This window comes from Hydrogenobacter sp. T-8 (genome assembly GCF_011006175.1).
Lineage (GTDB): Bacteria > Aquificota > Aquificia > Aquificales > Aquificaceae > Pampinifervens > Pampinifervens florentissimum.
Window position 1 is genome coordinate 1,752,269 of sequence record NZ_CP048795.1, and the last position, 53,549, is coordinate 1,805,817.

General features: G+C 43.4%; 67 protein-coding genes and 1 tRNA gene (1 of these 68 cut by a window edge). 33 read left to right on the forward strand and 35 right to left on the reverse strand.

Translation table 11 applies throughout. The features are described 5' to 3' along the window. Both purD and G3M65_RS10110 read right to left on the reverse strand, forming a co-directional pair. A protein-coding gene (gene purD / locus G3M65_RS10105) for a phosphoribosylamine--glycine ligase (protein ID WP_173834551.1) crosses the window boundary here: on the reverse strand, window positions 1–1,003 show its 5' portion. 284 nt of this gene lie to the left of the window's left edge; only the first 1,003 of its 1,287 coding nucleotides appear in the window; the start codon lies at window positions 1,001–1,003; its stop codon lies off the left edge, out of view. A 7-nt stretch (window positions 1,004–1,010) separates the two neighbouring features. Next, the gene (locus tag G3M65_RS10110) at window positions 1,011–1,598 is read right to left on the reverse strand and encodes an anthranilate synthase component II (protein WP_173834553.1); all 588 of its coding nucleotides are present in this window, start codon (window positions 1,596–1,598) and stop codon (window positions 1,011–1,013) included. A 24-nt stretch (window positions 1,599–1,622) separates the two neighbouring features. Here G3M65_RS10110 and G3M65_RS10115 point away from each other — a divergent pair, with 24 nt between their 5' ends. From G3M65_RS10115 to G3M65_RS10600, 5 genes are all read left to right on the forward strand, one after another. After that, window positions 1,623–2,588: a flippase-like domain-containing protein gene (locus G3M65_RS10115; protein WP_173834555.1), complete on the forward strand. Its 966-nt coding sequence runs from the start codon at window positions 1,623–1,625 to the stop codon at window positions 2,586–2,588. Window positions 2,589–2,649: 61 nt separating this feature from the next. Next, window positions 2,650–3,555 carry a tetraacyldisaccharide 4'-kinase gene (gene lpxK, locus G3M65_RS10120; RefSeq protein WP_254426333.1) on the forward strand — a complete coding sequence of 302 codons (906 nt, stop codon included), beginning with the start codon at window positions 2,650–2,652 and terminating at the stop codon, window positions 3,553–3,555. After that, a tRNA-Lys gene (locus G3M65_RS10125) sits at window positions 3,518–3,590 on the forward strand. Before lpxK ends, G3M65_RS10125 begins: the two co-directional genes overlap by 38 nt. 44 nt (window positions 3,591–3,634) lie before the next feature. Beyond that, the gene (locus tag G3M65_RS10130) at window positions 3,635–3,823 is read left to right on the forward strand and encodes a hypothetical protein (protein ID WP_173834557.1); all 189 of its coding nucleotides are present in this window, start codon (window positions 3,635–3,637) and stop codon (window positions 3,821–3,823) included. Next, a complete protein-coding gene (locus tag G3M65_RS10600) occupies window positions 3,816–3,947 on the forward strand; it encodes a type II toxin-antitoxin system RelE family toxin (RefSeq protein ID WP_256370815.1) in 132 nt (43 codons plus the stop codon). Before G3M65_RS10130 ends, G3M65_RS10600 begins: the two co-directional genes overlap by 8 nt. A gap of 1 nt (window position 3,948) precedes the next feature. Here G3M65_RS10600 and glgB read toward each other — a convergent pair whose 3' ends face one another. Then, window positions 3,949–5,838, reverse strand: a complete 1,890-nt coding sequence (gene glgB, locus G3M65_RS10135) for a 1,4-alpha-glucan branching protein GlgB (protein WP_173834559.1) — start codon at window positions 5,836–5,838, stop codon at window positions 3,949–3,951. A 33-nt stretch (window positions 5,839–5,871) separates the two neighbouring features. Between glgB and G3M65_RS10140 the strand changes: the two genes are divergently transcribed. The 4 genes from G3M65_RS10140 (at window position 5,872) to G3M65_RS10155 (ending at window position 7,981) form a co-directional block, all read left to right on the forward strand. Then, window positions 5,872–6,243 carry a hypothetical protein gene (locus G3M65_RS10140; protein ID WP_173834561.1) on the forward strand — a complete coding sequence of 124 codons (372 nt, stop codon included), beginning with the start codon at window positions 5,872–5,874 and terminating at the stop codon, window positions 6,241–6,243. A 128-nt stretch (window positions 6,244–6,371) separates the two neighbouring features. Next, window positions 6,372–7,481, forward strand: a complete 1,110-nt coding sequence (locus tag G3M65_RS10145; protein WP_173834564.1) for an IS110 family transposase — start codon at window positions 6,372–6,374, stop codon at window positions 7,479–7,481. Next, complete coding sequence (locus G3M65_RS10150) at window positions 7,438–7,650, forward strand: HU family DNA-binding protein (protein ID WP_173834566.1); 213 nt, start codon at window positions 7,438–7,440, stop codon at window positions 7,648–7,650. Before G3M65_RS10145 ends, G3M65_RS10150 begins: the two co-directional genes overlap by 44 nt. Further along, window positions 7,643–7,981, forward strand: a complete 339-nt coding sequence (locus G3M65_RS10155; protein ID WP_173834568.1) for a hypothetical protein — start codon at window positions 7,643–7,645, stop codon at window positions 7,979–7,981. Before G3M65_RS10150 ends, G3M65_RS10155 begins: the two co-directional genes overlap by 8 nt. A gap of 515 nt (window positions 7,982–8,496) precedes the next feature. Here G3M65_RS10155 and G3M65_RS10160 read toward each other — a convergent pair. The 8 genes from G3M65_RS10160 to G3M65_RS10190 all read right to left on the reverse strand — a co-directional run bounded on the left by G3M65_RS10160 (window position 8,497) and on the right by G3M65_RS10190 (window position 14,932). Further along, window positions 8,497–9,573: a zonular occludens toxin domain-containing protein gene (locus G3M65_RS10160; protein WP_173834570.1), complete on the reverse strand. Its 1,077-nt coding sequence runs from the start codon at window positions 9,571–9,573 to the stop codon at window positions 8,497–8,499. A 226-nt stretch (window positions 9,574–9,799) separates the two neighbouring features. Further along, window positions 9,800–11,368, reverse strand: a complete 1,569-nt coding sequence (locus tag G3M65_RS10165; RefSeq protein ID WP_173834572.1) for a hypothetical protein — start codon at window positions 11,366–11,368, stop codon at window positions 9,800–9,802. 1,095 nt (window positions 11,369–12,463) lie between these two features. Then, on the reverse strand, window positions 12,464–12,976 hold the full coding sequence (locus tag G3M65_RS10170; protein ID WP_173834574.1) for a hypothetical protein: 513 nt from the start codon (window positions 12,974–12,976) through the stop codon (window positions 12,464–12,466). A 4-nt stretch (window positions 12,977–12,980) separates the two neighbouring features. Then, window positions 12,981–13,190 carry a major capsid protein gene (locus G3M65_RS10175; protein ID WP_173834576.1) on the reverse strand — a complete coding sequence of 70 codons (210 nt, stop codon included), beginning with the start codon at window positions 13,188–13,190 and terminating at the stop codon, window positions 12,981–12,983. Then, window positions 13,187–13,468 carry a hypothetical protein gene (locus G3M65_RS10180; RefSeq protein WP_173834578.1) on the reverse strand — a complete coding sequence of 94 codons (282 nt, stop codon included), beginning with the start codon at window positions 13,466–13,468 and terminating at the stop codon, window positions 13,187–13,189. Before G3M65_RS10180 ends, G3M65_RS10175 begins: the two co-directional genes overlap by 4 nt. A 9-nt stretch (window positions 13,469–13,477) precedes the next feature. Continuing rightward, entirely contained in the window at window positions 13,478–13,606 is a 129-nt protein-coding gene (locus G3M65_RS10605) for a hypothetical protein (protein ID WP_256370816.1), read from the reverse strand. Next, the gene (locus G3M65_RS10185) at window positions 13,606–13,917 is read right to left on the reverse strand and encodes a hypothetical protein (RefSeq protein WP_173834580.1); all 312 of its coding nucleotides are present in this window, start codon (window positions 13,915–13,917) and stop codon (window positions 13,606–13,608) included. Before G3M65_RS10185 ends, G3M65_RS10605 begins: the two co-directional genes overlap by 1 nt. Window positions 13,918–14,059: 142 nt before the next feature. Then, window positions 14,060–14,932 carry a rolling circle replication-associated protein gene (locus G3M65_RS10190; protein WP_173834582.1) on the reverse strand — a complete coding sequence of 291 codons (873 nt, stop codon included), beginning with the start codon at window positions 14,930–14,932 and terminating at the stop codon, window positions 14,060–14,062. A gap of 185 nt (window positions 14,933–15,117) precedes the next feature. Between G3M65_RS10190 and G3M65_RS10195 the strand changes: the two genes are divergently transcribed. Together G3M65_RS10195 and G3M65_RS10200 are read left to right on the forward strand one after the other, a co-directional pair. Then, window positions 15,118–15,291: a HEPN domain-containing protein gene (locus G3M65_RS10195; RefSeq protein ID WP_217422972.1), complete on the forward strand. Its 174-nt coding sequence runs from the start codon at window positions 15,118–15,120 to the stop codon at window positions 15,289–15,291. Beyond that, window positions 15,236–15,592: a nucleotidyltransferase family protein gene (locus G3M65_RS10200; RefSeq protein WP_173834585.1), complete on the forward strand. Its 357-nt coding sequence runs from the start codon at window positions 15,236–15,238 to the stop codon at window positions 15,590–15,592. The genes G3M65_RS10195 and G3M65_RS10200 overlap by 56 nt, the downstream gene beginning before the upstream one ends. Here the strand turns inward: G3M65_RS10200 and G3M65_RS10205 are convergent. Further along, window positions 15,568–16,056: a DsrE family protein gene (locus G3M65_RS10205; RefSeq protein WP_173834586.1), complete on the reverse strand. Its 489-nt coding sequence runs from the start codon at window positions 16,054–16,056 to the stop codon at window positions 15,568–15,570. The two genes, G3M65_RS10200 and G3M65_RS10205, sit on opposite strands and share 25 nt — an antisense overlap. Window positions 16,057–16,136: 80 nt before the next feature. On the opposite strand from G3M65_RS10205, the gene G3M65_RS10210 reads away from it, so the two are divergent. Beyond that, window positions 16,137–16,751 carry a phosphoribosylanthranilate isomerase gene (locus G3M65_RS10210; RefSeq protein ID WP_173834587.1) on the forward strand — a complete coding sequence of 205 codons (615 nt, stop codon included), beginning with the start codon at window positions 16,137–16,139 and terminating at the stop codon, window positions 16,749–16,751. Then, complete coding sequence (locus tag G3M65_RS10215) at window positions 16,723–17,106, forward strand: PaaI family thioesterase (protein WP_173834588.1); 384 nt, start codon at window positions 16,723–16,725, stop codon at window positions 17,104–17,106. The genes G3M65_RS10210 and G3M65_RS10215 overlap by 29 nt, the downstream gene beginning before the upstream one ends. Here the strand turns inward: G3M65_RS10215 and htpX are convergent. Next, entirely contained in the window at window positions 17,103–17,975 is an 873-nt protein-coding gene (htpX, locus tag G3M65_RS10220) for a zinc metalloprotease HtpX (protein WP_173834589.1), read from the reverse strand. The genes G3M65_RS10215 and htpX overlap by 4 nt on opposite strands. Here htpX and G3M65_RS10225 point away from each other — a divergent pair. The 4 genes from G3M65_RS10225 to truA all read left to right on the forward strand — a co-directional run bounded on the left by G3M65_RS10225 (window position 17,963) and on the right by truA (window position 20,333). Continuing rightward, entirely contained in the window at window positions 17,963–18,139 is a 177-nt protein-coding gene (locus G3M65_RS10225) for a hypothetical protein (RefSeq protein WP_173834590.1), read from the forward strand. The genes htpX and G3M65_RS10225 overlap by 13 nt on opposite strands. Window positions 18,140–18,205: 66 nt before the next feature. Further along, on the forward strand, window positions 18,206–19,210 hold the full coding sequence (locus G3M65_RS10230; protein ID WP_173834591.1) for a PhoH family protein: 1,005 nt from the start codon (window positions 18,206–18,208) through the stop codon (window positions 19,208–19,210). Continuing rightward, window positions 19,146–19,601, forward strand: coding sequence for an rRNA maturation RNase YbeY (gene ybeY, locus G3M65_RS10235; protein WP_173834592.1), 456 nt, complete (start codon window positions 19,146–19,148; stop codon window positions 19,599–19,601). The genes G3M65_RS10230 and ybeY overlap by 65 nt, the downstream gene beginning before the upstream one ends. 9 nt (window positions 19,602–19,610) lie before the next feature. Further along, on the forward strand, window positions 19,611–20,333 hold the full coding sequence (truA, locus tag G3M65_RS10240; RefSeq protein ID WP_173834593.1) for a tRNA pseudouridine(38-40) synthase TruA: 723 nt from the start codon (window positions 19,611–19,613) through the stop codon (window positions 20,331–20,333). Here truA and G3M65_RS10245 read toward each other — a convergent pair. From G3M65_RS10245 to G3M65_RS10275, 7 genes are all read right to left on the reverse strand, one after another. Further along, window positions 20,330–20,815, reverse strand: coding sequence for an SCP2 sterol-binding domain-containing protein (locus G3M65_RS10245; RefSeq protein ID WP_173834594.1), 486 nt, complete (start codon window positions 20,813–20,815; stop codon window positions 20,330–20,332). The two genes, truA and G3M65_RS10245, sit on opposite strands and share 4 nt — an antisense overlap. Before the next feature lie 107 nt (window positions 20,816–20,922). Continuing rightward, window positions 20,923–21,816, reverse strand: a complete 894-nt coding sequence (argB, locus tag G3M65_RS10250; protein ID WP_217422996.1) for an acetylglutamate kinase — start codon at window positions 21,814–21,816, stop codon at window positions 20,923–20,925. Further along, a complete protein-coding gene (locus G3M65_RS10255) occupies window positions 21,816–21,962 on the reverse strand; it encodes a hypothetical protein (protein ID WP_173834596.1) in 147 nt (48 codons plus the stop codon). The genes argB and G3M65_RS10255 overlap by 1 nt, the downstream gene beginning before the upstream one ends. Further along, on the reverse strand, window positions 21,959–22,888 hold the full coding sequence (gene fabD / locus G3M65_RS10260; protein WP_173834597.1) for an ACP S-malonyltransferase: 930 nt from the start codon (window positions 22,886–22,888) through the stop codon (window positions 21,959–21,961). Before fabD ends, G3M65_RS10255 begins: the two co-directional genes overlap by 4 nt. A 12-nt stretch (window positions 22,889–22,900) precedes the next feature. Continuing rightward, window positions 22,901–23,137 carry a hypothetical protein gene (locus G3M65_RS10265; RefSeq protein ID WP_254426277.1) on the reverse strand — a complete coding sequence of 79 codons (237 nt, stop codon included), beginning with the start codon at window positions 23,135–23,137 and terminating at the stop codon, window positions 22,901–22,903. A 7-nt stretch (window positions 23,138–23,144) separates the two neighbouring features. Then, window positions 23,145–25,484 carry a Lon protease family protein gene (locus G3M65_RS10270; RefSeq protein WP_173834598.1) on the reverse strand — a complete coding sequence of 780 codons (2,340 nt, stop codon included), beginning with the start codon at window positions 25,482–25,484 and terminating at the stop codon, window positions 23,145–23,147. Window position 25,485: 1 nt separating this feature from the next. Further along, window positions 25,486–25,806: an MTH1187 family thiamine-binding protein gene (locus G3M65_RS10275; protein ID WP_173834599.1), complete on the reverse strand. Its 321-nt coding sequence runs from the start codon at window positions 25,804–25,806 to the stop codon at window positions 25,486–25,488. Window positions 25,807–25,834: 28 nt separating this feature from the next. On the opposite strand from G3M65_RS10275, the gene G3M65_RS10280 reads away from it, so the two are divergent. From G3M65_RS10280 to G3M65_RS10295, 4 genes are read left to right on the forward strand one after another with little or no spacing between them, the layout of a single operon-like run. Next, entirely contained in the window at window positions 25,835–26,812 is a 978-nt protein-coding gene (locus tag G3M65_RS10280; RefSeq protein ID WP_173834600.1) for an ABC transporter permease, read from the forward strand. After that, on the forward strand, window positions 26,809–27,555 hold the full coding sequence (locus G3M65_RS10285) for a dihydroorotate dehydrogenase electron transfer subunit (RefSeq protein WP_173834601.1): 747 nt from the start codon (window positions 26,809–26,811) through the stop codon (window positions 27,553–27,555). The genes G3M65_RS10280 and G3M65_RS10285 overlap by 4 nt, the downstream gene beginning before the upstream one ends. Further along, on the forward strand, window positions 27,555–28,166 hold the full coding sequence (locus G3M65_RS10290) for a riboflavin synthase (RefSeq protein WP_173834602.1): 612 nt from the start codon (window positions 27,555–27,557) through the stop codon (window positions 28,164–28,166). Before G3M65_RS10285 ends, G3M65_RS10290 begins: the two co-directional genes overlap by 1 nt. A gap of 9 nt (window positions 28,167–28,175) precedes the next feature. Next, window positions 28,176–29,390, forward strand: coding sequence for an EAL and HDOD domain-containing protein (locus G3M65_RS10295; RefSeq protein ID WP_173834603.1), 1,215 nt, complete (start codon window positions 28,176–28,178; stop codon window positions 29,388–29,390). Here the strand turns inward: G3M65_RS10295 and ccsB are convergent. From ccsB to rpsF, 5 genes are read right to left on the reverse strand one after another with little or no spacing between them, the layout of a single operon-like run. Beyond that, window positions 29,387–30,304, reverse strand: coding sequence for a c-type cytochrome biogenesis protein CcsB (gene ccsB / locus G3M65_RS10300; protein WP_173834604.1), 918 nt, complete (start codon window positions 30,302–30,304; stop codon window positions 29,387–29,389). The two genes, G3M65_RS10295 and ccsB, sit on opposite strands and share 4 nt — an antisense overlap. Before the next feature lie 18 nt (window positions 30,305–30,322). Then, window positions 30,323–30,769 carry a 50S ribosomal protein L9 gene (gene rplI / locus G3M65_RS10305; protein ID WP_173834605.1) on the reverse strand — a complete coding sequence of 149 codons (447 nt, stop codon included), beginning with the start codon at window positions 30,767–30,769 and terminating at the stop codon, window positions 30,323–30,325. 11 nt (window positions 30,770–30,780) lie between these two features. Beyond that, the gene (gene rpsR, locus G3M65_RS10310) at window positions 30,781–30,996 is read right to left on the reverse strand and encodes a 30S ribosomal protein S18 (RefSeq protein WP_438616896.1); all 216 of its coding nucleotides are present in this window, start codon (window positions 30,994–30,996) and stop codon (window positions 30,781–30,783) included. A gap of 18 nt (window positions 30,997–31,014) precedes the next feature. Continuing rightward, window positions 31,015–31,440 carry a single-stranded DNA-binding protein gene (gene ssb, locus G3M65_RS10315; RefSeq protein WP_173834606.1) on the reverse strand — a complete coding sequence of 142 codons (426 nt, stop codon included), beginning with the start codon at window positions 31,438–31,440 and terminating at the stop codon, window positions 31,015–31,017. Then, the gene (gene rpsF, locus G3M65_RS10320) at window positions 31,430–31,768 is read right to left on the reverse strand and encodes a 30S ribosomal protein S6 (RefSeq protein WP_173834607.1); all 339 of its coding nucleotides are present in this window, start codon (window positions 31,766–31,768) and stop codon (window positions 31,430–31,432) included. Before rpsF ends, ssb begins: the two co-directional genes overlap by 11 nt. 70 nt (window positions 31,769–31,838) lie before the next feature. Between rpsF and rbfA the strand changes: the two genes are divergently transcribed. From rbfA to G3M65_RS10335, 3 genes are read left to right on the forward strand one after another with little or no spacing between them, the layout of a single operon-like run. After that, complete coding sequence (gene rbfA / locus G3M65_RS10325; protein ID WP_173834608.1) at window positions 31,839–32,159, forward strand: 30S ribosome-binding factor RbfA; 321 nt, start codon at window positions 31,839–31,841, stop codon at window positions 32,157–32,159. Next, the gene (locus G3M65_RS10330) at window positions 32,144–34,372 is read left to right on the forward strand and encodes a DEAD/DEAH box helicase (RefSeq protein WP_173834609.1); all 2,229 of its coding nucleotides are present in this window, start codon (window positions 32,144–32,146) and stop codon (window positions 34,370–34,372) included. The genes rbfA and G3M65_RS10330 overlap by 16 nt, the downstream gene beginning before the upstream one ends. Window positions 34,373–34,379: 7 nt before the next feature. Next, entirely contained in the window at window positions 34,380–34,946 is a 567-nt protein-coding gene (locus tag G3M65_RS10335) for a DUF4416 family protein (RefSeq protein WP_173834610.1), read from the forward strand. On the opposite strand, the gene murI is transcribed toward G3M65_RS10335, so the two are convergent. Then, the gene (gene murI / locus G3M65_RS10340; protein WP_173834611.1) at window positions 34,863–35,633 is read right to left on the reverse strand and encodes a glutamate racemase; all 771 of its coding nucleotides are present in this window, start codon (window positions 35,631–35,633) and stop codon (window positions 34,863–34,865) included. The genes G3M65_RS10335 and murI overlap by 84 nt on opposite strands. A gap of 64 nt (window positions 35,634–35,697) precedes the next feature. Here murI and G3M65_RS10345 point away from each other — a divergent pair, with 64 nt between their 5' ends. Continuing rightward, entirely contained in the window at window positions 35,698–36,000 is a 303-nt protein-coding gene (locus G3M65_RS10345; RefSeq protein ID WP_173834612.1) for a c-type cytochrome, read from the forward strand. Window positions 36,001–36,012: 12 nt separating this feature from the next. Here the strand turns inward: G3M65_RS10345 and G3M65_RS10350 are convergent, their stop codons facing one another. From G3M65_RS10350 to nadA, 3 genes are read right to left on the reverse strand one after another with little or no spacing between them, the layout of a single operon-like run. Continuing rightward, a complete protein-coding gene (locus G3M65_RS10350) occupies window positions 36,013–36,357 on the reverse strand; it encodes a hypothetical protein (RefSeq protein WP_173834613.1) in 345 nt (114 codons plus the stop codon). 48 nt (window positions 36,358–36,405) lie between these two features. Then, a complete protein-coding gene (ispG, locus tag G3M65_RS10355) occupies window positions 36,406–37,464 on the reverse strand; it encodes a flavodoxin-dependent (E)-4-hydroxy-3-methylbut-2-enyl-diphosphate synthase (RefSeq protein ID WP_173834614.1) in 1,059 nt (352 codons plus the stop codon). Beyond that, window positions 37,461–38,429, reverse strand: coding sequence for a quinolinate synthase NadA (nadA, locus tag G3M65_RS10360; protein WP_173834615.1), 969 nt, complete (start codon window positions 38,427–38,429; stop codon window positions 37,461–37,463). Before nadA ends, ispG begins: the two co-directional genes overlap by 4 nt. 49 nt (window positions 38,430–38,478) lie before the next feature. Here nadA and G3M65_RS10365 point away from each other — a divergent pair, with 49 nt between their 5' ends. Genes G3M65_RS10365 through G3M65_RS10375 form a run of 3 tightly spaced genes read left to right on the forward strand, consistent with a single transcriptional unit; the run spans window position 38,479 to window position 39,475 of the window. Then, the gene (locus G3M65_RS10365; protein WP_173834616.1) at window positions 38,479–38,793 is read left to right on the forward strand and encodes a DUF190 domain-containing protein; all 315 of its coding nucleotides are present in this window, start codon (window positions 38,479–38,481) and stop codon (window positions 38,791–38,793) included. Continuing rightward, a complete protein-coding gene (gene crcB / locus G3M65_RS10370; RefSeq protein ID WP_173834617.1) occupies window positions 38,778–39,152 on the forward strand; it encodes a fluoride efflux transporter CrcB in 375 nt (124 codons plus the stop codon). The genes G3M65_RS10365 and crcB overlap by 16 nt, the downstream gene beginning before the upstream one ends. A gap of 2 nt (window positions 39,153–39,154) precedes the next feature. Then, window positions 39,155–39,475, forward strand: coding sequence for a DUF190 domain-containing protein (locus tag G3M65_RS10375; RefSeq protein ID WP_173834618.1), 321 nt, complete (start codon window positions 39,155–39,157; stop codon window positions 39,473–39,475). On the opposite strand, the gene G3M65_RS10380 is transcribed toward G3M65_RS10375, so the two are convergent. The 3 genes from G3M65_RS10380 to G3M65_RS10390 are packed head-to-tail and all read right to left on the reverse strand — an operon-like array spanning window position 39,472 to window position 41,854. Beyond that, entirely contained in the window at window positions 39,472–39,762 is a 291-nt protein-coding gene (locus tag G3M65_RS10380) for a hypothetical protein (protein WP_254426278.1), read from the reverse strand. The two genes, G3M65_RS10375 and G3M65_RS10380, sit on opposite strands and share 4 nt — an antisense overlap. Then, window positions 39,755–41,164 carry a cbb3-type cytochrome c oxidase subunit I gene (locus G3M65_RS10385; protein WP_173834620.1) on the reverse strand — a complete coding sequence of 470 codons (1,410 nt, stop codon included), beginning with the start codon at window positions 41,162–41,164 and terminating at the stop codon, window positions 39,755–39,757. Before G3M65_RS10385 ends, G3M65_RS10380 begins: the two co-directional genes overlap by 8 nt. 12 nt (window positions 41,165–41,176) lie before the next feature. Continuing rightward, complete coding sequence (locus G3M65_RS10390; RefSeq protein WP_173834621.1) at window positions 41,177–41,854, reverse strand: c-type cytochrome; 678 nt, start codon at window positions 41,852–41,854, stop codon at window positions 41,177–41,179. A gap of 143 nt (window positions 41,855–41,997) precedes the next feature. On the opposite strand from G3M65_RS10390, the gene G3M65_RS10395 reads away from it, so the two are divergent. The 5 genes from G3M65_RS10395 to dxs are packed head-to-tail and all read left to right on the forward strand — an operon-like array spanning window position 41,998 to window position 49,411. Then, the gene (locus G3M65_RS10395) at window positions 41,998–42,309 is read left to right on the forward strand and encodes a GYD domain-containing protein (RefSeq protein ID WP_173834622.1); all 312 of its coding nucleotides are present in this window, start codon (window positions 41,998–42,000) and stop codon (window positions 42,307–42,309) included. A gap of 23 nt (window positions 42,310–42,332) precedes the next feature. Continuing rightward, window positions 42,333–43,631: a ribosome biogenesis GTPase Der gene (gene der, locus G3M65_RS10400; RefSeq protein WP_173834623.1), complete on the forward strand. Its 1,299-nt coding sequence runs from the start codon at window positions 42,333–42,335 to the stop codon at window positions 43,629–43,631. Between the two features lie 21 nt (window positions 43,632–43,652). Further along, a complete protein-coding gene (rgy, locus tag G3M65_RS10405) occupies window positions 43,653–47,087 on the forward strand; it encodes a reverse gyrase (protein ID WP_173834624.1) in 3,435 nt (1,144 codons plus the stop codon). Further along, on the forward strand, window positions 47,087–47,482 hold the full coding sequence (locus G3M65_RS10410) for a hypothetical protein (protein ID WP_173834625.1): 396 nt from the start codon (window positions 47,087–47,089) through the stop codon (window positions 47,480–47,482). Before rgy ends, G3M65_RS10410 begins: the two co-directional genes overlap by 1 nt. Before the next feature lie 42 nt (window positions 47,483–47,524). Beyond that, window positions 47,525–49,411 carry a 1-deoxy-D-xylulose-5-phosphate synthase gene (dxs, locus tag G3M65_RS10415; RefSeq protein ID WP_173834626.1) on the forward strand — a complete coding sequence of 629 codons (1,887 nt, stop codon included), beginning with the start codon at window positions 47,525–47,527 and terminating at the stop codon, window positions 49,409–49,411. On the opposite strand, the gene G3M65_RS10420 is transcribed toward dxs, so the two are convergent. From G3M65_RS10420 to G3M65_RS10430, 3 genes are all read right to left on the reverse strand, one after another. After that, entirely contained in the window at window positions 49,404–50,144 is a 741-nt protein-coding gene (locus G3M65_RS10420) for an anaerobic ribonucleoside-triphosphate reductase activating protein (protein ID WP_173834627.1), read from the reverse strand. The genes dxs and G3M65_RS10420 overlap by 8 nt on opposite strands. Then, window positions 50,141–52,102, reverse strand: coding sequence for a ribonucleoside triphosphate reductase (locus G3M65_RS10425; protein WP_173834628.1), 1,962 nt, complete (start codon window positions 52,100–52,102; stop codon window positions 50,141–50,143). Before G3M65_RS10425 ends, G3M65_RS10420 begins: the two co-directional genes overlap by 4 nt. Window positions 52,103–52,186: 84 nt before the next feature. Further along, on the reverse strand, window positions 52,187–53,549 hold a 1,363-nt coding region (locus G3M65_RS10430; protein ID WP_173834629.1), incomplete at its 5' end, for a 4Fe-4S binding protein.

A 53,549-nucleotide genomic window follows, 5' to 3' on the forward strand; every position in this document is an offset into this window, starting at 1 on the left:
CCTTGCTTGCAAGGACTACGCACAGGGTATGCCTTGGGTCTATATCAAGGCTTATATCCTTGCCTTCATAAAAATCAAGCAGAGTTTGGAGGAAGTCTTCCCTTAGCCTCATAAGAAGTGGCTGGGCTTCTGGGTCTCCAAGCCTTGCGTTAAACTCTAACACCTTTGGTCCTCTATGGGTAAGCATAAGCCCCACATACAGAAAGCCCCTGTAGTATATGCCCTCTCTCTTTAGACCTTCTATTACCCTTTCTACTATCTGCTCCCTTATGGCTTTCTCTGTATCTTCGTCCACAAAAGGATTGGGTGAGTATGCTCCCATGCCACCTGTGTTTGGACCCATATCACCGTCAAGAAGTCTTTTGTGGTCTTGAGAGGTAGGCAGAGGTAGGTATCTGTCTCCATTGAGAAGCACTATGTAAGAGGCTTCTTCACCTTCAAGGTATTCTTCTATAATCACCCTTGACCCCGCTTCGCCAAGACTTTTTCTTACCATTAGCCTTTCTATGGCTTGCATAGCTTCTTCTTGGCTCTTACAAACCACCACCCCCTTACCACTTGCAAGCCCATCCGCCTTTATAACCACTGGAACACCAAAATCCTTCACAAAATTCCTCGCCTTTTGTGGGTCTTCAAATACATGAAACTCTGCGGTGGGTATACCATGCCTTTGCATAAACTCCTTAGCAAAGACCTTACTCCCCTCAAGCATAGAAGCCCTCTGAGAGGGTCCAAAGACCCTTAGACCCCTCCTTTCAAACTCGTCCACAAGACCAGCACACAAGGGTGCCTCTGGTCCAACCACCGTAAAGTCAATACCTTCTCTTTGGGCAAAGTCCGCGAGGGCTTTTATGTCTGTAGGCTCTATGGGTATATTTCTGGCTATCCTTGAAGTGCCAGCATTTCCCTTAGCACAATAAAGAGCTTTTATCAAAGGACTTTGAGACAGCTTCCATGCTATGGCGTGCTCCCTACCACCATTGCCGACCACTAAAACCTTCACAATTCAATTATACCAAAACTCTCTCCTTTGCTATTCTAAGAAAGTTTTCAAGAAGTTTCATACCTTCTTCTGAAAGAACGGATTCTGGATGAAACTGGACACCAAAGAGAGGATACTCCACATGTTGGATACCCATTATTTCATCGTCTTCAGACCACGCGGTTATCTTTAAAACCTCTGGCAGGGTGCTCTTGTCTATGACAAGAGAATGATATCTTACCGCAGTAAAAGGGTTTTTGAGACCTTCGAAGATGCCCTCGCCTGTGTGTGTTATCTGAGAAGTCTTGCCATGCATAAGCCTTTTTGCCCTCACTATCCTTGCCCCAAAGGCATAGCCTATAGACTGATGACCCAAGCAAACACCCAGTATGGGTATTTCCCTGTAAAACTCCCTTATGACATCCACAGATATGCCTGCTTCCTTTGGAGTGCAGGGTCCAGGAGATATCACAATAGCATCTGGCTTTGCCCTTCTTATGTCCTCAAGGCTTATCTCATCGTTTCTTCTTACAGCCACATCCGCAGAAAGCATCTGCAGGTATTGCACCAAGTTGTAGGTAAAGGAATCATAGTTGTCTATCATAAGGACTCGCATGAGGATTAAAATATAAACCTACGGATGTATAGGTCAATTCTGTATGGCATACTCCTTACCCTCCTATTTGTGGGCGGTTCATTGGTCTATATAGTCAAGAAGACTTTTACAAAGGACTTTTTTAACGTGCTTATCCATGCGGACAAGAAGTATATGCTCCTTTCACTTTTGTTTATGTTTCTCTACCATAGCTTTGACAACATTAGGCTTTTTGTGCTTTCAAGGGCTATGAAGCTGAGGTATTCCTTCCTTTACGGTTATATGGTTTCTTTTATAAACACTTTTGGAGCAACCATAACGCCTGCCCACATGGGTGGTGAGTTCATGTCCATGTATACCCTCTCAAGGAAAGGCGGAAAACTTCACAAAGTTATGAGTATCGTCACTATGAAGACCATAACAGGGATGACCTTTTTTATTCTGGCTTTGCCTTATGCCTTTATCTATCTTTATAAAAACCCTTCTCATGGAGTAAGGATAATCTACATTCTGTTCTTTTTCTTAAGCTTGGGCTTGATTTTATACTCACTCTTCAGACTACTTTTTAACAGAAAAACCGCACAAAACCAGAAGTTTATGCAAAGACTGATATATACCTTTAAGAAATACCTTGTAGTTTCAAAGATATTTTTAAGGGATAAAAAGGGGAGCATATTAATTGCCTCTATAAGCAGTGTGCTTTTGTATATATCCTTTTTGGCGTCTGGTGCCTTTCTTCTAAAGAGCTTTAACCCAGAACCTAAGTTATTAAATCTTATAGAACACCAGCTTATGCTGTTGTATGCCATATTTATAAGTCCAACTCCGGGTGGAAGTGGTGTGGGGGAGGTGGGGGCATTGTATGCCTTTGAACCCTTCTTAGAGCTTTCTCTTCTTGGAGGCTTTTCCTTGCTTTGGAGGTTTATAACTCAGTATTTGAGTGCCATAATTGGAGGCTTTTTGCTAGCCTTCCTTCTTATAAAGGATGCTAAAAGGTTTAAAGATGCTTGAAAGCCTCAATCCATACCTTTGGGCAGTCAAACTTAGAAACTGGGCTTATGACTCAGGTCTTATGGCTCAATGCGAAGTTTCTGTTCCTGTTATTTCAGTTGGTAATCTGTCTGTGGGAGGAAGTGGGAAAAGCTCCTTGGTTAGGTATATAGCCAACGTGCTTTCTGAGAACCTAAGGGTATGCATCCTTTCAAGAGGCTACAAAAGGAGCACAAAGGGAACACTTTTGGTCTCTGAATGGGGCAGGTTAAAAGCAAGCTGGCAGGAGGCTGGAGATGAGCCTTATATGTTGGCAAAGCTACTGCCAAGGGTTAGCCTTGTGGTGGATGAGGTGCGGTGCAGGGGTGCGGACTTTGCCCTTAGGGAATTAAAACCAGAGCTTATCATCCTTGACGATGGCTTTCAGCACAGGAAAATACACAGAGACTTAGACCTTCTTCTTCTCAGAAAAAGAGACTTCTCAGACAGGGTTCTACCTTTTGGTAGATTGAGAGAGCCTCTTGAGTGCATGGAAAGGGCAGACGCTTTTGTGCTTTCATACGTAGAGCTTGAGGACTTTGACTGGAGACATGCTCACAAGCCTACCTTTAAGATGCGTAGAAGTGGCTGGAGGATACTTAGGAGCACAGACCACAGGCAGGCAGAAAACTACCATGAGCTTAGCTTTATAGCCTTTTGTGGACTTGGAGACAACGAGCAGTTTTTCCAAACCCTCAGAAGATTAGGCATAAGATTGGAAGACACCCTTGGCTTTCCAGACCACTATCACTATAGAGGCTTCAGACTTCAAAGTGGCAAGTTATACATAACTACCTTAAAGGACCTTGTAAAGTTAGAGCCTGCGGAAAACCTTTTCTATCTTGACTTTGAAGTGGAAATGGAAGGCTTGAAAGAGTTTTTAGAAAGTTTTATAATTAATAGACTGCAGAGGGTCGGTAGCTCAGCAGGCAGAGCAACGGACTCTTAATCCGTGGGTCGCGGGTTCGACTCCCGCCCGACCCATAGAACAAGTTGCCAAAATAGAGGAGTAGCATAAATTGAACCCTATGAAAAAGCATTCTAAGGAAAGGGTAAAGTATATAATAGACCAGAATAAGAAAATCAAGGAAATTATAATGCCATGGAAGGAATTTACACAGCTTATTGAAGATATGCATGATGTTAAGGTAGTTTTGGAAAGGAAAGACGAAGAACTCCTTAGCTTGGATGCTATAAAGAAAACTCTTTATGTATAAACTACTCTTCAAAAAATCGGTAAGCGATGACTTCAAAAGGATTGACCGCCAGCACACCTATAGGATACTCTCTGCCATTGAAGAGCTCTCTATCAATCCGTATCCTAAAAATATGAAGTTCTAACTTATAAAACCTTCTTTAATACCACCACCGCAAGAGGTGGTAGTGTAAGTTTAAGAGAGAAAGGTCTTCCATGAAAAGGCACTTCTTCCGCCCATACTCCACCCATATTACCAAGGTTTGAGCCACCGTATATCTCAGAGTCTGTGTTTAAAAGCTCCTTCCAAAAGCCTGCCTTTGGTACACCTATTCTGTATTCAAAGCGAGGAACGGGTGTGAAGTTGCAAACCACAAGCAAGAGGTCTCCCTTGGAGGATTTCCTAAGGTAGCTAATAATACTCTTCTCCCAGTCATAGAAATCTACCCATTCAAAGCCCTCTGGCTCGCAATCCAGCTCGTGAAGTGCCTTCTCTTCTCTGTAGAGCTTATTTAGGTCCTTTATGAGCCTTTGAATTCCTCTGTGGCTCTCGTATTGAAGAAGATGCCAATCAAGACTTTGGTCATGGTTCCACTCTCGCCACTGAGCAAACTCTCCACCCATAAAGAGGAGCTTTTTCCCTGGATGAGTCCACATGTATCCGAAGAGGAGCCTAAGGTTGGCAAACTTTTGCCAATAGTCGCCTGGCATCTTGGATATGAGTGAGCCTTTGCCATGGACTACTTCGTCGTGGGAAAGGGGAAGTATAAAGTTTTCAGAAAAGGCATACCAGATGCTAAAGGTGAGCTGATGATGGTGGTATTTCCTGTATATGGGGTCTTTGGACATGTAAAAAAGCGTGTCGTTCATCCAGCCCATGTTCCATTTAAAGCCAAAGCCAAGCCCACCAAGATACACGGGTCTGCTTACCATGGGAAAGGCGGTAGACTCTTCCGCTATAGTCTGTATGCCCTCAAAATCCCTGTATAGGCATGTATTGAGCTTTTTCAAAAAGTCTATGGCTTCAAGGTTTTCTTTGCCACCGTATATGTTGGGAACCCATTCATGCCTTGAGTAGTCCAAGTAGAGCATGCTGGCAACCGCATCTACCCTAAGACCGTCCACGTGGTATTTCTCAAGCCAAAAGTGAGCGGAGCTGAGCAGAAAGGACCTTACCTCACCCTTTCCATAGTCAAAAACGTAGCTTTTCCAGTCGGGATGCCAGCCCTTTCTCCAATCTCCATACTCATAAAGGTGGGTCCCATCAAAGTATGCCAGCCCATGCCCATCGGTGGGAAAGTGAGAGGGAACCCAATCAAGGATGACTCCAATACCCTCTTGATGGAGATAGTCCACAAGATACATAAAGTCTTGAGGTGTGCCATAGCGTGAAGTGGGTGCAAAGTAGCCCGTTATCTGATAGCCCCAAGACCCATAAAAGGGATGCTCCATCACAGGTAGAAACTCCACGTGGGTAAAACCCATTTCCTTTACATACTCTGCCAAAAGAGGTGCAAGCTCTCTATAGCTTAGCCATCTGTTTCCCTCTTCTGGCACTCTTCTCCACGAACCAAGATGAACCTCGTATATGCTTATGGGAGACCTGTGATGGTTTAGCTCCCTTCTTTTCCTTAGCCATTCTGCGTCGTGCCATTCATAATTTAGCTCCCATACGATAGAGGCGGTCAAGGGTGGAGTTTCGTGAAAAAAGCCAAAGGGGTCTGCCCTGTCTGTCCAGTAGCCCCACGAAGTATAAAGGTGGTATTTATACCTTTGACCCTTTTTGACACCTTTTACAAAGCCTTCCCATATACCCGAGCCATCTTCTCTTTTCCTCAAAGGCAGGGAGTGCTTGTCCCAACTATTGAAATCTCCAAAAAGGAAAACTTGCTCCGCATGGGGAGCCCATACCGCAAAATAGGCACCATCTTCAAAAAGATGACAGCCCAACTTTTCATATAGCCTACAATGAGAACCTTCTTTAAAAAGGTATACATCGTAGTCGGTTATAAGGGAAAAGTCATAAAAAACCCTCATGCCTCTGTTATAGTATAGTCCATCCTATAATACATGCATAAAGTTAGAAATATCTCTAACAGTGTATATAAGCGTATTCTCTATCAATACCCAGACCTAAAAGAACTCTACAAGCTATATGAGGAATGGAAAAGAGGCAACAGGGACATATGCCTGATAGACATAGCTAACGAACTGCTTGAGATACTGGAAAGACTTAAGGAACAGGAAGAGAGAAGAGAAATAAGATGGATACTAAGGAAATGCATAGGTATGCTTTGGAACGATTTAGACGTATGCTACAGAGAAGACGCCAAAACATGCAAGATAAGACTTAAGGAAGTATTTGAGGAGTTGCATCCTCTAATTGAATTATCCTTTAATAGAGGGCATGGCATTACCTCACGTATAGTCCTGGGAGCGTAAGCATCCCTAGGTTCATCTTGGGGGGTGTCATGCCTTCTGTTAAGGGATAAGCCTTTAGCCCTGATAGTGGTAATGGGGCATGCCTTTTTAGGCTTGACCTCTCATAGGATAGTGGGCGGAGGTGAAAAATGTTATACATTGGAGCGGACATTAGCAAGGACAAGGTTAGTGTAGCCTTTGCAAGAAAAGGACAGTTTTTACTAAGCAAGGAGTTTGCCATATCAACCGAAGACCTGAACCTGATAAGATTAACCATACACCAGACTGGAGAAAGGAAAATAACCGTATTCTTGGAACAGACGGGAATTTATTCCTTTCCAGTTATATCCTTCCTATGGGAACTGAGAACACAGGGCTACGAAGTAAGCATAAGGCTGGTAGACGGGCTGAGATTTCATAGATACATAAAGCTGTATGGAGAAAAGAAAACGGACAAAAAGGACGCAGTTAGCCTAGTAAAGTATGGAATGGAAGGGCTACCCACGAGGGAGCTGACCGAGAGTGATATAAGAGTATACTGGCTAAAGTGGTTAATCACAGAAAGAGAAAAGCTGATAAAAGAGAGGACTATGATACAGAACTTTTTGAGGCAGAAGATAGAGGTGTTATATCCAGACATGAAACAATACAATAAGACCCAGTTTTGGAGTAGGGTTCTCAATTACGATTTTGTCAAGGAAAAGAGCATAACGGGAATACTATACACAGGGCTACTGAAAAGGGATATAGAGAGGATAAGGCTAATAAACAAGCAAGTGGAAGAAGTAGAGGAGGACATAAAGGACTTCATAGAGACATACCACAGGGAAGACACTGAAATACTCAGAAGTTTTGGATTCTCATATATAACATGTGCCTACCTAATAAGCGTATACATCAATGTGGAGAGGTTTCCAGATGTCAAAAGGTTTAAGAGTTATATGGGTTTAGGTCTCAGAGTGCATCAGTCAGGAAAGAAGGAGAAAAACGTAGTAAACAACTACACGAACAAGTTAGTGAGAAAGCTGATATACATGTATGTCATACAAGCCATCCGAGAGAGGTCCAACCACAAAAGGGTTAAGGAATACTTCCTGAGAATTAAGGAAAGAGAACAGTCAGCGAAAAAGGCAGTCTATAAAACTGCCAGCAAGGTCATAGAATGGGTTTATTACTGTCTTAAACATAAGGAAAAATTCAGTCAGGAGGATAGACATGAGACACAACAGGCAAACACTTGCCAAACTAATAGCCAATAGGCTAAGGTCTAAGGAGGACACTATAAAGAAGATACTGGATAGCCTTGTAGAGACCGCAAGAGAGGAAATCATGAAAGGAAACGAAATCATGCTTAAGGGACTGGGAAGGCTTTACACAAGGAAGGGAAGGGTCAAGTTCAAAAGCTACATAAGGAGGAGACATGATTAAGGAGCTTGAAAAGATATTTGACGCACTGGAAGAGGAACTTGAAAATATGCTAAAGGAATTGGACATAAGGGACGGGCTTATAACAAAATACGCATACGATACACTAAGCACCGCAAGACTGGAGATAAGCAAACCGAACGGCACGAAATACGCATACACACAGCTAAAAGGAGAGTTTAAGAACAAGAACAAGACAATAAAGTATTGGAGACACGAAGAAACACCACACAGGAGGCTTGAGGAACTCATTAAGCTATACAGAGGGCTAAAGCTCCTAAGCAAAGCCCTATCCTATCTCAGGAGCTACGAGAAAATGAAAAGTAGAGGGTGAGGACTATAGAAAAGAACGCCAGAATTACTATCAACCAGATAAGCCAAGAAGGTGCAGAGCTATCTGAAAGACGAGGGATTTTATCCTGAGTTCTTACCTCATCAACATTCTTATTCTCATCATAGTCCTTCCGCATATAATCCCTATCATACAGACCCATAGCAACATTATAACAAAGTTAGGTTTTGAGTTAGGACATACCCATCCTAAAATTTTGAGTTATTCCAATTATATATACAAGCCCACAGGGGCTGGCTTACGCCCAGCCCCCTGCTTGAAACCAGTGGAAAACCCAAAAGAAAAAAAGAAAAAGCCCGAGGCTTGAAAAACGGGCTTACGCCCGCTGGGGGGAAGGGGATGAGGAAGGCGACAATACTGCCTCCCTACCCCCTTCCCCCCCAGACCCCCCAACCCCATACCCACCATGCTGGCGTGCTAACGCACGCCAGCGTTGATAAAGGTTTTTATCTTCTTTTTATCTTCTTTGACTTGGAAGGGATGGAGGGAGCAGAGCTTTATTCAATCACCCTAACAGTAGGTTCAGAAGGGACTGGAACTGAAGAGTGCGGTGGTGAAGGTGAGTCAGAAGAATAAATAATCACATAACTACCAGAAGGTGGAACATCACGAGAACTTGCAGGAGCGGGCAAAGAAGGCAAAGAGGATGAAGAAGGTGGTGGAGAAGGCGGTGGCTTAGAGGAGTAGTATGATGCCGGAGGAGGAGAATAAGAAGGCGGACTGCTAAAGGGTTGAGAGGAAGGTTGAGGATTACTAGCTGACTTCTTTGTATTTGTATTAGCATCAGAATTAGGAACTGCATTTGATACCTTAGGCTTAGGAAGAAGAGACCCACCAGTCTTTGACATGTAAGAAAATCCCTGAAACAGGGCAAAGAGCAAGAGAAAAAGACCAACAAACAGCATAACAGGAGGACGCCCACGAACACCCTTAAGATGCTCAACAAGTGCAGACCTGTAAAGGACAAAAATACGAGGGTCATACTTAAGTAACTTCTTCTTTACCACAACGCCACCGATGAGGGTCTTAAGCAGAACAACAGAAGAAAGCCCAAACATACGAAGGTTTACAAGACGCAGTTCTACCTCAGCAATATTACGAATAGCCTTATTCATCCTCTGAACGCTCTGAGTTATCAGATATATATCTATCCCAAGGTGACGGTGATAGTCAAAGAAAAACTTCTGGGACTGGTGCAGGTCAGTATCCTCATCAATAATGGACTGAAATTCATCCAGATAGAAAATAAACCTCTTATAACCAAGTTCTTTATAAAAGTAGGGAAGAATAACCCTTTTCCAAAAATCCACATTAAGAAGAGTAAGGAAGGCATTCCTATAATTGCCATCGTAATGAAGATTTGCAAGACCATAAACAACAGAAAGAAACTCATCCAAAGTCCAGAGGTTCAAAAGGTCTTCCTTATCTAAATAGAAGGCGACCTTTTGCTTATCCAGACCATCAATATTAGTAATTATTAGCTTAGAAGTGTCCTTAAGCTCTTGCACAATACGAAGAACCGCATAGTAGCTTTTGCCAGCCCCCGGTGTGCCTGTTATAAAAACTACCGCCATGTCTAAATCCTAAAAAAAGGAATGAGATTAAGAGAGAGACGAACAAGAAGAGCAGAAGAGAGAATGCCAATAGCTTCAGGAATGCCAGAGCGAGCCAAAAACCAGTTATCAATAAAAACCTGAGATAAGGGAGCTATTGGGATAGAGATAACAGAAAGAGCAGAAGCAACAAAGGTAAGCAAGCCGTTAATAACCATCACAATAGCACAATAAAACCAGCACATGGTCACACCCTCCATAAGGATAAATTCCTTATAAACAAATATATACTATAAGCGGACAGAATACCAGAGAGAAAACCAAAGAGAAGCGAAAAAGCTAAAAAAGAATAACGGAATAAACTAAAAAGCTCATACAAATTAAGCCTAAGATGTTCTTCCTGCATTCTACAATCATCACGCTGAACACCATTAATATAAGGTGTTATATGCTCAAGCTCTTCCTTTAAAAGAGCATCAAGATAAGGTTTTAAATCCTGCAAATCATAAGTTATAGTGCCTTCAGGAGTAATATATGAAACAGGTCGCAAAGCAATATCAGGAAGAGGAAGGAAGTCAGGAGATAGATAAGTCTGAGGGTCAAGAGTAGGAGCAGGCAGATAAGGAAGAGCATGAGGATACCTCTTTTTAACCTCTTGCCTTTGGCGAACGAGTTCCCTTAATCTTCTCAAAAGTTCTCTGTAGTGTGTAGATATATGTTCACGCTCAAGGTAGGGAAAAAAGTCATCAACATCAGGAAAGGTAGGACTTATGAAAGCCTCACAAGTAACTGGAACGGTGACAACTACAGACTGAGTAGTAGCGATAAGACCATAGTTTTCTATAGGAATAGGAAGACCCCTAAGAGTATAACAAAGCCTTCCAACACCTCCACACCTATCAACAGGAACAAAAGTAAAAGGAATATAACGCTTACATGCGGTGGGTGTCCAATACTCATAACTAAGAGTAAGATAAACTTCATAAGGGTTCGAAGGAGAACGCCAAAGACCCCGTGTAGGCTGGTCAGGGAGAGTGCTAAGGTCAGAGGGGAAGGATGTATATGGATATATTATGCCCGGATGAAAAAAGGTGACACCAGTACAAACATTTAAATCATAAAGCTCCTGAGGAACTTCAGAGCCACTTAACTGACCAAGAGGAGCAATATGAAAAGCGGTAGCACTGTCCAAACCATAAGTATTTATGGCTTCATTTACGAAGTGCAAAGCCCAGCCTAAAGATAAACCTGTATGATTATATTGATTGCAATACGCTACACCCAAGCACGCCATAGCAAGATTTAACAGACGAAGGAAAACGATATTTTGGACATCTTCAATATGAAGAAGACCCCCCTCAACTGATTCACAGCCGGGGGTATAAAATGGAGGACCCATGAAGGGCATGGTCATACCACCAAATTCTTGAAAAAGCTCGCCGTAATCACGGCAATGTGGAGCTACACCACGCCAACCACGAGAGAGAGAAAAATAATATTCAGGAGAATATACGAGATTACCATTTTCATCCCAAACATAACGAGGAAGGCAGGAAACACAATAAGAAGAACATTCAGAAATTGCATAACACTGAAGAGAACAATCAAAAGGATTAAACTGAGTGTCAGGAATATTAATAATCTCAGGAATGGGAGAATAAGGAGAAAAAAGAAAGTCAGGCAATTGCACAAAAGGCTTATACTCAAGAATTTTGCGGTAAATCATAAGTCTTCTTAGTATCTGATTAGGGTCTTGGACATAAGCAAAGTCAAGAAGAACATCAGTTAAAAATGACCCAAAGCCAAGGGTAAACATACGAGGAATAAAGAACTCCAAAAGCCTACGGAAGGAGCGAAGTTTTGAAACCCTGTCAACATCATACTGGGTAAAGGTATAAGGCTGAGGAGAAAGCTCAGGAATAGGATAGCTATATCTTTCAAGGTTACTTATGGTTATCTGTAAATCTCTAACGGTGTATATAGTGTCAAAATAATGACGAGTATTAGAAAAGCCTTGAGTAGTATAAACTTCCTTGAGTTCTCTGAGCTTATCAAGGGAAGAAGAAAGACGAGAAAGGTTATCACCTATCTGAGCTAATTCCTCAGCTGAAAAGCTATTCTGATACATGCGATAGAGAACAGACATGTCATTATAATACTTTTGAGACTTTTGATACATATCCTCAAGGAGAGGTATAACCTCATCAGGAGAAGACTTTGAATAATTGACAAATACAGGAGCAAGAACAAGCCTATTTTCCGCAAACGATAAAGAGAAAAGAAGAAACAAAAAAATAAAAAAAGGCATACCTACCTCCTGAAGATAATGAAATAGCTCAAAATAGTGGCGAAGACTATCCAAGAAATACGCATAACGCTAAGGAGAAGGTTCATAAGCGGATTTTGAGCTAAATCAATAGTAGTATTTATAAAAGGCGGTAGGTTAACCTGAATAACAGGCGGGGGTGTGTCCTGAACATTTAAACGAAAGCCGGTAAGAAACTGAACAAGGGGGACATTACTAAGTGTATCAGTAAAGGACTGCAAGACTTGAGAAAGGTCACAAGAACAGGAAGAGGAACAATAACTATCATCAACGATAAAAACATTATTGCGTTCCCTACATACGCACACTTGCGTATTGTTAACATTTTCATACTGACACTGGAGGGCATAGGAAAAAGAGAAAATAAGCACGAACAAAATCAAAAACCTCATTGCTTGAAACTCCTCTTTATAGCATTACCAACCAGAACGGCAGAGAACATGCCAAGAACAGTGGCAAAACCAATGAACATTTTTAACATGTCTGACTTGAAGTCAGAAAGGGTCCGATTAAGTTGATTAAGAGCAGTTATATACCCTTCACAATTACAAGCTGACTGAACCAAAAAATCAAAAAGGAAAAATATCATATCCATCCCTTTACCCTCATAACAGTAGCTGAGGCTGAGGCAAGCCCTACAAGAAAAGCAGAGGCAAGAAAAATCTTTAGAAGACCCTGTTTTATACCAAGCAGGAGATTATTAAACTCATCTAAGTCAGAACAAAGATTAACAGGGGGAGAACCACCGGAAGAGCCACCACCTAAAGAGCCATCACCTGAAGAGCCATCACCTGAAGAGAAATCACAGGAACACCCGCATTGATTAGCACGGAAGAGACAAGAACCATAAAAACGATAATCAAGAGGGTCAGAGAAGTCTAAAGGAAAAACATCAGTATCCGTCTCCTTCTGACAAGAAACATTTCCATCAACAAAAAGACAATAATAAAAAAAGCCAGAAGAAATATAGGAACAATGACAGCGTAAATCATCACCACAGAAGAAAGATACATCAAGAAGGTCAGTATTACAATCCCAAGAAAAGGAGATAAAGGGAAGGGCAAGGAGGATGAGAACACCCAAGCCCTTCCTAAGCATGTTATTAAGCCCTGCCAAGAGCCCTCTTTATAATCTTGTAGGTTAGGAAGAATATCAGAATGGAAGCCACAGCAGTAAGAAGGGTCTGAACACCACTGACAAGAGTATTAACTGCGTTGGTAGCATCTTCAAGTATATCCGCTGAGGCAGGGGCAAAAGCACCAAAACCTAACACCAAGCCAAGAGTAGCCAAAGGCATAAGATACTTCTTCATGTTAAACCCTCCTTTAAAGTAGTAGTATGGTGTAGCTGGCTGTCTTGCTGGCTGTTTTGCTGGCTTTTTAGCTTGTAGACTATGTCATAAACTTCATGCCAATAATGAGCCTCAGACTTGCCTTTAGACCAATCCACTGGAAGAGGAAGACCCTCAATCTCATCAATAAAGGCAAGAACTATTTTTTTGGTAAGTGCTTTATCTTCCTTAAAAACTTCCATAAGGGCAAGGGTGGAAGAAAAGGACTGAAAAAACTTCTTTAACTTTCTCTTTGACATGGCTACACCTCACAGCTTTTTTAAAAGCCAAATAGGTAGAGCAAGAATGGAAATCAAAAGAAAAGCACCGGTAAAGAGAAAAAGGGAAGGAGTAAAGGCAGAGGTATAAGCAGAGGTTATTTCAAGCACAATATCCATTATTTTTTAACCTCCTTAGGAAGGACTTCATCAAAAGGTGAGGCATCAAGAGAAAAACCACCACCAGAAAGAGGCTCACCAAGGGAGATGGTCAAGCCACTTATGGGAACTTCTATAACACTATTAGGAGCTATAGGCATAGTTAAAGGAGCAGAAACAACAAGATACAGAGGGAACTCTGGCTTTTCATTATGTAGCTGTCCGTATAGCTGATAAATTGCACCTTGACGCCCATTCTTTTCCCATGTCCTACGCTTTTCTACCATCATGACCTTGAGCTTAAGCGGTGAACCATAACCGTTAAATGCCATGTTATAACCTCCTAAAGTGATAGGAAAAGGATAGAGTGGGGAAAGAGAAAAGTCAAATAAGCATAGTAATTTAAACAGGATACACGGAGCAAACTTACGCAAAAGTTAATGACTATGCTAAAGATAAACTTAAAGACATCTCCTAAGTTAAAAGCTCAAAAATGTCAAAAATGGAACTTTCAGGAAGGTCAAGGCTTTCGGTGTAATACATGGAAAAAAGGAACTGCGAGAAGTCAATGCCGATAGGGGCATAACGGAAACGGTAGAGGGAATAAGTGGGGACAAAACCCTGAAAAGTATAGACTTCTTGACCCAAAGCAGGACGCAAAAACAAACCATGAGAATGACCGAAGAGACGAACGGAAAAGAACCATATAAGAAGTGTGGAAAGACGCACCAAAGCCCTGAAGGGAAAAGTAAAGCCCCGAATTCTATCAAGAGCCTGAAAGGTGAAAAGCTTGTCATGGGACTTAACGAGATACTTTAAAAGATAGTCCCTAACCTGCTGGGTATTTTGACCTATGAACTTAACATCCACGCCCTGAGGAGCAGAAAGAGGCTGACCTGAACCATCACGCCACCAGCGGACTATCCTTTCAATGCTAACGAAAGGGAAGGATATGAGAATGTGAACATGTGGATAGCCATCCTCGTGAGGTTCAATGAACCAGATATATGAAATCTTCTTCCCAGACCTACGGAAGTAATTACGCATGCGATTGAGAAAGAGAGAAATGAAGTAGCCAATCAAAAGCCAAGCAACCGCCAGAGGCATGTTTTCCCTTGTCAAGGTCAAGGTAATAAGTAGCCAGTTAGCCTTAGGAATGTCAACATGCTTAAGCCAGTAGTAGTAATTACGCCTATGGTAGCGAGATTTTGGAGTGGAGACCCTAAAAGAGGACTGACCCAGAGAGCAAGGAAGACGGGAAAGAGAAGAAAGCCACCATGAGGGATAAGAATATAAATCCTTTTCTTGCTCCAAAGGGTCAACATAAAGACCAATAAGGTCAGTCATAACATAAATATAGCATATTGGAGTTAGGACATATATATCCTAACTGGCAGGATTATGATTTAGGTCATAATCTAACCTCTTGACATTTTGCATAATAGTGGTATGAACCGATGGAAAGACTGGTGGGAGCAAGCACTTAGGAACAAAGCACTCTGCATGCATAAGGGCTTGACATACCAAGGGAAGTGGAAAGATACGCTAAGAGCCTTGACCTGTATTACATACCAACGAGATATCCCAATGGTCTGCCTGCAGGCAAACCCTCTGACTATTACACAGAGGAAGAGGCACGGGAGGCAATAGATGCGTGCAATAATATCCTGCAATGGTGCAAAGCTCATATACATAAGGAAGGATGAGCTCCTGAGCTTTCTCAAAGACTTAGCTGAGAGTATGAAGAGCGAGCTGGAAGGTGTGAGCGAAGTATACCTTTTTGGCTCTTTGGCAAAGGGCGAAGAGAGAGGGCTTAGCGATGTGGACTTGCTCGTAGTGGTAAGAGAAAAGTTAGATAGGTCAAACTTCTGGAAGGTTTACAGAGAAATATTTAACTTTGTCGCAGACAGGCTTAAAATGGACTTTGACTTGGTGGTGGTAGAAGAGAGCAAAAAGGAAGAAACTCTAAGAAGGCTCGGGGCTTATCTTCTTATTTCAAAAACTTGAGGTATCATTAGGGCGTAGCCTTGGAGTTGCCAGTGGATTATCTCTGTTATAGCGGAAGGGACAAGCTCAACAAAGGGATAAAAGTCCTTTTCTGAAAGTCCATATATTTGCTCCGCTGCCATTTTGCACACCTTAAACTCTACTCCATACATGCTAAGGTTTTCAAGCCTTTCTACCACATCCGCATACTGCTCTTTGTTTTTCATGGCAAAAACAGGAAGCTCTCTGCCATGAGAAACCACCACTATGTGTATATCATCTGGACTGTAATTATAAGGAGGGTTTGTGAGGACAAAGATAACATTGGATATCCATCCAAGAGCTGGTCTTATCTTCTCTGGATGGTCAAGAAATAGCTCATAAACCACTTTGAAGGGTTTTGCATAAGGCGTTTGCACCACCCTTCCGTGTGGCTGAGCAAAGACCACGCTAAAGATTAAAAGCAATCCCAATATTGCTTTCATTTTTATACCTCCAACTATAAAATTTAGGCGTTTTTTTAAAGAGAGAAAGTTGACTGAGTTATATAATATTCCTCACTTACATGGTAAAAATAAAACTCTGCGGTTTTACAAGGGAAGAGGACATAAAAAAAGCAGTGAGCCTAAATGTGGATTACTTAGGCATAATACTCTATCCCAAAAGTCCAAGGTATGTGGAGATGGGTAGGGCTGTGAAACTTCTTGAGGCTGTAAAGGGTCCTAAAAGTGTGGCAGTTATGGTAAATCCTACCCTGGAGGAGGCAAAGGAGGCTTTAGAGATGGGCTTTGACCTTATTCAACTTCACGGAGAGGAGAGCATAGACTTTACCATGGAGATTGGCATAGAAAGGGTCATAAAAGCCTTTAGGAGTTGTCCAGGGCTCAAGGTCCAAGAGGAGTGGAAAAAAGCACATGCGGTGCTTCTTGATGCTTGTTCAGAATCCTACGGTGGAAGTGGCAAAAGGTCTGATTGGAGCACTGCAAAGGAGCTTGTGGAAAGAGGCTTTAGGGTAATTCTCGCAGGTGGCTTGAATTCTGAAAGCGTGAGGGAAGCTATAAAAGCTGTGAAACCCTTTGGGGTTGATGTCTCTTCTGGTATAGAGATAAGCCCTGGTATAAAAGACCATAAAAAAATGGAGGAGTTTGTCCATGCAGTTAAAGACTCACTTAAAGATTGACAAAAGCCTTAGCGGTGAGATTATTGAACTTTCTGAAGGCTCTGCGGTGCTTAAGCTGAAGACAGACAGTAGGATGGTGGCGGATGAGAAGGGTCTTGTGCATGGAGGCTTTATCTTTTCTCTTGCGGACTTTTGTGCCATGGCAACGGTAAACGAGCCAACAGTGGTGTTGGCACAGGCAAGTATAAAGTTTTTAAAGCCAGTGGTGGTAGGAGATGAGCTTATAGCGGAGGGAAGGCTCATAAAGACGGAGGGTAAAAAGCGATGGGTTTTTGTGGAGGTTAAAAGGGGAAAAGAGAAGGTTGCAGAGGGGGAGTTCCTCTGCGTAATTCCAGAAAAGCACGTGTTATCTTAGTATACAAAGACTCCCATCTGCCTTGCAAGCTCCTTGAGCCTTGCAATTCTCTTCTCTGTGGATGGGTGTGTGGAGAAAAGCTCCCATATACCTTGACCAGAGAGAGGATTCTCTATAAAAAGGTGAGCGGTTCCTTGGTTGACTTCTGCTGGGATTTGATGCACATAGTTGTGTATCTTCTCAAGAGCACTGGCGAGGGCAAGAGGGTCTCCAGAGATCCTTGCACCAGTTTCGTCCGCCATATATTCCCTTGAACGAGATATAGCCATTTGGATAATGGTAGCTATTATGGGTGTTATGATTATCATGGCTATGCTTGCTATAAGGGAAAGGGGATTGTTGTTATTCTCGCCGTCTCTGGAGTGTCCGAATATGAGAGCCCATTGTAGCATGTTTACAAGGTAAGATATGGCACCCGCTATGGTTGCTGCCATAGTGGCAACTAACACATCTCTGTTCTTTATGTGTCCAATCTCATGAGCTAGCACACCTCTTAGCTCCCTCTCGTTCAAGAGCCTGAGTATACCAGAAGTGACTGCCACTGCACCGTTAGAAGGTCCTCTTCCTGTAGCAAAGGCGTTGGGCTGTTCCATCGGAACAAGGTATACTTTAGGCTTTGGTATGTTTGCCCTCTGGGCGAGCTCTTCCACCATCCTGTGCAGCCATGGGGCTTCTTCGTAAGGTATCTCTTTCGCACCATACATAGCAAGCACTATCTTGTCAGAAAACCAGTAGGCGATAAAATTCATAATTCCTGCCAGCAGGAGGGCTATGGTCATTCCAGTCTTACCACCTATTAGATTGCCTACAAACAAAAAAAGACCAGTTAAAACTCCGAGCAGTATAACGCTCCTTATTGCGTAGCCCATTTCCCTTTCCTCTTCCAGACAGCCATGATAAGGCTGACTGGGCTGGGGTATTTGTATCCCGCCTTTTTACACATGGACTGCCCCAGCAGGCGGTTTTAGTCCATGCGATAGGCGTTTATATAAGAAAATACAGACAAGAAAGTGTCCTGTCAACCCAAAAATGATATAGCTCAGACTTGATTTTGGAGAGAAAGGACCTATATTTAATAAACAATATAAAGCATATTGCAATGACGGAAAGAGTAGAAGAAAGGCTTGACCTCGGAAGTTTTGATGAGAAGTTCTATGCTATTGTAGGCAGGGGGGATGAAAACCTTAAGTATTTTTCACAACTTTTTGATGTAAAGATATCTGCAAGGGGGACAGAGATACTAATAAGAGGTGAAGAAGACAGAGTCCGGGCAGTATACGAGTTCCTAAGGGACATAATAAAGGAACTCAGAACATCCACCTTAACTCCTCAAGAGGTAAAAGAGAGAGCAAAAAATTACGTCCAGCTAAGGCTTGAAAGGGAAGAAGTTCCAAAAGAAGAGATAATACTCATAACCCACAGGAAAAAAGCCATACTACCAAAAACACATACGCAAAGCATATATGTGGACGCTATAAAAAATAACGACATAGTCTTTGGAATTGGTCCAGCAGGGACAGGCAAGACCTATCTCGCCATGGCGATGGCATTGGCACACTTAAAGGCAAACAAGGTTAACAAAATAATACTTACCAGACCTGCGGTAGAGGCTGGAGAAAAGCTGGGCTTTCTACCCGGTGGCATAGCGGAAAAGGTAGACCCATACCTTAGACCCCTTTATGACGCCCTCTATGACATGGTGGACTATGATAAGGTAAGCTATATGCTTGAGAGGAACATAATAGAAATAGCACCTCTTGCCTTTATGAGAGGAAGAACGCTTAACGATGCCTTCATAATATTGGACGAAGCACAGAACTCTACAAAAGAGCAGATGAAGATGTTTCTCACTCGTATAGGTTTTGGCTCAAAAGTAGTTATAACAGGTGATATAACACAGATAGACCTTCCTAAGAGAGAGCAATCGGGTTTAGTAGAAGCCATAAAGGTTTTGCAGGGCATAGAGGGTATTAGCTTTGTATGGTTTAAAGAGGAGGATGTGGTCAGACACCCTATAGTTGCAAGGATAATAAAAGCCTATGAAGAGTTTGAAAGAGCAAAAGAAGAACAAGGTTTTAGTAAGGAAGGAGAAGGGAAAGGTTAGGATTAGATGGATTAGGGATATAGTTAGTAAGTTGTTAGATAGTCAAGGCTTAGAAGGTATAGAGCTAAGTGTATACCTAACGGATGACGAGAATATAAGGCTTCTAAACAAAAACTTTAGAGGCAAGGACAAGGCTACGGATGTCCTTTCTTTTATATACAATGAGCAGGTGGGCGGATACAAACTTCTTGGCGAGATAGTCATATCTATAGACACTGCTAAAAGGCAAGCAAAAGAGTTAGGGCATAGCCTTGAAGAAGAGATAAAAAGGCTTTTGGTGCACGGCTTTGTGCATCTGTTGGGCTATGACCATGAGCTTGGAGAAGAGGAAGAGAAGCATTTTATGGAATTGGAAAAAAGGCTTATAGAAAGTCTTTCAAGCTATTTATAATCCTATCTTATGCCCAACTATGTTCTGCTCCTTTCCTTTGTAGGGACAAACTTTCATGGATGGCAGGTTCAACCTAACTTGAGGACTGTCCAAGGAGTGTTAAAAGAAGTCTTGGAGAAGATATTCCAGCACCCAATCAAACTAACAGGCTGTTGTAGGACCGACGCTGGCGTGCATGCCATAGAGTATGTGGCTAATTTTCCAGCGGAGAGGGTTTTTGACACGGAAACCCTTCTAAAGGCTTTAAATTCACTACTACCGGAGGACATAGGCATAAAAAGGGTATGGATACAGGAGGGCTTTAATGCTCGTTATCATGTAAAGGGTAAGGTTTACCTGTATAGAATTCTAAACACGCATGCGAGAGACCCTTTTCTTGAACCCTTCTGCTGGAGAATTCCTTACAAACTTGACTTTGAAAGGATGGTGTCCACAGTTGGTCTCTTTCAAGGACTTCATGACTTTTCCGCCTTTTCTAAACTTGAAGAGGAAAAGGAAACTCGCATACACATTCAAGAAGTAAGTCTAATACGAAACGGAGACCTTATAGAGTTTAGGATAAAAGCGAGAAACTTTCTTAGGTATATGGTTAGAAGAATTGTGGGAAGTCTTGTCTATGTAGGACTCGGAAAACTTGAGCCAAAAGATATAGAAGAGTTCTTAAGTGGAAAGGGCAAGTGCCCTTACACCGCAAAGGCTAAGGGTCTCACCCTTGAGAAGGTTCTGCTTTAGGGACACCTACCTGCATCGTGTGGTGGATTATCCACAATATCAAGAAAGGCTTCAAAGGGTCCCATGTTTTTCATGGCAACACCCTTTGGTCCTTCAAACTTGAGCCTTCCCAACATCATCGCCTTCATAGGTCCATACTCTTTTTTCCCCATCTCTAACCATCTTTTGGTTTCCGCATACATAAGAAAGTCGTCCTTGCCCCTTTTATCCTTTGCAGGTCCTCCGTAAACGCAAGCCGCCTTACCTCCTTCATTTTTTATTGTGAGTTGTATTTGCTTGGCATCCCCGCAGTCTTCCCTATAAAGGAATAGCTTCCTTTCAGGAACTGCGACCCAGCTTTCACTTTTTCCCAATTGCTCAGAAAGCTGTGGCGTTTTATTCCACGCTTCACACAGTGCCTTTGCATACTCTCCGTCCATAAAAACAGGTGCGGACAGTGCAATACCGCTAAAACTTAGCAGTAAAAAATAGAGCTTTCTCATCTCATAACCTCCCAACTGGATTATTGTCTAAAGCATAACACTAACTTTTTCATATTTCCATTAAAGTTTGTTATTTTTCAATAAAACATATGAATGTGTTTATATGCTTATTCCACTATCTCCGTCCCTATGCCTTCTTGAGTGAAGACCTCTAAAAGTATGGAATGAGGGACTCTACCATCAATTATGTGGACTTTCCTAACGCCAGATTGCAGTGCCTTTATAGCACTCTTTATCTTTGGTAGCATGCCTCCCTTTATAACACCTTGCTGTATGAGTTCGTAAACTTTGTCCTTGTTAAGCGTTGGTATGAGTTTCCCTTGAGCGTCCTTTACACCTTCTGTGTCTGTTAGAAAAATTAGCTTTTCCGCCTTGAGTGCTTTTGCAACCTCTGAAGCCACCAAGTCCGCATTTATGTTGTAAGCCTCTCCCCTTTCACCTACACCTATAGGAGCTATAACTGGTATATAACCCTTCTCCATAAGTGCATGGAGTAGCTCTGTGTTTACACTTTCCACTTCACCCACAAAGCCTATATCTTCCTCTGGCACTTCAAGACCAAGCTCTGTGAAGTATTTTTCCTTATCCAATTTCTTAGCCCTTATAAGTTGCCCATCCCTACCAGAGAGACCCACCGCGTATATATTCTGACCGCTATGCATGTTTATAAGCGCCACTATGTCCTTGTTTATATCACCGGATAAAACCATTTCAACTATATGAATGGTATCTTCGTCAGTCCTTCTCATTCCGCCGACAAAATGAGGTTTTACCCCAAACCTCTCAAGGGTCTGACTTATCTGAGGACCACCCCCATGAACCACCACAACCCTTATACCCACATACCTCAGAAGCACCACATCCCTCGCAAAACTTTCTCTTAGGCTCTCTTCCGTCATGGCGGAACCACCATACTTTATCACAAAGGTCTTTCCATAAAACTCCCTTATGTAGGGGAGAGCGGACTGCAGAGTCTTAGCCTTTTCTATATACTGCTCTATCATGCGTAATATTTTGCCACTTTTTGAGAAATATGGTGCTGTGTTTTTAAGTCTTTGAAAAATTCTTCAAGAGGGTAGTTAGTTATCAAAAGCTCGTCTCCTTCTCTAAGATAGTTTCTTCCGTAGTTTGTCATGCCATAGTTCATATAGCCTTGAAAACCTTCTCTAAATCCTCCACCTTTTCCACGTTAAAAACCCTTACATTCCGCACCGTCTGTTGAATTAGCTTAGACAGAACATTTTTAGGACCTATTTCCACAAAGGTGTCCACCCCCTGCTCTACCATATAAAGCACGCTTTGAAACCACCTTACTGGTGAGAATATCTGCCTGTATAGGTTTTCTCTTATTTCAGGTGCCATTGTGTGAGCCTTTGCGGTATAGTTTTGGACTATTGGTATGTTTATGTTCTTTATAGGAGTTTGTGCGAGCTTAAGCCTAAAGGCGTCCGCTGCAGGCTTCATCAAGGAGCAATGTGAAGGCACAGAAACCTTTAGAGGTATTACCTTACCACCCATCTGTTTGGCAATTTCACCTGCCTTCTCTACCGCATTTTTCTCTCCAGATATCACTGTCTGCTCCGGAGAGTTGTAGTTGGCGGGTTCTACCACACCGTACTCTTGTGCAAGCCTGCAGGCTTCTTCTACCTTCTCAGGTGGTAGCTTTAAAACCGCAGACATGGCACCCAAGCCCTCTGGAACTGCTTCCTGCATGTATTTACCCCTGAGGTTTGCAAGCCTTACTGCCTCAAAAAGCTCCACACCACCCGCTACCGCAAGTGCGGTATATTCTCCAAGCGAGTGTCCAGCCACAAAGTCTGGCTCTGGAAAACCACTTGCCTTCATAGCTGCGTATATGGCAAGGCTTGTGGTAAGTATGGCAGGTTGGGTGTTTACAGTTCTGTTTAGTTCCTCCTCGGGTCCTTTAAAGATGATATCTGTAAGGTTGTATCTAAGGGCGGTCTCCGCACTATGAAAGACATCTGCAGACTCAGAAAACTCCCTGTAAAAGTCATACCCCATACCCACATATTGAGAACCTTGTCCCGGAAAAACATAAGCTAACTTTCCCATGAGTTTTTTATTTTAACCCATATCTTTTAGCTTTTCCCTTATAAGCTCCCAGCTCCACCAAGTAGCTTCGTGGACGGGCATGGATTTTCCTATGTTTTCTTCCGTTCCTTCAACCCACACCACCCTTCCGTCGGTGAGAAGTTTGAAGTTTCTCGTCCTTGATGACCATCTCCAGAAGTTGTGAGGTCCTATGCCAAGGGCTTTTTTGAAAAGCTCAAGCTCATTGGGTAAAAGAGGTCTTCCTTGCATGCTTTAATTATACACCTCTTTTCCTTCCTATCTGGGTTGCTCTTTTGAAAAATTCTCTCAGTTTTTTCATAACGAGTTTATGAAACTTTTCCGCACTCATATCCGTTAGTATTTCCACAGCATCGTCAACAGTATCCACCGTGTATATGTGAAACTCTCCCCTTTCAACAGCATCAAGAACTTCATCGTCAAGAAGGAGATTATCGTAATTTCTTTTAGGGACTATTACTCCTTCAACACCCTTTAGCCCAAACATCTTGCATACCCTGTAAAAGCCTTCAACCTTCTCCTTTATACCGCCAACGGGCTGGGCGTTTCCCAACTGGTCAACAGAACCTGTTATGGCTATATACTGCTTTATAGGAACTTCAGAGAGGGCAGAGAGTATGGCAATAAGCTCAGCCATGGACGCACTGTCACCCTCCACTTCATCGTAGCTCTGCTCAAAGGTAAGAGTGCAGGAAAGATGGAGCGGTATTTCCCTTCCGTATTTCCGACCGAGGTATCCGCTAAGTATAAGCACACCCTTTGAATGTATAGGTCCGCTTAGTTCTACTTCCCTTTCTATGTTTACTATTCCCCTTTCCCCTACATAGACCGAGGCTGTTATTCTACTGGGCTTTCCAAAACTGTAATCTCCAAGGTCAAGAACGCTCAGCCCATTCACCTGTCCTATCTCCTCTCCTTCAATACGGAGGATAAGCTTACCCTCACCTATAGCTTTCCTTATCTTTTCTTCAAGTAGGTTTGACCTAAAAAGTTTTTCCCTTATTGCCTCCCTCACATGCTTTCCTTCTATAAATTCCCCTTCTTTTGCAAAAGACTGTGCCTCCCTTACCACATCCACAAGATGTCCCATAACCATGTTGAACTTTCTTCTACTGCCGGAGAGTTCCACTCCATACCTGAAAAGCTCTGAAAGAGCATCCGCAGAAAGGTGTCTAAGACCTTCCTCTTCCACTATTTTCCTGAATATTCTTGGAAATGCTTCAACAAGGTCTTCTCTGATATCCACCACTGGGTCAAAGTCCGCCTTTATTTTAAAGAGTCTTCCAAACTCTGGGTCATAGTTATAAAGTAAATAGTAAAGATAAGGGTCGCCTATAAGAACCACTTTAAATTCTGCAGGTAAGGGTTCTGGGCTTATGCCTACAAGAGGCATTAGCGTGTCCTCTAAAGGATGGAGAGGCATGTGTATCTTTTTGTGCATAAGCACCTTTTTAAAGGCATCCCAAAGAAAGGGGTTTCTTAGAAGGTCAATAGCTCTCAGCACAAGGTAGCCACCTCTTGCTTTGTGAAGGCTTCCTGCGGATATACTCATGTGGTCCGCATAGAGAACACCCATCTCCGCAGAATAAAAAACTCTTCCAAAAAGGTTCTGAAAGGTAGGAACCTCTTCAAAGATAACAGGAGCCCCTTCACGGCTCGAGTTATCTACAAGGACATTTACTCTAAAGGCATTAAAAGACTTTTCCAACATCTTCTGAAAAGCGAGGTTTCCCTTTGAAGTATGCCAGGAGAGGAAAAGGTCTGAATTTTTCGCAAGTTCAATCTTTAGCTTGCTTATGTATTCATATACACCTTCATACTCCATGTATCTACCTTCAAACCTTGAAAAAACCTTATCTACCACATAGCTGGCTACCCTGTTTCTGAGTTCTAACACTTGGTCTGAAAGGGTGTGATCCAATTCCCTCAACTCTCTTATAAAGTCTCTAAACCTCTCTTCAAACTCCGAAAGATTTCTTTCATAACTTTCCTGAAGTCTTGGATTAGCATAGAGTTCCTCTTCAGAAACTATCCTTCTACCCACAAGAGGTAGTAGCTTTATACCTGCGGGAGTGAAGATAACACCAAGACCGTGAGACTGAGCTTCATCTACAAGCTTTTGAGCTAACTCTTCTTTTTTGCTCTCTATGTTTTTTCTTATGTTTGTCAATTCCTCTTCATACTCTTTGCTTTCAAAAGACTTAGGAAGTTCCTCCTTTAGAGCATCTATAGCCCAGTCTATGTCATTAGCCAATGCCTTACCCATACCCGCAGGTAGTAATAGATACCTTGGTCTAAGCGGATTATCAAAGTTGTTTACATAGCATATGTCCTCAGGCTTCTTTTTTAACCTTGCGGATTCTTTGAGCCTCTTGAGAGTGTATATGGTTCTTCCTATGCTTTCAGGACCCGAGACATAAAGGTTATAACCTTCGGATTCTATGCTTAGTGCAAGGTCAAAGGCGGACTTTACTCTTTCCTGCCCAGGAAAAAGCTCAGCAGGCTCCACATCTTTTGTGGAGTAAGTGTAAGCGTATCCGTAGGTTAGGTCTTCCTTTGTAAGCTTTTTTATCGCCACTTTATGTCGCCTTCTTTATTTCCCTTCCAATTTTTTCCTCTACAGATTTTACCTTGCTGAAAATTCTTCCAGACTTTCCTTCCCTGTAGTCTATCTTCATAGTTACGGATATGCGAGGACAGTCTTTTTTTAGGGCTTCAAAGCCCTCTTTCAAAACAGACATGACCTCATCCCATGTTTCTCCCTCTATTATGGTCCCCATAGGAGTAAGTACATAGGACAGTCCAGACCTGTCTACTATGTCCACAACCCTTGCCACATACTCGCTGACGCTTTCTCCTTTACCCAAGGGTGTCATACTTACAAAGACCAGCACGCTCATGGTGTAAATATTTTATACTATTCAAACTGTGAGGCTTACCTTTCCTCTAACCATAATAGGCTTTTTCCTCTTTCTTGCACTCTTTGCAGACTTTCTTGCACCCTATCCTTACTACCTCCAAAACAGAACCGCACCCTTCCATCCTCCCACAAGGATACACCTATTCAAAGATGGAAGTCTTGCCTTCCCTTACGCGCACCCCTACAGGATGACAGACCCCCTTTTTAAGGTATACGAAGAGGACAAAAGTGTTTCCTGCAGGCTCAAATTTTTCAGAAAAACAGAATACGGATACAAGCTCCTCTCTGTGGAAGAGCCATGCCATATATACCTCTTAGGTACGGACAAGCTGGGTAGAGACATTTTCAGTAGGCTTGTATACGGCTCAAGAGTTTCCTTGACAATAGGTCTTGTGGGCGTAAGCATAACCTTCCTTCTTGGCAGTCTAATAGGTGGCGTTTCTGGATACTTCGGCGGGAAAGTGGACACCCTCATAATGAGGCTAGTTGAGGTGCTTTTGGCAATACCTACCTTTTACCTTATGCTCTCCCTTAGGTCTGTTTTCCCTCTCACTATGGAGAGCTTTCAGGTTTTTCTGATGGTTATTTTTATCCTTTCCTTTCTTGGATGGGCTGGGCTTGCGAGGGTTGTAAGGGGTATGGTTCTCTCCATAAGGGAGAAGGAGTTTGTCCAATCCGCAAAGACTTACGGTGCAGGGACGCTCAGAATACTAAGGGTCCACATCTTGCCAAACGCTTACTACTACCTTATAGTTTCCGCAACCCTTTCTTTCCCAGGATACATCTTGGCAGAAGCCTCTTTGAGCTTTCTGGGTTTGGGCATTCAAGAACCTTTTCCCAGCTGGGGCAACATGCTTTCTGATGCAAGAAATGTAAACCTCGTGGTAGCACACCCATGGATACTCTCTCCAGGTATTGCACTCTTTCTCCTTGTCATAGCCTTTAACCTTCTCGGAGATAATCTCCTAAGGAGTGGCAAAGGATGAAGGATTTGCTTTGCAAGGTGGTGGAAAATCGCAATGTAAGGGGAAGACTGTTTCTTCTTAAGCTCCATGCACCAGAAATCGCAAAGTCCGTTAAAGCTGGGCAGTTTGTGATGCTTAGGGTTTCTAATAGCCTTGACCCTATGGGAAGAAGAGCTTTTGCAGTGGCGGATGTAAGAGGTGAAAATATCCTTATCTTCTACGACCTCTTGGGAAGAGGAACAAGGCTGTTGTCTAAAATAAAGGAGGGAGAAGCGATTTGGACCCTTGGTCCTCTTGGTAAAGGGCTTTTTTCTGAGGAGGGCGAAAAGCATCTACTTCTTGGTGGTGGTGTGGGGCTTGCAGGGCTTAGCCTATGGGGCAAGGAGCTTAGAGCAAAGGGCAAAAAGGTTGTCTTTGTTTATGCGGGCAGGTCTGAGGAGCATTTGGGTATGGAAGAGTGGCTAAAGGAAGAGGGCTTTGAATACATACTCTACACAGAGGATGGAAGCAAGGGCAGGAAGGGTCTTATAACGGAAGTGCTAAAGGACTTTGACAGCTCTTGGATTGTCCATGCCTGCGGACCAAAGGGCATGCTGAGGGCTTTGAAGAATTTAAACACTAAGCATAAAATGTATTTCTCCCTTGAAAGTAGGATGGCATGCGGATGGGGCGTGTGTCTTGGATGTGTGGTGAAAACTCCTGAAGGCTACAAAAGGGTTTGCTACGAGGGTCCAGTTTTGCCTGCGGAGGAGGTGCTTTTCTGATGTTTACGGGTCTTGTGGAGAGAGTGGGTAGGGTAGAAGCTCTAAGGGGAGGAAGGCTTGTTTTAGATGCAGGCTTTGAGGATGTGGTGGTTGGAGAGAGTATAGCGGTCAACGGCGTATGTCTTACAGTGGTAAAGATTGACCGCAATATTTTGGAGTTTGACCTATCTGAAGAAACGCTAAGCAGGAGCAATCTGAGGTTTTTAAAAAGAGGAGATTATGTAAACTTGGAAAGGGCTCTTAGACCCTCTGACAGGCTCGGAGGACACATCCTGCAGGGGCATGTGGACTTTACATCTCCCATAGTTAAACTGCAAAGAACTGGAGAACACTGGTCTTTAATTGTTGAAATAAAACCTGGTTATGAAATGTATTTCGTAGAAAAGGGCTCTGTAGGTATAGACGGCATAAGCCTTACAATAAACAAAGTTGAGAGACGGTTTATATACATAAATGTGATACCGCATACCTATCAAAATACCAACCTAAGGTTTAGAAAAGTAGGAGATATGGTAAACGTGGAGGTAGACATAATAGGCAAGTATGTGGTAAACTACCTTCAAAGGCTAAAAGGTGGTAATTTGCAGAACCTTTTGGATAACCTATTATAATATAAATGCATGAACGTGGTATGTAAACAAGCAATATACAACAGAGAGGGAAAGATAGCCTTTTACGAGGTCTTTCTTCAAGATAGAAGCACCGGTGCATACCCAAAGGATTTTGACCCCCTTAAGGCTACAAGTATAGCTATAGATGTGCTTACTGAAATAGGACCTCAGAAGGTGGGAAATGGTAAGTTAGTTTTTGTGAACGTGCCAGCTATATTTCTTGAGGCTTCCATGTTTGACCTACTCTCTCCCCAGTATGTGGGTATAGAGCTTGTTGAAAACAAAAGACTAAGCAACACACTCTTTGAAGCTATTGATATTCTTATAAAGCGGGGCTTTAAATTCTGCATAGATGATTTTGGCTTTGAAAAAATAGACTACTTGCCACTTCTCAATAAATGCCACTTTGTTAAGATAGATATAAGGAATAATCCCTACAAAGAGGAAGAATTGAGAGAGGTGATAAGCATATTAAAAAACCTAAAAAGAGGCATAATAGTTAAGAATATAGAAACCAAGCAGGATTATGAAAAGGCTTATGAGCTTGGCTTTGAATATTTTCAGGGAATTTATCTCTCAAGACCTGCATTGGTTAAGGATACGAGAACCATATCCTTTCTTAAATCAACTATACTGCAGATATATAACGCTATAAAATCCAAAGATATAAAGAAAGTTATTGAGGTTATAGAGAAGGATGTGGGTGTAACATACAAGTTACTTAAGTTTGTAAACTCAGCCTATTTCCCAAAGGCGAGAGAGTTCAGTAATGTGGAAGATGCAGTTGTCTACCTTGGACTTGAAAACATTGCCAAGTTTACAATAGTGCTCGCCCTTTCTGATATGTTCGTAGAGGAAAAAGAAAAGGAACTTTGGAGGAAAGCCCTTTTCAGGGCAAGTCTCGGTGAGAAGATTGCGGAGATAAACTCAAAAGATATGAAGGATAAGGCTTACTTAATGGGCTTGTTTTCTCTATCGTGGGAGATACTAGGGCAGAAGCCAGAGGATATAGCAAGAGCTTTGCTCCTTGACAGAGAAATAGTTGAAGCCTACGAAAACAGGTTGAGCCTTCTTGGGTTCATACTCTCTCTTATAGACCTTTTGGAAGACAACAGAGATGAGCAAACCGTAAACAAAGTGGCAAAGGTTTTGGGAACCTCACCAGAGAATATAAAGAAAATACTGGAAGAAGCAAGGCTTGAGGCTGAGAAGTTTGTTTCTTAATCAGTTGCGTAACTGTGAAGCCCTGGAAAGAAGAGATTTACCGCAAAGAAGCATATTAGCACCGTTATAAAGCCAAAAACTACCATCCAAGCGGTTCTTTTTCCTTTCCAGCCCAGCATCTGCCTTGCGTGCAGATAAGCTCCAAAGAAGAGCCACACTATAAGAGACCACACCTCCTTGGGGTCCCAACTCCAGTATCCACCCCAGGCCTCGTTTGCCCATGCAGCACCCAGTATTATAGAGGCGGTCCATATGGGGAAAACAATAACTATGGACTTGTAGGTTATCTCATCGAGAACTTCCCTTGATGGTAGGGGAAGTCTTGGGTATTTGTCTTTCAAAAGATACAGAACCGCACCGCCAAAGCCCACTGTAAAGCCCGCGTAGCCTGTAAAAGCGGTAACTACATGTAGATAGAGCCAGTAGCTCCTCAAAGCCGGCATAAGTGGAACTATGTCTTTGGAGGCGTAGAAGATGGCAAAGGCGGACAGCCCAAAAACCGCAGGAACTACTACCGCACCAAGTAGCCTTATACCATACTTTCTTTCAAGAAAAAGATATATAAAACCTACCACAAAACTCCAAAAGGTAAGTGCCTCAAAAAGATTGCTCCATGGTGGATGGGGCACACCAAGCTCATAGGTTTGAATGGTCCTTCTTACCATACCTGCAAGGTTCAGAGCAAGACCCAGTGAAAGGCTAAGAGTTGCCACATTCTGCACCAACCTGTCTCTAAGAAAAAGGGTGCTAACATAAACTACAGAAGACAAAGCATAAGCGAGCGTTGCGGACTTATACCAAAAGGTGTTGTCAAACTTGATGGTTCCAAGAAGCCCACCAAGTAGCAATATGGTGAGCCACAGAAGAAAACCAAAGGACCTTGCTCTTTCTCTCTCAAAGGTTATTTCTTTCATAGTTCTTATAAATATAGTCTATTCCGCCGGTTTTACATCTACCTTTATGTCCACACTGACTTCTGGGTGGAGCTTTAGGGTGACTGTGTATATACCCACATCCCTTATGGGATTCTTGAGCATAACCTTTTTCCTGTCTACATCAAAACCCTTTTCCTGTAGGGCTTGAGCTATGTCTTGGGAGGTGACAGAACCAAAGAGTTTTCCTTTTTCACCCACCTGTCTGACAATTTCCAACATAAGACCTTCCAGTTTCTTCGCAAGAGCTTGTGCCTTTTCCTTTTCCCTTTGGAGCTTTCTTGCCCTCTGTGAGAGGATGTTATTCACATGGTTTAGGTTTCCCTCCGTAGCTGGGAGGGCTATTCCTCTGGGTATAAGATAGTTTCTGGCAAAACCATCCTTAACACTTATAACATCTCCAAAGACTCCATAACCCTCAAGGTCCTTTATAAGCACCACTTTCATGCCTTACCTCCTCATGCTACAAGATATGGCAGTAGAGCAAGCTGTCTTGCCCTCTTTATCTCTCTGGCAAGCATTCTCTGATGCTTTGCACATACACCTGTTTGCCTTCTGCCTATTATCTTGCCCCTTTCTGTGAGAAACCTTCTTAGCTCTTCGTAGTTTTTATAGCTTGGGTCTTTTTTCGCATCACAGAAGGGACAGCTCTTCTTTGCTGACCTTTTGATCATATCCATCATAAAACCTCCTTAAAAGGGTATTTCATCATCTTCTGAACTAAAGGGTTTTTCCATGTTTTCCTCGGGTATATCTTCCTCTCTAAGCGGCAACTCTTCTATAGGTTCTTCTATCTTAGGTTTGTTTATTATCCTTACACTTTCAGCCACAATTCTTATCTTGCTCTGTGCTTTACCCTCTCTATCCGTCCATCTGTCCTGAGTAAGCCTACCTTCTATCACCACCGTGTAGCCCTTTGATACACGACTTACGAGGCTTTCCGCAAGTTTACCGTAAGCCTTGACCTCAAAAAAATGACTTTCTTCTTTCCACACCTCACCTACCATGTATCTCCTGTTGTATGCAATGGGAAACTCCACCATCTGATTGCCCGAGGAGCTATACCTCATAACTGGGTCTCTTACTAACCTTCCTATGATAATAACCCTATTGAGCAACCTTCTCTCCTTCTTGAGTCTTTACCTGTATGTTTAACCAACGTATTATATCTTCACTTATCTTGCAGTAAAAATCAAGCTCGTTGGGAAGCTGTGGCTGTTCAGACCTTATGTGTAGTATGAAGTATCTGCCGTGGTTAAAGCCTTGTATAGGGTATGCAAGCTGTTTTGTGCCCCAGTCTGTCGTGTTTAAGACCTCTCCACCCTTCTTTTGGATGAAGTCTTTCATTTCCTGAAGCCTTCTTTGAACCTCATCCTCCGTGAGAGTGGGTTTGAAAACCAAAACGCTCTCGTAGTTCCTTACTGTCTTATAATACCTTCTTGCCATCTTTACCTCCTGGGCTTTTAATGGTCCCTGCTTTAGGGCAGGAACGAGGTAATAGTTTATTATATCATAGATGGATATAAAAAGGGCAAGATTAGAAAAATTGCTTATGGAGGAGATAGCGAACCTTATACCACGAGAGCTGAAAGACCCAAGGCTTGCGGATGTGGTGATAACTCATGTAGAGCTTTCACAAGATATGAGGAGGGCAAATGTCTACTTCACCACCCTTCAGGAAGGTAAGGAAAAGGAAGCAGAATCCGCCCTCAAGCACGCCAGCTCCTATATAAGGGCTCAACTTGCAAAGAGCCTTAAGATAAGGAGACTTCCAGAGCTTGACTTCCTTTTTGATAAGGAACTCAAAAGAATGGAAAAGATATGGCAGAAGCTCTGACCGCCTATCTTCTCAAAGAGAGTTTATATAGTGTTAATCCACCTTCTGGAGAGCTCCTGTATTTTACAAACCAAGACAATGAGGTAAAGTCTGAAGAACTCTTAAGAGCGGTTGAGGTAGACCCAAAGATACCCTATCCTCTCTTGAACCCTCTTCAGACCCTCTTTCATAGGCTCTACAAGGGTGGCAATGCCCTTGTAGCTTCCCCCACTTCCTCTGGCAAAAGCCTTATAGCATACCTTTTCATGAAAAACTTTGAGGGAAGGGTAGTATATACTGCACCTACGAAGGCACTTGTTAAGGAAAAAGCAGTGGAGTTTAGGACCTACTATGGGAAAAGTGTAGAGTTGAGAACTGGTGATAGCGTGTTGGAAAGCTACAAAGATGTGAGGGCAAAGCTGGTTGTTAGCACATATGAACACCTTGCTTATGCCTATAGAAACTCTGCGGAGTGGCTACAAGAGGTGGAAGCGGTCGTAATAGACGAAGTCCATCAAATTAGTAAAAGGTGGATGTTAGAAGAGATAATAACCGCCTGCAAAAGAAAACGCTTGCCTATGCTATGTCTTTCTGCAACACTTTCAGGCTTGGAAGAACTATCTGAGTGGATAGGTGCAAGTGTTGTCATAGAAAGTGCATGGAGACCTGTCCCACTCTACAGAGAGGTGATAAGTCTTACCCAGTTCAAGCCCATAAGGAAAGGGCTGGAGGGTGAAGATCTTACAGCTGGAAGGCTTCTGTCCGCCCTATTTTCCCTAAGAAAACAGGGAGAGCAGGTTATACTCTTTGTCCCTAAAAAGAGCTTGGGCTGGAAGGTGCTTGAGTTGGCAAAGGAAGAAAAAATAGGCATAATGAACCAGACTCTACCCTTTGAAGTTGAGGAGGAAAGAGAGCCAGAGATAGCTTTCCATAATGCGGACATACCAAAGGAGGAAAGAGAGGAAATAGAGAAGGCTTTTAGAAGAGGAGAGCTTCAGACCCTTATAGCTACCCAAACCCTTGCTTACGGTGTAAACCTTCCTGCGGACAGAGTCATTATTCTAACCAAGTTTTTCAGAAGGGACGGAAGGCTAAAGAGCATACCTGACAGTCTTGACATACTCCAAATGGAAGGAAGGGCTGGGAGGCTCGGAATAAGGGAAGAAGGCTATTCAAACCTCTTGGTTTATGGTGCAAGAGATAAGGACCTTCAAAGGGAGCTTGATACCGCCCTTGAAAAACCCTTTACCACCGCAGTAATGGAAGATTCTGGAGATACTGCCTTGAGCTTTTTCCTATTACTCGCCCACATGTATGAAGGTGAAAATTACGAAGACTATCTAAAGAACACCTACTCTTTCAAAAAGGTTAGCAGGGAAAGGATAAGCAGGATTGAAAAGTTTCTGAGAACTCATGGCTATTTGGAAGGCTATAGCCCCAGTCAAAAGGGACTATTTTGTATAAGAACCGGTATACCACCCCTTAGCTTTGAGGAGTTTCTTAGAAGAAGAGGACTAAGCCTTGACCCAATAAGCACCATAAGACCCCTTTTACATATGAAAAAGTTTGACGGACTTTACAGCTTTCTTAAGTCCATAGAGAGCTTTTTAGAAGACTTAAAGGTAATAAGAGGCATGCTTTTGCCTTGCGGAGAGGAATGTTTTGAAGACAACACAGACCAACTTCTTTTCTATGTGGAAGGTTTGACTGTAAGGTATCCCAACATAAAAAACCCACCTGGTGAGTTTTCTTACCTTGGCACAGATGCTCTGCATCTTCTGAGAACCCTTATAGGGATAAACAGACATGGATTTTATAGGTTTTCAAGTATTGAATTGCTTCAGATAGCTCACGCTTTGAAGTATGGCATAAAACCAGAATATTCAAGCATTGCAGGCATAAAGGGAATAGGTCATATAAGGGCTAATATAATCAAGGAAGTTCTCAAAGAGCTTAACTTAGAACCACCACAGATAGGTGTGCCAGTAGAAAACTTCTTGGAGATGGTCAAAAGGGAGGACTTTTGGGAGCTGTTGCTTGAGAAGTTAGCAAAATACAGGAAACTAAACCCAGATAGGGCTAAAGAAGAACTTCAAAGGATAAGGAAGACCTTTCAAAATAACCGTAGAGGCTATATGGTGGACGATAAGATAATACTTGCATACAACCTATTTTTGGAAGGTGCGGTAGCACTCAAAAAGACCAAGCGAGAGTTAATAGAAGTTATAAGATAGCAAAGCTATGGAGCTTGCAAAACCCGTAATGGCTATACTATACAGGGAAGAAGAATTGTTGGAAGACTTCCTTTTAAACCTTAAAGTGGAGAGAGTTTCTCAGAGCTTTTACTTTGAAGGCTTGCAAAGATACTATGGCAAGGAGATGGGAGAGAGACTCTTCAAGAGATTTCTAACTCTTAAGGGCTTTATGAAAAAAGAGGAGCTTGTGGACTTCAAACTTTGGGCTATGAATATGGAGAGAAAATATGCTCTGGACTCTAAAAGAAGGCTCAACATAGACCCAGGTTATGTGGATGAAAGCCATCTTGTGCTTGCATCTTCCAAAAAAAGAGGTGGCAGGCTTTATTTAGGAAAGGGGGTGTATGGAGAAATGGAATATCTCTTTGTATATGGTCACTTTAGACCGCTGTATTGGACCTATGGAGATTACAGGGACAAAAGGGTTAAAGCCTTCTTTGAAAGCGTAAGGGGAGACTTTCTTGAGCAGTTAAACCTTGCAAGGCAGAGTGAGGAGCTTGTAGTCTATAGGTTCACCCAAGATAAGCTCTATGAGGAAATTAAGACTTGGTGAGTGGTCGGTAAAGTATAGGCTAAGGCTTGAGAAGCCAGACCTTTCCACAAAGGGCATTATCTCAAGTGCGGTGCTTTCCGCAGAATCTATCACTTTGACAGATTCACCCATGAACTTTTCTATAACTGTTCTGAGCAGTGGATAGTGAGTGCAGGCAAGTATAAGAGTATCTATATCTTTATCCTTTAGCTCCGTAAGGTAGTATTCCACTACCCTTTGGGCTATATCGCCATTGAGGATTCCTTCTTCCACCAAAGGGACAAAGAGAGGGCAAGCCTTTTGAAAAACCTCAATACCCTTAGACCTCAAAAGCCTACCATAGGCATCACTTGACACAGTAGCCTTTGTTCCTATAACTCCAACCCTTCTATTTTTTGTAGTATCAAGTGCATGCTTGACCCCCGGCTCTATAACTCCAAAAACTGGAATTGAGAAATTCTCTCGCAGAACATCCAAAGCATAGGAGCTTGCGGTATTGCAGGCAATTATAATCATCTCCACGCCTTCAGAAAGCAAAAACTCTGCACCCTCTAAGCTGTATCTTATAACCGTTTGTGCGGATTTGTTGCCGTAGGGCACCCTTGCGGTATCTCCAAGGTAAACAAAGTCAATCTCTGGATACTTATCTCTAAGAGCCTTTAGGACAGTAAGCCCACCAACACCTGAATCAAAGACACCTATTTTCATCTTATTTTCATCCTTTTTATGTATTATAATACCTTAAGAGAACTTCAAGTAAGGAGGTGTTAGCATGAAGAGAGTAGCCTTAACTTTGGCGGTGGTGATAGGTCTCGCAGGAGCGTCCTTTGCCAGTGAACAGCTCGCAAAACAAAAAGGCTGTATGGCATGCCACGACCTCAAGGCAAAGAAGGTAGGACCTGCTTTTGCGGACGTAGCTAAGAAGTATGCAGGCAGGGCGGACGCTGTAGATTACTTGGCAGGCAAGATTAAGAAGGGTGGTTCTGGTGTTTGGGGTTCTGTTCCTATGCCACCTCAAAACGTCTCTGACGCAGAGGCAAAACAACTCGCACAGTGGGTAATGTCTGTAAAGTAAACTAAAGGGGGCTTACGCCCCCTCTTCTAAAGGATTACATCTGTTTATATTCCCAAAGCACTTAGGACATAGGTCAAAAAACACAAGAAGTCCAAGACCACCCAACATCATATTAACCTGAGTTATCACAAGGTTTTCCTGCCTTTCTGGCAAAACCTGATACTTTTCAAGCCTTATGCCACAGGCGGTAAGCCCCTCTTCTTCTCCGAGCTTATGGAACTGAAAAACCAACCTTTTGGTTCTCCTACACTTCATCCATCTTGGTGTAAGGTCAAGAAGGACAAAGTTTATCTGAACATTTTGGTCAACAAGCTGGGCTTTCTGGAGCATTCTTTCAAATTTTTCTTTTTCTGTCATAGTAGATATATATTTAGCACAGTAGCCTATAAAGCTCTGTGATATAAGTCAACTCCGGATATTTTCTATCTCCTCAAGAAGTGCCCTTGCCATCTCCTCTTCGCTTACCTTTTTTATGGGTTTGCCCTCTTTAAAGAGCCATGCAAAGCCCTTGCCACAGGCAAGACCTATATCCGCTTCACGAGCCTCACCTATGGCATTTACCACACAGCCCATTATGGCAACCTTTAGAGGTTTTTGTATGTGCTTTAGCTTCTCTTCCACCTCCTTTACCACCTTTGGCAGGTCTACCTCTATTCTTCCACAGGTAGGACAGGCAATTATTTCTATGCCTCTCCTTCTTAGACCAAGGGACTGCAATATGGCGTAGGCGGTTTCTACTTCCATCTCTGGGTCGTCAGTTAGAGAAACTCTGACCGTGTCCCCTATGCCCTTATATAGGAGAATGCCTATACCCACAGAGGATTTGACTATGCCCTTTAGACCCATTCCTGCCTCTGTTATGCCTATGTGAAGTGGTATGTCTGTATGTTGAGCGAAAAGCTCGTTAGCCCTTATGTTTTCCAAAACGTCAGAGCCCTTAATGGAGACCTTAAAGTTATAAAAGCCCCATTTTTCAAACCTCTCAGACCAACGCATGGCACTCTCAAAAAGTGCCTCCGCACAGGGATAGCCATACTTGTCCAAGAGGTCCTTTTCAAGAGAGCCAGAGTTTACACCTATGCGTATGGCTACGCCTTTTTTCCTTGCCTCCTCCACTATTTCTTTTACTATCTCCTCTTTCCCTATATTTCCAGGGTTTATCCTAATGCCATGCACACCCTTCTCCATAGATTTGAAGGCGTAAGAGGGTGCAAAGTGGATGTCCGCTATCACCGGTATGGGGGAGTTTTTTACGATATCTGGTAGAGCTTCCACATCTTCTTCGTGTGGTACTGCTACACGCACAAGCTCACAGCCTGCCTTTGCAAGCCTTTTTATCTGCTCAAGGGTTGCCTCTATGTCATGTGTTTTTGTAGAGGTCATGGACTGCACCACAATGGGTGCATCACCACCTATTTTTACAGAGCCTACCTGTATTTGACGAGTTTTCCTGCGTGCAATCATGAAAGCTCCAACATCCTCAATATTGGTCTCTTTGCCTTTTCAATTATCTCTTCTGGTAGCACCACCTCGTTTATCTCTTCCTTTAGGGTTTGGTAGACCTTCTGTAAAGTTATGCCCTTCATGGTGCAACAGTAAACAGTCCCGCAGTAGTTCATAGACTCTGGGAATATATATTCTTTGTTGGGATTTTTCTTCATAAGGGTGTGCTTTAGACCTACTTCTGTGATAACTATTACTTTGTCTGCTTCGCAGGTGGTGGCGTAGTTGATTATCTGAGAGGTAGAGCCCACAAAGTCCGCAATTTCTATAACCTTTGGATGGCATTCAGGGTGCACCGCTACCTTGGCATCTGGATATAGCTCCTTTAGTTTTTGAACTTCTCTTGCGGTAAACTCAAAGTGTGGAGGGCAAAAGCCTTGCCATATGATAAACTCCTTGTCTGGCACATGCCTTTTGACCCAGTTTCCAAGGGCTTGGTCGGGGATAAAGATTATCTTTTTAGATGAGAGCTTTTGCACCACCTTAATGGCATTGGCGGAAGTCACGCACACGTCAGAGACCGCCTTTACATCCGCATTGGTGTTTACATAGGCAACCACTTCTGCGTCTGGATGCTTTTCCTTTAGCCTTAGCACATCCTTTGCGGTTATCATATCCGCCATAGGACAGCCAGACTCTGGGTTAGGATGAAGCACTTTTTTAGTGGGGTTTACTATCTTGGCGGTCTCACACATAAAACGCACGCCACAAAAGACTATAATGTCCGCATCCGTTTGGCTTGCCTTACGAGAAAGCTCCAAAGAGTCTCCCACAAAGTCCGCAATGTCCTGCACCTCTGGTCTTTGGTAGTAATGGGCAAGGATAACCGCATTTTTCTCCTTTGCGAGCTTACGGACCTCTTGCTGAAGCTCTTTTATATCCTCACTATTTAGCTCACTTTCTTTTATGAGTTCTACTTGCACCATAAATGGAGATTATATTACCAGCTTGATTTTGTGCTAAGATTTAAATCATATGGAGTTTGTGCTTGTTCGTATATTTCTGAGGGAAGATGACAAACTTGAGGGCAAGCCAGCATACAGAAGACTGCTTGAGCTATTAAAGGAGTATGGAGTTGGTGGTGCTACAGTGCTTAAGTCCATAATGGGCTACGGGACCACTGGAGAGCTTCATTATGAGGGTCTTGAGGTGCTCTCATACAGCTTGCCTGTAGTGGTGGAGTTTGTAGAAGAAGAGCAAAAGGCTATGCAAGCCATAGAAAGGTTGCTTCAAAAAGCTAAGGTTGGTCTTATCACCCTTGAGAGGGCAGTCCTTTGGCATTCCTCTTAACCATAGCCATAGGTGGTGCGGTTGGTTCTGTTTTGAGATTTTTGGTTTCCAAGTTTATTCAAACAAGGGTAGGCATTGAGTTTCCCGTAGGCACACTCCTTGTTAATCTTTCCTCTGCCTTTTTGATAGGTTTTTTCTTTGCCTTTTTTGTTGAAAGGCTTGACCTTTCTCCGAACCTTAGGGCTTTGTTGATAACGGGTTTTCTTGGTGGATATTCTACTTATTCCACGCTCTTTTATGAAGCCTATTATATGTTTTTCAATGGAGAATGGCTGAAGGCACTGTTATATCTTTTAATAAGCAACGGATTAGGCTTGCTCTTTGTGGCTATTGGATATGGACTTGGTAAAATGTTATAGACATGCAGTGTGAAACCGCTCTCTTGGTTAGGATGTTTTTTGGCGAAGATGACAAGTATGAGGGAAAGCCTCTTTATAGGTATGTGGTAGAGTTTTGTAAAGAGAAAGGTGTTGCGGGGGCTACAGTCTTTAGAGGTATATTAGGCTATGGCAAGTCTTCTGTGATACACAAAGCAGGTATTTTTAGCCTATCTTCTGACCTTCCAATAGTAGTGGAGATAGTGGATTGTGAGGAAAAAATTCAAGAGATTTTGCCTGAGCTTTCAAAACTTGTGAAGGACGGCATAATAACCCTTGAAAGGGTGAAAGTAATCAAGGCTTAATCTTCGTGTCTTCTATGCATTTCCACGACCACCTTCCACATCACAGGTGGGATAAATAAATATGCGAAGACGCTGAAAAGAATTATAGCTCTCCACAGTATGTCAAGATAAGGAGAAAAAACCATTCCAAGACCAGCGAGAAACTGGAAGATCGCAAAGGAATAGGAAATTCTTACAAGAAGGGGGAGGCCGGAGAACCTCCCTATGGCATAGAGTATAGCATAAGTTCCCGCAAAAAAGACCATGAGAAAACCATAGAGCATGAGCTTGTATAAGGTTTCAGCCAACAACTTCAGCCTCCTTAAGGGCTTCAACTCTTTTGCCTGCAGTCAAAAGGTCATAGAGGAGGACAACATAAGAGAGGAAGAAAATAACTCCAAAAAGAAGCCTCCACTTAAAGGCTTCTTCCATCCAAGGATGCATCTGAGCCTGTATAAAGGCTTCCCATGTGCTTCCGAGAGTTGCCCTCTCTATCATTGTCTGTGCAAAGCCCGCAACAGTTAAAGCGGCTACCATACCAAATATGCCTATAATCATGCCAATGTAGGCGATTTTCCACGGCGTTCCGTTGAGAATGTATCCCTCTTTAACCCTTGTTTTACCAAGAGCAAAGTAGAAGAGGGCAAGGTTTGCAGAAACGTAGGCTCCAAAGAAGGCAAGATGTCCATGGGCTGCAGCCATCTGCGTGCCATGGCTGAAAAGGTTTATCTGGGGCAGGGTATGCATAAAACCCCATACACCTGCACCAAATAGATTTCCAAAAGCCTGAGCGAAAGCCCAAAAGAGTGCAGGTCTATTTACAGTTTTCAGCTTGTGAACACCGGCGTCGTAAACTGCGTGTATAACCATAGCAACAAGAGGCAAAGGTTCAAGTGAAGAGAAAAATCCCCCAATCCCCAGCCAGTATTCAGGTGTGCCAATCCAGTAGTAGTGATGTCCAAGTCCCAATATACCTGTGCCAAAGACCAACATAACTTCCACATACAGCCATGCCTCTATTATTTTTCTTGGCGTGCCCAGAAGGTGCATCAGAAGCCATCCCATTAAGACACCTACAAGGACCTCCCAAGTAGCTTCCACCCATAGATGAACAACCCACCACCACCAAAACTGGTCAACAGATATGTTTGGTGTAAAGAACATACCAGCAAGATAAAGACCAAAGAGAAAGGCAAGGTCTACTATAAGAACGCCAATAATGCCAGTTATTTTTCTTGCAGCAACCGCTGTGCCTATTACATTAAAGGCAACTATGAGGGCTACTGCAACTATGCCTATGTCCGCCCAGCGCGGAGCTTCTATGTATTCTCTTCCTTCAGTTATGAACCATAAGGTAAAGAAGTCTCCAGAGCCAAACTGTTTGAAAAGATACACAAGCACAACAACCGCCACTGCACCCACGAAGGCAAAGTAGGCAAGTTTACCCAGTTTTATACCAACTACTTCCCTCCCTGTTTCAAGAGGTAGAAACCAGTATATGCCAGCTATGAAACCCATGAGAAGCCAGACTACCATGGCGTTTATATGGAGCATCCTATTGGTCATAAAGTTTAGAATTCCATAGAGAAAGTCAGGGTTTATGAACTGTATAGCGGATAGGAGACCAAAGAGAAGTTGGGCACCGAACAAGAGAATAGCGGTCCAAAAATACCAAAGAGCTAACTTTTGAGATTCATAAAGTCTTTCCATGGTTACACCTCCTTATTTTTGTGATACTTGAACCTCAGGGAAGTTTGCAGGAAAGCCATTGGTATCTATGGCAGACATCCATTTGAGGTATGCAGTCACAGCCTTGGCTTCATCCTCTGTAAGCCTGAGGTTGGGCATTTTCCTTACCCAAGTGGGATACTTGTCCGGGTTCATGAGCCACGTTTTCATGGCTTCCTCCCTTGAGCTTGCTCCTACCATGGGCATTATTTGTTTGTCCCACTTAGGGTCAAGCCATGCTTTTGTAAGGTCTGGAGCATAGTAAGCTCCATTTCCAAGGAGGGTGTGGCAGTCCATACAGTTCCTACTTTGAATAACCAGCTTACCTTTTACGATTAACTCCTCAGCTTCCTGTGGACTCCATACTTTTCCAAAAAGCCCCACCTCTTTCCCTAATACAGGCTCCATAGCCCTTCTGTCCGCATTGTAAACATAACCTATCTCCCTGTTTATTACATCCGCTCCGGGGACCCGCTTGCTTCCCATACTTATAGCCTGAACCGTATGGAAAGTCAGAAGAACCAGTGTGATGGCCATAACAGAGCTTGTAATTATGGCTGCCACCTTCCAGAAGCTCGGCTCAAGCCAGTGACGTCCTCTTGCAAGGATAAGGCTGATAACAAGGGAGACAAGAAGGGTTGCAACCACTACCTCCAGCCACCCTATACTCATAGCTACACCTCCTTAGTAAAGAATTACTTACTGATAAATTTATAGCTCTTTGCAATCCTGTCAAGGGTTTTTCAATGGACTTATATTGACATCTGAGAAGGGACAACCTAAGTTTACATATAGACCTTTAAGGAGGGACTGACATGGGTATATACGTGATGCTTACAAAAATATCTCCCTATGCGGTTAAGAACCTTGAAAAACTCAAAGAGATTGAACAACACATTGAAAAGCTCATAGAGGAAAACTGTCCAAATGTGAAATGGCTTATGAACCTTGTAGTTTTTGGACCCTATGACTATCTTGACATCTTTGAAGCTCCAAGTGACGAAGAAGCTGCAAAGGTAGCTATGATAGTTAGGTCCTTTGGCCACGCTACAACGGAAACTTGGCCCGCAATAGAGTGGAAAGACTTCAAGGATATAATAGGCAAGATAAAGATAGACTACAGCTGAGTTTGATTTAAACTTTTTTCCTTATGGCTGACCTTCTGATAGCAGGAAGACCCAATGTGGGCAAGTCTACTCTCTTTAACAGGCTTGTAAAGAGGCGCAAGAGTATAGTCCACGACATGCCGGGCGTCACGAGGGATATAGTGGAGGGAACTGCCCAGTGGCAGGGCAGAAGTTTTACAGTGGCGGATACGGGCGGACTTCTTGAGAAGGGTGATGAGATAACAGAAGGCATCAAGAGACAGGTTCAGAGGGTTTTGGATAAAGCAAAGGCAATAATATTTGTGGTGGACGGAAGAGAAGGGCTGACCGCCGCAGACCAATATATCGCCGAGCTACTATATCCTTATAAGGAAAAAGTGTTCTTGGTGGTGAACAAGATTGACCACAGCGGGCTTGAAGACAGGGTTTACGAGTTTTATTCTCTTGGCTTTGAAAGGGTCTTCCCTATCTCCGCTCAACATGGGAAGGGCGTAGGTGAGCTACTTGATAGTCTATTGCGGGTGCTTCCCGAAGCTGAGGAAAGGGCTGTAGAAGGCATACGCATAGCCCTTGTGGGAAGACCCAACGTAGGAAAGTCCTCCCTGCTAAATTCCATACTCAGAGAAGAGAGGGTTATAGTCTCTCCTATTCCCGGCACCACCAGGGATGCGGTTGAAGTGCCCTTCTCCTTTGATGGAAAGGATTTTGTCCTGATAGATACGGCCGGTATAAGGAGGAGGAGCAGGGTTGAGTATGGTGTGGAGTTCTTCTCCGTGGGCAGGTCCATAAGGGCAATAGAGCTTTCGGATATATCTTGCCTTGTCCTTGACCTATCAGAGGGTATAACAGACCAAGACAAGAAAATTGGAGGGCTGATAGAGAGAAGGCATAAGGGGTGTGTAATCGTAGGCAACAAGATGGACCTTGTAAAAGCAAGCAAGAGGGAAATTGAAACCTACATAAGAAAAGAGCTTTACTTTCTTGACTTTGCACCCATAGTGTTAACCTCAGCTGTCAGGGGTGAGGGCATTAATGAGCTTTTAAGAGCTTGTGAGGAGGTGTGGAAAGACTATAACCTGCAGCACAAAACCTCCTTCGTAAACAGGGCTGTGGAAAAGGTGCTAAGAGAGAAGCACCCACCCTCTCAGAAGGGCAAACAGGTAAAGGTATACTATGCCTTCCAAGAAGGCACAAGACCGCCCACGGTGGTGGTCTTTACCAACAACCCAGAGCTTTGGAGGAAGGATTATCTTAGGTTTTTTGAAAGGAGGCTTAGGGAGTATCTTGGGATAAGGAAGGCACCTTTAAGGCTCATTTTGAAAGGCAGGGAGGAGAAGGAATAAACTGCTATAAAATAGAGGACTATGATAGAAAGCCTATTTAAAAACCTTTGTCCCAACTGTGGAGGAGATATAAGCTCAGAAAGGCTTGGGCTGGGTCTTCCCTGTGAGAGATGTATGCCAAAGGTGGGAGACTACTGCAGGGGTCTCCTAAGAGAGGGAGAACTTACGAAGCTCTGCCATGTGGAGGCTCAGCTGAGGTTGTGGGAGGAGCATTTTGAAAGCTATGTCAGGTCAAAGCCCTGGAGCCTCCAGCTCAGCTGGGCAAAGAGGGTTTTTCTTGGAAACTCCTTTGGGCTTTTGGCACCCACGGGCGTTGGCAAAACCTCCTTTGGTCTTTCCATGGCAAGTTATCTGGCAAAGAGGGGTAAAAGGTCTTACATAATACTCCCTACGCGCCTCCTTGTAGATCAAACAGTTCAGAGGCTCTTCAACTTTGGGCTTGAGGAGAGGGAGATACTCTACTTTTCAGAGGACAGCCAAAAGCAAAAGGACATAAAGAAGGCAAGGCTTCAGGAGGGGGACTTTAAGGTGCTTGCCACAACCTCCATGTTTCTGTATAAAAATCAGGAGACCATACCGAGGAATTTTGACTTTGTGTTTGTGGACGATGTGGACGCCTTTCTGAAGACCGCAAAAAACATAGACAAGCTCCTGCTTCTACTTGGCTTTTCTCAGGAAGACATAGAGCTTGCCATGAGGCTCATAAGGCTGAAGGAGCGAAGGGGCAAAGATGAGGAGGACTGGGAGGGTATAAAGGAGCTTTCGCAAAGGGTAAGAGAGCTTTCAGAAAAGAGGAAGGGAGTGCTTGTGGTATCCTCTGCCACTTCCAATCCTCGCTCAAACAGGATAAAGCTCTTTAGAGAACTGCTTGGCTTTGAGGTGGGAACACCCACCTTTTACCTTAGGAATGTGGTTGACCTGCATGAAGATATTGATACAAGACCCATAGAAGAGTGGGTGAGGCTTTTGGGGAAGGGTGGCCTGCTCTTTATTCCTTCGGACAAGAGAAAGGAGTATGTAGATGAGGTGATAGAAAGCCTACAAGATAAGGGAATAAGGGCGGTCTCTTACGAGAGCGTGGACGAGCGCGTTCTGAGGGAATACGAAGAGGGTAAGATAGACCTGCTTGTGGGAATAGCCTCCTATAGAAACCCCCTTGCGAGGGGCATAGACCTGCCTCATGTGATAAGGTATGCCCTATTTTATGGAGTTCCCAAGATAGTTATATCCCTAAGGTTTGAGCAAAACCTTTCCCATCTTCTTTGGGCTCTTATGTCCATAAGAAGCCTTGTGGCTAAAAACATGCCCGATAGGCTAAGGAATATAGACCGCTGGCTTGAAAGCCTAAGAAGATACCAATACCTCAGTGAGGACTTCCTCAGGGATAAGCCTGAGCTGGTAGAAAGGATAAACAGGCTAAGGGCAGATGTGGGGAGATTCCTTGCGGAAGAAGAAATCCTTAGGCTGATGCAAACCTCGGAGGAGATAACCCTGAGAAAAACAGAAGATGGCTACCAGATGGTGGTTTCTGATGCCACAGGATACCTACAGGCGAGCGGAAGGGTTTCTCGTATGTTTGCTGGGGGTATAAGCAGGGGTGTAAGCCTTGTGCTTGTGGATGACAAGAAAGCCTTTAGGCATCTGATAAAGAAGATAAAGTGGTTCAATGAGGATATAAGGTTTGAAAGCGTCAAGGATATTGACCTCAAGGAGCTACTGGAAGAGGTGGACAGAGACAGGGAAAAGATAAGAAGGTTCTTGTCCGGCGAGGAAAAGCCAGAGAGCAGGGAGCTACTAAAACCTGTGCTTGTGGTGGTGGAGTCTCCCAACAAGGCAAGGACCATAGCGGGTTTCTTTGGCAAGGCGGTAAGGAGAAGAGTTGGAGAGCATGAGCTATTGGAGACCTCTACAGAGGACAGATACATAATGATAACCGCAAGCCTTGGGCATGTGCTTGACCTCAATAAGGAGGAGGGCTTTCATGGAGTTTACATGAACGGCAAGCCCGTGCCTGTCTATGAAACCATAGAGGGAAAGGAAAGGATACTTCAAAGCCTTAGGCGTATGGCTATAGAAGCCCAGGAGATACTCATAGCCACAGACCCAGATACGGAGGGTGAGAAGATAGGCTGGGACGTGGCGCAGGTGCTTAGGGCACACAACCCTAACATAAAAAGGATGGAGTTCCACGAGGTTACCAAAAAGGCTATAAAGAAAGCCCTCAAGGAAACTAGAGACTTTAACCTCAATTTGGTGAAGGCTCAAGTTCTACGAAGGGTTGCTGACAGATGGGTGGGCTTTGAGTTTTCAAAGCTCCTACAGAGTACCTTTGGAAAGCAGTGGCTATCGGCTGGGAGGGTTCAGACGCCAGTTCTGGGCTGGATAATACAGAGGGAGAGGGAATACAGGCAGAAGGTCTACAAGGTCGTGGTTCCCGTGGATGAGGGAGGAAAGCTAAGGGTGGATTGGAGTTTTGAAAACAAGGAAGAGGCAGAGACCTTTTATTCCATGCTTTCGCAGATAAGGGTTGAGCTAATAGAAGAGAAGCAAGAATTGAAAAATCCACCACCACCTTTTAGCACAGACACCATGCTAAAGTCTGCCAGTGATATCTACAGGTGGTCTCTGCCAAAGACTATGAACCTTGCTCAAACCCTCTTTGAGCTGGGATACATAACCTACCACAGGACGGACTCCACAAGGGTGTCTGACTACGGTATAGGCTTGGCTAAGGAATACATAAGGGAAGAGTTTGGAGAGGAATACTTTCATGCAAGGGTATGGGGAGAGGGTGGAGCTCATGAATGTATAAGACCCACAAAGGGCATAGACCCAGAGGAGCTAAGAGCTCTATTTCTAAGCGGTCAAGCGGAAGGTCTATCCAGAGAACACATACTGCTTTACGAGCTTATCTTTAGGCAGTTTATGGCAAGCCAGATGAGACCAGTAAAGTTAAGAGTGTATAAGCTCCACATCCTTGCAGATGGAAGGGAAAAGGAGGTTGAAGTGCCTGTTGAAGTGCTTGAAGATGGCTGGAACAGGTTAATACCCTTAGAGGTTTACAAGCCCATATTAGGCTCTGTGGATGTCTCTGAAAGGAAAAAGCTCCTTTCACAGCCAAAGGCTTATCTATACACTCATGGAGAGCTGGTGCAGGAGATGAAAAGAAGGGGCATAGGCAGACCTTCCACTTACGCAAGCATAGTGGAAAAACTCATAGAGAGGGGCTATGTAATAGAAAACAAGGGCTTTCTCATTCCTACAAAACTTGGAAAGGAGGTATACAGCTACCTACAGAGCAGGGAGGAGGTTCATGAGTTTCTTAAGGAGGAGTTTACCAGAAGGCTTGAAGAGCTTATGGACAAGGTGGAGGAGGGCAAAGAGGACTATGCGGACATACTTAAGGACCTTTACAGGAGTATAATAGAATTGGATAAAAAGCTGGAGGTAGTTTGATGGTTTTGCATCCTCTCTTTGCGTATCCAACGGTATTATTAGCCCTTGGTGTGTTTGCCCTCTACATAGTTAGCTTGCTAAAGTTAAGGGGTATGATGAGGTATGCACTCTACTTGAACGTAGTCCTTATAGTGTTTGCCTTGCTTTCTGTGGTATTTGGATTTGGTATTTCAAACGTTCCTTTGGTGCAGTCAAAGGTGCCTTTTATATGGGGATTTCCTCACAAGTGGAACGGTATATTTCTGCTTATCCTTTCTGTGCTAACCTTTGTGGTCTTTTGGTTTAAGGGGGAAACCGCTGGAAAGAAACTCATCCTGCTCCCCGCAGTGGGGATCTTGGTAGTCCTTTTCCAGTTTTTCACAGGATGGATGCTTAGGTTGGTATTTTTCTCCTGATCTCCCTTGAAAGGTAAAAAGGAAGGCATAGCTTTATAAAACATGCTGGAAAGGTATGAACTGCTGAGAGATTATGGCGGTCCTATAGACCTAAAGAAGTATGACTATACAGAGCTTGAAAGGCTTGCGGAAGAGGTAAGAGACTATCTTATAGAGGTTACCGCAAAAAATGGAGGTCATGTGGCACCAGGGCTTGGTGCTGTAGAGTTAACCATAGCACTTTTAAGGGTCTTTGAACCACCCAAGGATGTGGTAGTCTGGGACATAGGGCATCAGGCATATCCATGGAAGATACTCACCGACAGAAAGGAGCTTTTTCCAACCCTTAGGCAATACGGAGGCATTTCTGGTTTTCTAAGAAGGGAAGAAAGCCCCTTTGATGCCTTTGGTGCAGGGCATAGCTCCACTTCCATATCTGCAGCCTTGGGCTTTAGGAAAGCCTTTGACCTCTTGGGTGAGAAGGACCGTTATGTGGTGGCGGTGATTGGCGACGGTGCAATGACCGCAGGCATGGCTTTTGAAGCACTAAACAACGCAGGACACCTAAGACCCAACAAGTTCATAGTTATCCTCAACGACAACGAAATGTCCATCTCTCCCAACGTAGGTGCCATATCCACATACCTTAGCAAAATACTGAGCGGGCACTTCGTGCAGGAGACAAGGCAGAAGGTAAAGCATCTTCTTGAGCATTTGGGAAGTCCTGCACTCAGAGTCATGAAGCTTACAGAGGAGTTTCTAAAGGGTCTTTTATCTCCTGGAGTCCTCTTTGAAGAGCTTGGCTTTAACTACATAGGTCCAGTAAACGGACATGACCTACCTGCCCTTGAGAAAACCCTTGAAAACATAAAGCATATAGAAGGTCCCGTCCTACTGCATGTGTATACCAAAAAAGGCAAAGGCTACAAGCCAGCAGAAAACGACCCAGTTACATGGCACGGTGTTGCACCCTACAAAAGAGAGTCTGGGGAGTTTATCAAAAAACCCTCACCACCCACTTGGACTTCCGTCTTCGGCAAAGCCATAGTGGAGCTCGCAGAACAAGACCCAAACATAGTGGTGATAACACCTGCCATGAAGGAAGGTTCTGGTCTTGTGGAGTTTAGCCAGAGATTTCCTGAGAGGTTCTTTGATGTGGGTATTGCGGAGCAGCATGCCTGCACCTTTGCGGGTGGTCTTGCGGCAGGCGGTCTCAAGCCTGTAGCCTGCTACTACTCTACTTTCCTCCAGAGGGCATACGACCAAGTTATACACGACATAGCACTTCAAAACTTGCATGTGGTCTTTGCCATAGACAGGGGTGGTCTTGTGGGTGATGACGGACCAACCCACCACGGAGTTTTTGACCTTTCTTATCTTAGGTGCATTCCCAACATGGTAGTGTCCGCACCGAAAGATGAGCAAGAGCTAAGAGACCTACTATATACCGCACTGCACCACAACGGACCCTTTGCCATAAGGTATCCAAGAGGTCCAGCCTACGGAGTGCCTACGGAGGGCTTTAGGCTTATAAGGGTAGGAAGTTGGGAGCTTCTAAAAGAGGGCAAGGATGGCGTAATCTTAGGAGTGGGATATACGGTCTATCAAGCTCTTAAGGCTTCTGAAGAGCTTCTAAAAGAGGGTCTTGACTTTGCGATAGTAAACGCAAGGTTTGTAAAGCCTATGGATAAGGAGCTTTTGGAAAAGTTGGCAAACACCTATGACTTATTCATAACGGTGGAGGACAACGTGCTCATGGGTGGCTTTGGCTCTGGGGTGCTTGAATGGCTGGCAAAGAGGGGCTACAGCAAAAGGGTTCTCACCTTGGGCATTCCCGACAGGTTCATAGAGCATGGAAACCAAAACCTACTGAGAAACCTTGTAGGCATAGATGCAGAGAGTATAGGGAATAGGGTGTTAGAGTTTGTAAGGGGTGGAGTGGTCATCTAAAAGAACATTCTTGAAAGTGTTGTTTTATGCTATTTACCATGCTGGAAAATTCCTCATTGGAGTATGTGGTCCTTTTGGAAAAGGAAGGGTCAAGGGTTTTGCCGGGTATGAACTTCTGCAGGTAATACCTCTTTGAACCTTTCAAAAGCTCTGCTATTTTCAGTATATCTTCCCAGTTGAGTTGTCCTTTCACAACAGTGGTTCTGAATTCGTGGTCTATTCCAGAAGTTTTTATGATCTCTATACTTTCGGCTATCTTGCTCACATCAACCTTGACACCACAAACCTCTTCATACTTCTCAAGAGGTGCCTTCACATCCATAGCTACGTAATCTAAAAGCCCTCTTTCCAACAACCTTCTCAGAATATGTGGCAGGCTTCCGTTGGTATCCAGCTTCACCGCATATCCCATTTCCTTGACCCTTTCTACGAACCCATCAAGCCCCTTCTGAATTGTTGGCTCACCACCAGTTATGACCACGCCTTCTAAAAGCCCCCTTCTCTCCTCAAGGAAGGAAAACACCTCTTCGATGGGAATGGTAGGACCAAACCTTTCAGGCAAAACAAGCTCCACATTGTAGCAGTATCTACATCTAAAATTACAGCCTTGCGTAAAGACTATACAGGCAGGCTTTCCAGGGAAGTCTATAAGTGTAAACTTCTGAAAACCACCAACTCTAAAAATACAAAGAGGAGGCTCTGAAACCAAAGATACGCCTGCCACATCTTTCATCCTATAAGCTCCTTCCTAAAGGTCTTTCTTAGCCTGAACTCCTCCCTTTTACCCTCGTTCCATTGATGGACGGGTCTCAAGTAGCCCACAACCCTTGAATAAACCTCTGTTTTTGAACCACAGTATGGACAGCTTTCGTATTCCCCAGAAAGGTAGCCATGATTTGGACAAACGCTGAAGGTTGGTGTTATGGTAAAGTAGGGTATTCTATACCTTTCACATACCTTTCTTACAAAGTTTTTTAGAGCTTCTGTGTCCTCTATCCTCTCTCCTACAAAGAAATGTATTACAGTTCCCCCTGTGTATCTTATCTGAAGCTCTTCTTGATGTTCAAGCACAAGGAATGGGTCATCTGTATAGTCAACGGGCAGCTGCGTGGAGTTTGTGTAGAAGGGTTCTGCCCCCTTTCTATAATTATCCTCGTTTGCTACCAATATATCTGGGAAAAATCTTTTATCAAGTTTGGCAAGTCTGTAGGCGGTAGATTCCGCAGGAGTAGCCTCAAGGTTGTAGTTGTTGCCCGTCTTCTTCTGAAACTCAAGAAGCTTATATCTCATAAAATCAAGGACCCTTATGGCAAAATCCCTACCCTCTGGTTCTGCTATGGAAATACCAAAAAGGTTAAGGCATGCTTCGTTCATACCAACAAGCCCTATGGTAGAGAAATGATTTTTCCAGTATTGACCAAACCTTGACTTTATATCCCTCAGATAAAACCTTGAGTAGGGGTATAGCCCTTTCTCTGCTAGTTCTTCAAGCACCTCCCTCTTTATCTCAAGGCTTTCCATGGCAAGGTCCATAAGCTCAGAAAGCCTTTGAAAAAATTCCTCTTCGGACTTTGACAAGTAGCCTAATCTGGGCATGTTTATAGTGACCACACCTATGGAACCCGTGAGAGGGTTTGCTCCAAAAAAGCTACCGCCTTTTCTCTCAAGCCTACTGAGGTCAAGCCTTAGTCTACAGCACATGCTTCTTATATCTTCAGGCTTCATCTCGGAGTTAACAAAGTTTGCAAAGTAAGGAATGCCATACTTTGCGGTCATCTTCCAGAGTCCGTCATATTTTACGTCATCCCACTCAAAATCACAGGTTATGTTATAGGTAGGTATGGGGAAGGTAAAGACTCTACCTTTGGCATCTCCCTCAACCATAACCTCAAAGAAGGCTCTGTTCAACATATCTATCTCCTCCTGAAACTCCCCGTAGACCGCATCCTTTAATTCACCCCCTATAAGAACAGCTTGGTCCTTATATATGGGAGAAACCTTGAGATCAAAGGTAAGGTTGGTAAAGGGAGCTTGAAAGCCTGTCCTTGTGGGAATGTTTAGATTGTAAACAAACTCCTGAATTGCCTGCTTTACCTGTTCGTAACTGAGCCTATCATACCTTATGAAAGGGGCGAGCAGAGTATCAAAGTTGGAAAAAGCCTGAGCACCCGCAGATTCCCCCTGAAGCGTATAAAGAAAGTTTACCACCTGACCGAGAGCTGAGGTGAAGTGCTTGGGAGGTCTGCTTTCTATCTTGCCAGGAACACCCCTAAAGCCATTAAGCAAAAGGTCCCAGAGGTCCCATCCAACACAGTATACGCTGAGAACTTGAAGGTCATGAATGTGGAAATCACCTCTTAGATGCGCTTCCTTTATCTTCCTTGGATAAATCCTTTCAAGCCAATAGGTTCTGCTAACTTGAGAAGTTATGTAGAAATTTAGCCCCTGAAGGGAATAGGTCATATTGCTGTTTTCTCTAACTTCCCAGTCCTCAAGGTTTATATACCTTTCTACGAGGTTTACTCTTTCCCTCTCAACTACCCATTTTTCATAAGCCTCAAGTAGACCCCTTTCCTGCAGAAACTTTAAAAGAGCTTCCTTTGAGTTCTCAAGACCTTTCTCAGATAAAAAGGTCTCAAAGTCCCGTTTGATTCCAAATGACTCTATAAAGTCCTCTATGCCATACACCATTAGCTTTTAATATATGCTCCTAAAACAGAAGTAGATAGAGCAAAAAGGCAAAAGCTACACACAAGGCACAGGCTATAAGGAATCTTACGAACTTCCCAATCTAAGCACCTCCATCACCGCAGTGTTTTTCTCATAAAGCCTTGTGAGGTTTTCGCTCCTTCTTGTTATCCATCCACTTCTATACAGATGCATTTCTCTCTTGAAGTCTTTTGGCTCGCCTTTTAGGACCACTGGCTCCTTTTCTCCTTGAGGTAGATACTCAAGCAAACTCCTTAAAAACTCCGTGTGGTTGAAGGCTTTTGGCAGGAACTTGAGTGTCTTTTTCTCTCCCATTAAAGTGGTAAGAGTGCCATCTGTCTCACCCATTAAGCTCATGGGTATTTTTATCTGAGCGTATTGAGCAAGACCATCCTCAAAGGGAGAAAAGACTACAAGATGTTCAAGACCTTCAAATACTTTCTCAAGCTCTTCCATTTTCATATAGTCCGTTAGGTCTTCGCCAAAGATGACAAGGTTCTTTGCCCTTTGGAGAGCTTCATGAAGGTCCGAAAGCCAACTCAATGGGATGTGTTTCAAGAACCCAAGAAAGTTCCCATCGTATAAAAGCATAAGCCTAAAGCCCTTTTCTTTGCAAAGGTCTTTGAGATACGCACCCCACTCTCTTGCCTCTTGTGGCTTCATGCCTATGGCATTGAAAACTATCACGCCCTTACCTTCAAGGTTTTGCAGGTCTTCCTTTTGAATTTCAATGGGGTTCAGCTTTTGGTCTCTTGTGCCTTTGCCTATACGGTATACCCTGCCTTTGATGTAATAGGAAAGCACTGGTGCGGTGGAGGTTATGTCTTCTCCTATGAAAACATAAAAGTCCGCCTTCTTTATATCTTCTATGCCTATTGGCTGGTATTCTCCATAGCTTTCAAGGAAGGCTTTTAGGTCAAGACTTAGGGTTGAGCTTACCATTACGCCAGTTATTTTTACTATCTGAGCTATTAAGTCGTAGTCTTCGTTTGTCATATAAGGGGATAGGACAAGTAAAGTCTCTTCATGCTTTCCCTTAAGCAACATGGAGAGGAGGTTGGCTATGTTGCCACTGGTTTCTTCCCTGCCATACATTTTGGGAGACCTAAGCCTCTCATGGTTTAGCACATCGTAGCCAAAGAAAGCCTTGGCACATATATTTAGCTCGTCAGTGGGCTTGGTTCTATACACCTTTTCCTTTGACCTCCAGTCTCCCACTCCATACTCTATCTGTATCTCACAGCCTACAGGACACAAACCGCATGTGGTTTTTTCCCTCTTCAAGAGCCAGCTTCTTGTCCAATACTTGAAGGGTTTGGAGATAATAGCACCCACTGGACAAACATACACACAAAGGCCACACATTTCACAGGTGGAGGTATCCATGGGTCTAACAGTGGGCGCTATGTTTGCCTGAAAGCCTCTCTCT

Excerpts from the sequence above, each read along its gene's own strand:
- G3M65_RS10110 (WP_173834553.1), bottom strand. The coding sequence starts at position 1,598 with ATGCGAGTCCTTATGATAGACAACTATGATTCCTTTACCTACAACTTG.
- G3M65_RS10115 (WP_173834555.1), top strand. The coding sequence starts at position 1,623 with ATGTATAGGTCAATTCTGTATGGCATACTCCTTACCCTCCTATTTGTG.
- lpxK (WP_254426333.1), top strand. The coding sequence starts at position 2,650 with ATGGCTCAATGCGAAGTTTCTGTTCCTGTTATTTCAGTTGGTAATCTG.
- G3M65_RS10130 (WP_173834557.1), top strand. The coding sequence starts at position 3,635 with ATGAAAAAGCATTCTAAGGAAAGGGTAAAGTATATAATAGACCAGAAT.
- G3M65_RS10600 (WP_256370815.1), top strand. The coding sequence starts at position 3,816 with ATGTATAAACTACTCTTCAAAAAATCGGTAAGCGATGACTTCAAAAGG.
- glgB (WP_173834559.1), bottom strand. The coding sequence starts at position 5,838 with ATGAGGGTTTTTTATGACTTTTCCCTTATAACCGACTACGATGTATAC.
- G3M65_RS10140 (WP_173834561.1), top strand. The coding sequence starts at position 5,872 with ATGCATAAAGTTAGAAATATCTCTAACAGTGTATATAAGCGTATTCTC.
- G3M65_RS10145 (WP_173834564.1), top strand. The coding sequence starts at position 6,372 with ATGTTATACATTGGAGCGGACATTAGCAAGGACAAGGTTAGTGTAGCC.
- G3M65_RS10150 (WP_173834566.1), top strand. The coding sequence starts at position 7,438 with ATGAGACACAACAGGCAAACACTTGCCAAACTAATAGCCAATAGGCTA.
- G3M65_RS10155 (WP_173834568.1), top strand. The coding sequence starts at position 7,643 with ATGATTAAGGAGCTTGAAAAGATATTTGACGCACTGGAAGAGGAACTT.
- G3M65_RS10160 (WP_173834570.1), bottom strand. The coding sequence starts at position 9,573 with ATGGCGGTAGTTTTTATAACAGGCACACCGGGGGCTGGCAAAAGCTAC.
- G3M65_RS10165 (WP_173834572.1), bottom strand. The coding sequence starts at position 11,368 with ATGTTTACCCTTGGCTTTGGGTCATTTTTAACTGATGTTCTTCTTGAC.
- G3M65_RS10170 (WP_173834574.1), bottom strand. The coding sequence starts at position 12,976 with ATGCTTAGGAAGGGCTTGGGTGTTCTCATCCTCCTTGCCCTTCCCTTT.
- G3M65_RS10175 (WP_173834576.1), bottom strand. The coding sequence starts at position 13,190 with ATGAAGAAGTATCTTATGCCTTTGGCTACTCTTGGCTTGGTGTTAGGT.
- G3M65_RS10180 (WP_173834578.1), bottom strand. The coding sequence starts at position 13,468 with ATGTCAAAGAGAAAGTTAAAGAAGTTTTTTCAGTCCTTTTCTTCCACC.
- G3M65_RS10605 (WP_256370816.1), bottom strand. The coding sequence starts at position 13,606 with ATGGATATTGTGCTTGAAATAACCTCTGCTTATACCTCTGCCTTTACT.
- G3M65_RS10185 (WP_173834580.1), bottom strand. The coding sequence starts at position 13,917 with ATGGCATTTAACGGTTATGGTTCACCGCTTAAGCTCAAGGTCATGATG.
- G3M65_RS10190 (WP_173834582.1), bottom strand. The coding sequence starts at position 14,932 with ATGACTGACCTTATTGGTCTTTATGTTGACCCTTTGGAGCAAGAAAAG.
- G3M65_RS10200 (WP_173834585.1), top strand. The coding sequence starts at position 15,236 with ATGCGTGCAATAATATCCTGCAATGGTGCAAAGCTCATATACATAAGG.
- G3M65_RS10205 (WP_173834586.1), bottom strand. The coding sequence starts at position 16,056 with ATGAAAGCAATATTGGGATTGCTTTTAATCTTTAGCGTGGTCTTTGCT.
- G3M65_RS10210 (WP_173834587.1), top strand. The coding sequence starts at position 16,137 with ATGGTAAAAATAAAACTCTGCGGTTTTACAAGGGAAGAGGACATAAAA.
- G3M65_RS10215 (WP_173834588.1), top strand. The coding sequence starts at position 16,723 with ATGCAGTTAAAGACTCACTTAAAGATTGACAAAAGCCTTAGCGGTGAG.
- htpX (WP_173834589.1), bottom strand. The coding sequence starts at position 17,975 with ATGGGCTACGCAATAAGGAGCGTTATACTGCTCGGAGTTTTAACTGGT.
- G3M65_RS10230 (WP_173834591.1), top strand. The coding sequence starts at position 18,206 with ATGACGGAAAGAGTAGAAGAAAGGCTTGACCTCGGAAGTTTTGATGAG.
- ybeY (WP_173834592.1), top strand. The coding sequence starts at position 19,146 with ATGAAGAGTTTGAAAGAGCAAAAGAAGAACAAGGTTTTAGTAAGGAAG.
- truA (WP_173834593.1), top strand. The coding sequence starts at position 19,611 with ATGCCCAACTATGTTCTGCTCCTTTCCTTTGTAGGGACAAACTTTCAT.
- G3M65_RS10245 (WP_173834594.1), bottom strand. The coding sequence starts at position 20,815 with ATGAGAAAGCTCTATTTTTTACTGCTAAGTTTTAGCGGTATTGCACTG.
- G3M65_RS10255 (WP_173834596.1), bottom strand. The coding sequence starts at position 21,962 with ATGAACTATGGCATGACAAACTACGGAAGAAACTATCTTAGAGAAGGA.
- fabD (WP_173834597.1), bottom strand. The coding sequence starts at position 22,888 with ATGGGAAAGTTAGCTTATGTTTTTCCGGGACAAGGTTCTCAATATGTG.
- G3M65_RS10265 (WP_254426277.1), bottom strand. The coding sequence starts at position 23,137 with ATGCAAGGAAGACCTCTTTTACCCAATGAGCTTGAGCTTTTCAAAAAA.
- G3M65_RS10275 (WP_173834599.1), bottom strand. The coding sequence starts at position 25,806 with ATGAGCGTGCTGGTCTTTGTAAGTATGACACCCTTGGGTAAAGGAGAA.
- G3M65_RS10285 (WP_173834601.1), top strand. The coding sequence starts at position 26,809 with ATGAAGGATTTGCTTTGCAAGGTGGTGGAAAATCGCAATGTAAGGGGA.
- G3M65_RS10290 (WP_173834602.1), top strand. The coding sequence starts at position 27,555 with ATGTTTACGGGTCTTGTGGAGAGAGTGGGTAGGGTAGAAGCTCTAAGG.
- G3M65_RS10295 (WP_173834603.1), top strand. The coding sequence starts at position 28,176 with ATGAACGTGGTATGTAAACAAGCAATATACAACAGAGAGGGAAAGATA.
- ccsB (WP_173834604.1), bottom strand. The coding sequence starts at position 30,304 with ATGAAAGAAATAACCTTTGAGAGAGAAAGAGCAAGGTCCTTTGGTTTT.
- rplI (WP_173834605.1), bottom strand. The coding sequence starts at position 30,769 with ATGAAAGTGGTGCTTATAAAGGACCTTGAGGGTTATGGAGTCTTTGGA.
- rpsR (WP_438616896.1), bottom strand. The coding sequence starts at position 30,996 with ATGATCAAAAGGTCAGCAAAGAAGAGCTGTCCCTTCTGTGATGCGAAA.
- rpsF (WP_173834607.1), bottom strand. The coding sequence starts at position 31,768 with ATGGCAAGAAGGTATTATAAGACAGTAAGGAACTACGAGAGCGTTTTG.
- rbfA (WP_173834608.1), top strand. The coding sequence starts at position 31,839 with ATGGATATAAAAAGGGCAAGATTAGAAAAATTGCTTATGGAGGAGATA.
- G3M65_RS10330 (WP_173834609.1), top strand. The coding sequence starts at position 32,144 with ATGGCAGAAGCTCTGACCGCCTATCTTCTCAAAGAGAGTTTATATAGT.
- G3M65_RS10335 (WP_173834610.1), top strand. The coding sequence starts at position 34,380 with ATGGAGCTTGCAAAACCCGTAATGGCTATACTATACAGGGAAGAAGAA.
- murI (WP_173834611.1), bottom strand. The coding sequence starts at position 35,633 with ATGAAAATAGGTGTCTTTGATTCAGGTGTTGGTGGGCTTACTGTCCTA.
- G3M65_RS10345 (WP_173834612.1), top strand. The coding sequence starts at position 35,698 with ATGAAGAGAGTAGCCTTAACTTTGGCGGTGGTGATAGGTCTCGCAGGA.
- G3M65_RS10350 (WP_173834613.1), bottom strand. The coding sequence starts at position 36,357 with ATGACAGAAAAAGAAAAATTTGAAAGAATGCTCCAGAAAGCCCAGCTT.
- ispG (WP_173834614.1), bottom strand. The coding sequence starts at position 37,464 with ATGATTGCACGCAGGAAAACTCGTCAAATACAGGTAGGCTCTGTAAAA.
- nadA (WP_173834615.1), bottom strand. The coding sequence starts at position 38,429 with ATGGTGCAAGTAGAACTCATAAAAGAAAGTGAGCTAAATAGTGAGGAT.
- G3M65_RS10365 (WP_173834616.1), top strand. The coding sequence starts at position 38,479 with ATGGAGTTTGTGCTTGTTCGTATATTTCTGAGGGAAGATGACAAACTT.
- G3M65_RS10375 (WP_173834618.1), top strand. The coding sequence starts at position 39,155 with ATGCAGTGTGAAACCGCTCTCTTGGTTAGGATGTTTTTTGGCGAAGAT.
- G3M65_RS10385 (WP_173834620.1), bottom strand. The coding sequence starts at position 41,164 with ATGGAAAGACTTTATGAATCTCAAAAGTTAGCTCTTTGGTATTTTTGG.
- G3M65_RS10390 (WP_173834621.1), bottom strand. The coding sequence starts at position 41,854 with ATGAGTATAGGGTGGCTGGAGGTAGTGGTTGCAACCCTTCTTGTCTCC.
- G3M65_RS10395 (WP_173834622.1), top strand. The coding sequence starts at position 41,998 with ATGGGTATATACGTGATGCTTACAAAAATATCTCCCTATGCGGTTAAG.
- der (WP_173834623.1), top strand. The coding sequence starts at position 42,333 with ATGGCTGACCTTCTGATAGCAGGAAGACCCAATGTGGGCAAGTCTACT.
- rgy (WP_173834624.1), top strand. The coding sequence starts at position 43,653 with ATGATAGAAAGCCTATTTAAAAACCTTTGTCCCAACTGTGGAGGAGAT.
- G3M65_RS10410 (WP_173834625.1), top strand. The coding sequence starts at position 47,087 with ATGGTTTTGCATCCTCTCTTTGCGTATCCAACGGTATTATTAGCCCTT.
- dxs (WP_173834626.1), top strand. The coding sequence starts at position 47,525 with ATGCTGGAAAGGTATGAACTGCTGAGAGATTATGGCGGTCCTATAGAC.
- G3M65_RS10420 (WP_173834627.1), bottom strand. The coding sequence starts at position 50,144 with ATGAAAGATGTGGCAGGCGTATCTTTGGTTTCAGAGCCTCCTCTTTGT.
- G3M65_RS10425 (WP_173834628.1), bottom strand. The coding sequence starts at position 52,102 with ATGGTGTATGGCATAGAGGACTTTATAGAGTCATTTGGAATCAAACGG.